Below are 57,376 nucleotides of genomic sequence, written 5' to 3' on the forward strand. Positions count from 1 at the left end.
ATCCGTTACCTCACTAACAATTCCTGTGACTTGCGGAGTGACCGGAATTGAAATAACCGCTTTTTGCGCCGTAAAGGTATACGGGTGGTTATAGTTCATTAATAAAATCAATCCCGCAACAATGAACACCCCACCTAATGCAGCGGTAGCAAGCGTCCATTGGTTTACCGGAATACGGAATATTTTAAAGATGGCCCAGGCAAAGGCCACATAGGTCAGGACTATCAACAAATCCATGATTAAATCTCCGGAAAGGTGGAGTTATCGTTTTTTTTCTCCCCATCCAGTCTTTTTTCCAACTGGGTGATTCGCGCTGCCAGCGCGGCAATCTCAGGGTCTGACTCCTTTCCGGTCGGAGTGGTGTGTGACTGCATTCCCCATCCCTTTTCAGGCTGGTAGAGCGTGGCCCAGATCCACAGGAACGGCCAAATAACATGAAGAGTGAACAGGCTCACCCATCCCGCAGTATGGATGGCATCGGCATGGGGATGGTTACGTTTTTTAGCCATGTTATAGGGAATATCGTGAATGGCGATGATTCCGTAAAACAGAACCAGAAAAACGAAGATCAGCACGCCCAACGCGAAATAATTTAGAAACATGCCTGCCTCGAATTCACGCTAATTAGAGTTTTTTATGCCGGCAGCCGTATGCACCCTGGCTGATGTTTTGAACATAACTGCAGTTTGGGGTTTTCGCCATACCACAAAATAAATATTTTTTCTGGTGAGAAGTTGCTTTGTTTTGCAATAAAAAATGTCGGGGGTAGAACCTGCCGCAGATCACATCTGCTCAAATCCAGATGAAAATAATTTGCGATCCACATCACAAAAATTCAACAAACAGCAAAACCAAAAATGTGAATCAGTTCACATTTAATCCTCATTTGCAGCGAATTATTGCACTGTGATGTTTTTTTGTACCGTTATTTTGTGATTAAAATCACATTAACTAACGCTATACACCCTATATTTACGTGACGAATATCACATAAAAGACCGTCGACTGGACAGTTGAACGATTCAGTGCCAGATTGCGCAGTATCTACACTACAGGGTCCGGCTACCTCTGCCGCTACATTAACAAACCTCGGGCTTTCAGCCTGCGCGACAGCAACATAAGAAGGGGTGTTTTTATGTCATCCGATATTAAGATCAAAGTGCAAAGCTTTGGTCGATTCCTCAGCAATATGGTGATGCCTAATATCGGCGCGTTTATCGCGTGGGGTATTATCACCGCATTATTTATTCCAACAGGGTGGTTGCCTAACGAAACGCTGGCGAAACTGGTTGGTCCGATGATCACCTACCTGCTGCCGCTGCTCATCGGTTATACCGGCGGTCGTCTGGTTGGCGGCGAACGCGGCGGCGTGGTGGGCGCTATCACTACCATGGGCGTTATTGTCGGCGCGGATATGCCGATGTTCCTCGGCTCGATGATCGCCGGTCCATTAGGCGGCTACTGCATTAAGAAATTCGACAGTTGGGTAGACGGTAAGATCAAATCCGGTTTTGAGATGCTGGTGAACAACTTCTCCGCTGGCATCATCGGTATGATCCTCGCCATCCTGGCGTTCCTCGGTATTGGTCCGGCGGTTGAAGTCCTGTCCAAAATTCTGGCGGCGGGCGTTAACTTCATGGTGGCGCACGATATGCTGCCGCTGGCGTCCATTTTTGTTGAACCGGCGAAAATCCTGTTCCTCAATAACGCGATTAACCACGGCATCTTCTCACCGCTGGGTATCCAGCAGTCCCATGAGATGGGTAAATCCATCTTCTTCCTGATTGAAGCTAACCCGGGTCCGGGGATGGGCGTCCTGCTGGCGTACATGTTCTTCGGTCGCGGCAGCGCTAAACAGTCTGCGGGCGGCGCGGCAATTATCCACTTCCTGGGCGGTATCCATGAGATCTACTTCCCGTACGTGCTGATGAACCCACGCCTGATTCTGGCGGTGATTCTCGGCGGTATGACCGGCGTATTCACCCTGACCATCCTGAACGGCGGTCTGGTTTCTCCGGCTTCTCCTGGCTCGATTCTGGCGGTACTGGCGATGACGCCAAAAGGCGCTTACTTCGCTAACATCGCTGCCATCGTGGCGGCAATGGCGGTCTCCTTCGTGGTTTCTGCAATTCTGCTGAAAACCAGCAAAGTGAAAGAAGAAGATGACATTGAAGCGGCCACCCGTCGTATGCATGACATGAAAGCGGAATCTAAAGGCGCCTCTCCGCTGGCGGCTGGCGACGTGACCAACGACCTGAGCCATGTGCGTAAAATCATCGTGGCTTGCGATGCCGGTATGGGTTCCAGCGCGATGGGCGCAGGGGTACTGCGTAAGAAAGTACAGGATGCGGGCCTGAGCCAGATCTCCGTCACCAACAGCGCCATTAACAATCTGCCGCCGGATGTGGATCTGGTCATTACTCACCGTGACCTTACCGAGCGCGCGATGCGTCAGGTACCGCAGGCGCAGCATATTTCGCTGACCAACTTCCTGGATAGCGGCCTGTACACCAGCCTGACCGAACGTCTGGTTGCTGCACAGCGCCACAATACTAATGAAGAGAAAGTACGCGACCATCTGAAAGACAGCTTTGAAGAGGGTGATAACAACCTGTTCAAACTGGGTGCGGAGAATATCTTCCTGGGCCGTAAAGCCGCTAACAAAGAAGAGGCGATTCGCTTTGCCGGTGAACAACTGGTGAAAGGCGGCTATGTTGAGCCGGAATACGTCGAGGCGATGCTGGACCGCGAAAAGCTGACGCCGACTTACCTCGGTGAATCCATCGCAGTACCGCACGGTACAGTAGAAGCGAAAGATCGCGTGCTAAAAACCGGCGTGGTGTTCTGCCAGTATCCGGAAGGCGTACGCTTCGGTGAAGAAGAAGACGATATTGCCCGTCTGGTTATTGGTATCGCCGCACGTAACAATGAGCACATCCAGGTCATCACCAGCCTGACTAACGCGCTGGATGATGAATCCGTGATCGAACGTCTGGCGCACACCACCAGCGTGGATGAAGTGCTGGAACTGCTGGCAGGTAAAAAAGCTTAACAGTTAAGTATCCCCAAAATAGTTCGAGCTGCAGGAAGGCGGCAACGCAGTGAATCCCCAGGAGCGTACATAAGTACGTAACTGGGGTGAGCGAGGAGAGCCAACGCATCTGCAGTTCGAAATATGAAGGCGATATCCTCTCCCTTGTGGAGAGGGTTAGGTTGAGGGGAAATCTATGCAGTCCCTCACCCCAGCCCTCTCGGGTAAAAACATTAATGAAGGTTAATACTATGAAAGCATTACATTTTGGCGCAGGTAATATCGGTCGTGGCTTTATCGGCAAACTGCTGGCTGACGCGGGGATACAACTGACGTTTGCGGATGTAAATCAGGTCGTACTCGATGCCCTGAATGCCCGTCATAGCTATCAGGTTCATGTTGTGGGTGAAAATGAGCAGGTTGATACCGTTTCCGGCGTCAACGCTGTCAGCAGCATCGGCGATGATGTTGTCGACCTGATTGCCCACGTTGATTTAATCACTACTGCCGTGGGTCCGGTTGTGCTTGAGCGTATCGCTCCGGCCATCGCTAAAGGGCTGGTAAAACGTAAGGCGCAGGGCGTGGATGCCCCGCTGAATATCATCGCCTGTGAAAATATGGTGCGCGGCACCACACAGCTCAAAGGTCATGTGATGAACGCGCTGGCGGATGGCGATAAAGCCTGGGTTGAACAGCACGTCGGTTTTGTCGATTCCGCCGTTGACCGTATTGTGCCGCCTTCCGCTTCTGCAACCAACGATCCGCTGGAAGTGACGGTAGAAACGTTCAGCGAGTGGATTGTTGATAAAACTCAGTTCAAAGGCGCGTTGCCGACCATTCCGGGGATGGAGTTAACGGATAACCTGATGGCATTTGTCGAACGTAAACTCTTCACGCTGAACACAGGTCATGCTATAACCGCGTACCTCGGCAAATTAGCCGGTCATCAAACCATTCGCGACGCCATTCTCGATGAGAGTATTCGCGCGGTGGTGAAAGGCGCGATGGAAGAAAGCGGCGCGGTGCTGATCAAACGTTACGGTTTTGATGCCGACAAACATGCGGCATACATTCAGAAAATCCTCGGTCGTTTTGAAAACCCGTATCTGAAAGATGATGTTGAGCGCGTTGGACGTCAGCCGCTACGCAAACTCAGCGCGGGCGACCGTCTGATCAAACCGCTGCTGGGTACCCTGGAATATGGTCTGCCGCATGTGAATCTGGTCAAAGGGATCGCGGCGGCGATGCATTTCCGCAGTGAAGAAGATCCGCAGGCACAGGAACTGGCCGCGCTGATTGACGAAAAAGGTCCACAGGCCGCTCTGGCGCAAATTTCCGGGCTGGATGCCAATAGCGATGTGGTGGCGGAGGCGGTTAACGCTTATAACGCGACCAAATGACGCAGAACCCGGCGCAGGTTAGCCTGCGCCCAAATAACAGATTGTCAGATATGCAGGCAATAATGGAACAAACCCAGGCCTTTGAAAATCGTGTGCTTGAGCGTCTGAATGCTGGCAAAACCGTACGGAGCTTCCTGATTACTGCCGTCGAGTTATTGACCGAGGCGGTGAATATTCTGGTGCTCCAGGTGTTTCGCAAAGACGACTATGCGGTGAAATACGCTGTGGAACCGTTGCTGGACGGCGACGGACCGCTGGGCGATCTTTCGGTACGTCTGAAACTTATCTATGGCCTGGGCGTACTCAGCCGCACCGAATATGAAGATGCGGAGCTGTTAATGGCGCTGCGCGAAGAGCTGAATCACGACGGCAATGAATACGCCTTTACCGACGATGAAATCCTCGGGCCGTTTGGCGAACTACACTGCGTCATGGCGCTGCCGCCGCCGCCGCATTTTGATACGTCCGACGCGGCGCTCTACGCCATGCAAATTCAGCGCTACCAGCAGGCGGTGCGTTCGACGATGGTTCTCTCCCTGACCGAGCTGATTTCTAAAATCAGCTTAAAAAAGGCCTTTCAAAAGTAAATCCCGCCGTTAACCTCTTTCTTCTTCTTTTGGTCGGTACAGCCGCCGGTAATATTCCAGACGCTGCAAATAAATGGGCGCGCTCTCCGACGGCACTTCGGAAGGAACATAATCACGCGGCGGCGTTTTATTCAAGTATTCACGGAACGCCTGGCTGGACGCCATAAAATCGACGGCTTTATCAATAAGAAGTGGTACGTTCTCACCTATTTTTGCCATGATAGATCCTCCATGTGTGACCCGCGTCTGACTCCCGCGGTCGCTTATTTGAGTTTAGGATCACTTTAGCGTTGTCATTGAGGAAAATGTGCTTAATCGCTTTTCTTGCCGGCAAAAAAGGCGCTTCATCTTTTCTTTCGAAAAAAAGATTTTATTCTCAAAGAGATAACTAAATAATTAGCGGTGTAATACTTGCCATAATTGATTATCTTTACGTCATGAGTTGTGAAGAATCACTCACTGCGCGCATACTATAGGGTATCTATCCCATTTCTATCAGAAGCAATCCCATGAAAGAAGTTGAAAAAAACGAAATTAAACGCCTGAGCGATCGTCTTGACGCTATTCGCCACCAGCAGGCAGGTCTTTCTCTGGTTGAATCCGCCGATAAATACGCGGAGCTGGAAAAAGAAAAAGAGACGCTGGAAGCAGAAATTATCCGTCTGCGCGAAGTACACAGCCAGAAACTGAGTAAAGAAGCGCAGAAGCTGATGAACCTGCCGTTTCGCCGCGCGATCACTAAAAAAGAGCAGGCCGATATGGGCAAACTCAAAAAAAGCGTACGCGGCCTGATCGTGGTGCACCCGATGACGGCGCTGGGCCGGGAAATGGGGCTCAAAGAGATGACAGGCTTCGCGAAGAGCGAGTTCTAAACACTTCCGCATCACAGGCTCTCAAGGTACCTGTCGTTCGACGGGGGCCTTGAGAGCATCGGGCTATATTCCGAATTTTTATCCAGACGTATTTACACCGCTTATATACGAGTTCACTTTTAACGGTACTCCCCGCTTTTTCGGGATGAAAAATTCCACTATCATGCCTATTTGTATTTATGCAATGAATTTTTCCATCCCCTTTTCTCATATCCCGCAGAATATGATTGACCCGCAAAATTAAATAACATTATCATTCATGAAAAAAAATGCTCATACATAAATATTATAATTATATTTTTATAAAGTATTGCTATGAATAATTGATAAACAACGTCGGGTATTTGCACATTCCTATAGAAACAATGAATGTTTTAATTATAACCATATATTAATGGCTATTGGCAATGCTCGCAAAATGATGAGTTAGCTGTATAAATAACAGGTTAACTATTTATATTATATAAATTATTAACAAGGATATTTTATATGCACAAAAATGGAAAATTTATCCCCTTGCTTGCGTTGGGATTCACATTCTTTTTATCTGGTTGTGATTACTTTGCAGATAAACACCTTGTTGAAGAACTGAAAAAACAACAAAAAGAACAAGAAACAAAGATAAATCTGTTAGAAAAACAACAAAAAGAACAAGAAGCAAAGATAAATTTGCTAGAAAAACAACAAGCTACAGTTATCAACACGACTCAAAAGGTCGCCGAAGTCGTTGGTCGCATTGAACGCAAACAACGGCTATTCGACTACACAGAACTGGATCCATCACAAACGCGCTATTTTATTATTAACAACGGCAATATCGGATTAGCCGGGCGTATTCTATCTATTGAGCCAATAGATGATGGAAGTGTTATTCATCTTGATTTAGTTAACTTACTCAGCATTCCCGTATCAAACCTTGCGTTTAATATGACATGGGGTACGAAAAAACCTTCCGAGGCAAAAGATCTACCTCGCTGGAAACAACTCCTGCTTAACACGAAAATGGATTCGACAATCGAACTTTTACCGGGAACATGGACAAACGTCACGCTAACATTAAAAGGCGTATCGCCCAATAATCTTAAGTATCTAAAAATAGGTATTAACATGGAGAATGTCATATTCGACAGCATACAGCCTATTAATGATACGAAAAAGAAGCCAAAAAAATAATAGCCATTGATACAACTATTTTAGAAAAGGAAAGCACTTATCCATGAACAGAATATTTAAAGTCCTCTGGAATGCCGCTACGGGAACATTTATTGTCACCAGCGAAACCGCAAAAAGCCGCGGCAAAAAAAGCGGCCGCAGAAAGCTGGCGGTTTCCGCACTCATCAGCCTTAGCGGTATTATGATCTCAGCGGATGCGCTGGCCAACGCAGGGAACGATACTGGCAGCGGTGTTACTGTATCCGGTACAACGGGAACAGGGTGGATTGCAATTGGTACCGCTGCCACAGCCAATACTTACACCAACGAAGATGGCGCAAGCGCCGCAATGGGTTATAACGCCTCTGCGATGGGGAAATGGAGTACCGCCATTGGTTCATACAGCCAATCCTCCGGCGACTCTTCGCTAGCGCTTGGCGTAAAATCGGTTTCTGCCGGTGACCGGGCCATTGCAATGGGCGCCTCATCCTCAGCCAGTGGAAGTTATTCAATGGCAATGGGCGTGTATGCCAATTCGAGCGGCGCAAAATCGGTTGCGTTAGGTTATAAATCTGTCGCGAGCGGAATAACTTCCGTTGCACTAGGTAATCAATCCACTGCGAGCGGCGATGACAGCGCTGCATTAGGTAATGGCGCAAAAGCGATAGGCACCAACTCAGTTGCCCTTGGCACTGGCTCTACCGCCCTGGAAGACAATTCCGTCGCCGTGGGTAACAGCACCACTCAACGGCAGATCACCTATGTTGCTAAAGGCGACATCAATTCCAGCAGTACCGATGCCGTCACAGGTGCGCAAATTTATTCTTTAAGTCAATCTGTCGCCGATCGACTCGGCGGAGGGGCTTCTGTTAATTCTGATGGTACGGTGAATGCCCCTCTCTACGAGGTGGGCACTGGCATCTACAATAACGTAGGCAGTGCGTTAAGCGCACTTAACACTTCTATCACGAATACAGAGGCCTCTGTCGCAGGATTAGCCGAAGACGCGCTGTTGTGGGATGGCAACACAAGCGCATTCAGCGCTAACCACAGCGGAAGCGACAGCAAGATTACCAATCTGGCGGCAGGTACCCTGGCCGCAGACAGCACTGATGCGGTTAACGGCTCCCAGTTGTTTGATACAAATGAGAAAGTGGATCAGAACACCGCTGATATCACTACCAATACCGACAGCATTAACCAGAACACAACCGATATCGCCGCCAATACGGCCAGCATCAATCAGAACACCACTGATATCGCCACCAACACCACCAGTATCAACAGTCTGAGCAACTCCGTTACCACGCTCACCGACGATGCCCTGTTGTGGGATGCAGCCTCTGGCGCATTCAACGCTAACCACAGCGGAAGCGACAGCAAAATCACCAACCTGGCGGCAGGCACCCTGGCCGCAGACAGCACCGATGCCGTTAACGGCTCCCAGCTGTTTGCCACCAATGAAAATGTGTCGCAGAACACCACTGACATCGCTGCCAACACCACCAGCATCAATCAGAACACCACTGATATCGCCACCAACACCACCAGTATCAACAGTCTGAGCGACTCCGTCACCACGCTCACCGATGATGCCCTGCTTTGGGATGCGACCTCTGGCGCATTCAGCGCTAACCACAACGGAAGCGACAGCAAAATCACCAATCTGGCGGCGGGTACCCTGGCTGCTGACAGCACCGACGCCGTTAACGGCTCTCAGTTGTTTGCCACCAACGAAAATGTGTCTCAGAACACAACCGATATCGCCGCTAATACGACCAGCATCACTCAGAACACCACTGATATCGCCACCAACACCACCAGTATCAACAGTCTGAGCGACTCCGTCACCACGCTCACCGATGATGCCCTGCTTTGGGATGCGACCTCTGGCGCATTCAGCGCTAACCACAACGGAAGCGACAGCAAAATCACCAATCTGGCGGCGGGTACCCTGGCTTCGGACAGCACCGACGCCGTTAACGGCTCACAATTGTTTGCCACCAATGAAAATGTGTCTCAGAACACCACTGATATCGCTGCCAACACCACCAGCATCAATCAGAACACCACTGATATCGCCACCAACACCACCAGCATCAACAACCTGAACAATTCCGTCACCACGCTCACTGACGATGCCCTGTTGTGGGATGCAGCCTCTGGCGCATTCAGCGCTAACCACAACGGAAGCGACAGCAAAATCACCAATCTGGCGGCGGGTACCCTGGCTTCGGACAGCACCGACGCCGTTAACGGCTCCCAGTTGTATGAAACCAACCAGAGGGTGGATCAAAACACCTCTGCTATCGCAGATATTAATACGTCCATCACCAATCTTAGCTCTGACAACCTGAGCTGGAATGAGACAACGAGTTCGTTCTCTGCCAGCCACGGAAGTAGTACGACAAACAAAATCACCAACGTTGCTGCCGGAGAGCTGTCTGAAGAAAGTACCGACGCCGTTAACGGATCGCAGCTGTTCGAAACCAACGAAAAAGTGGATCAGAACACGACCGATATCGCCGCCAATACCACTAACATCACTCAGAACAGCAGCGCGATTGAGAACCTGAATACTTCTGTCTCCGACATTAATACGTCCATTACCGGCCTCACTGATAACGCTCTGTTATGGGACGAAGACATCGGCGCTTTCAGCGCAAACCACGGTGGAAGCACCAGTAAAATAACCAATGTCGCCGCCGGGGCGCTTTCTGAGGACAGTACAGACGCGGTAAACGGCTCACAGTTGTATGAAACCAACCAGAAGGTGGATCAAAACACCTCTGCTATCGCAGATATCAATACGTCCATCACCAATCTTGGTGCCGATGCACTGAGCTGGGATGACGAAGAGAGTGCGTTCAGCGCCAGCCACGGTACCAGCGGTACCAATAAGATAACCAATGTAGCAGCAGGTGAAATCGCCAGTGACAGTACTGACGCCGTTAATGGCTCTCAGCTCTATGAAACTAACATGCTGATTTCTCAGTATAATGAGTCTATTAGCCAACTAGCCGGCGATACCAGCGAAACCTATATCACGGAAAATGGTACTGGCGTGAAATACATCCGTACGAATGATAGCGGGCTTGAAGGCCAGGATGCATACGCAACGGGTGACGGCGCAACAGCAGTGGGTTACAACGCCGTCGCATCCGGTGCTTCGAGCCTGGCTCTTGGAGAGAACAGCAGCAGCAGCATTGAGGGCAGCATCGCCTTGGGCAGTGGCTCCAGCTCTAACCGCGCTATTACAACCGGTATACAAGCAACGAGCGTAACAAGCGATGGCGTCGTCATTGGTTACGATACAACAGACAGAGAGTTGCTGGGCGCGTTGTCATTGGGGACGGATGGAGAAAGCTATCGTCAAATTACCAACGTTGCGGACGGCTCTGAAGCGCAAGATGCAGTAACAGTTCGTCAGTTACAAAATGCCATTGGTGCGGTCGCCACTACACCGACCAAGTACTACCACGCAAACTCAACGGAAGAAGATTCACTGGCTGTCGGGACTGACTCACTGGCAATGGGTGCGAAAACCATCGTCAATGCTGATGCAGGTATTGGTATTGGTCTGAATACACTGGTGATGGCTGATGCCATCAACGGCATTGCTATCGGTTCTAACGCACGCGCCAACCATGCAAACAGTATTGCAATGGGTAATGGTTCTCAGACCACTCGCGGCGCACAGACTGACTACACCGCCTACAACATGGACGCACCGCAGAACTCTGTCGGTGAGTTCTCTGTCGGCAGTGAAGACGGTCAACGTCAGATCACTAACGTCGCGGCGGGTTCGGCAGACACCGATGCCGTAAACGTTAGTCAATTGAAAGTCACCGACAGCCGTGTTGCCGCAAATACCGAAAGTATCAATAACCTGAACACGCAGGTGAGTAGTCTTGATACCCGCGTCACCAATATCGAAAACTCTGTCGGCGATATTGTCACTACCGGTAGCACCAAGTACTTCAAGACCAACACCGATGGCGTAGATGCTAATGCGCAGGGTAAAGACAGTGTTGCGATTGGCTCTGGCTCTATTGCTGCCGCTGAAAACAGCGTAGCGTTAGGCACAAATTCAGTCGCAGATGAAGCTAATACTGTGTCTGTCGGCTCTTCTACCCAACAACGCCGTATTACCAACGTTGCCGCAGGGGTGAACAACACTGACGCGGTTAATGTGGCGCAACTGAAAGCTTCAGAAGCAGGCTCCGTTCGTTATGAAACCAATGCAGATGGCTCGGTTAACTATAGCGTGCTCAACCTGGGAGACGGGAGTGGCGGTACTACTCGGATCGGCAATGTTTCAGCGGCGGTGAACGATACGGATGCGGTTAACTATGCGCAATTGAAACGCAGCGTCGAAGAAGCAAACACCTATACCGACCAGAAAATGGGTGAAATGAACAGCAAAATCAAAGGCGTAGAAAACAAGATGAGCGGCGGTATCGCCTCAGCGATGGCCATGGCCGGTCTGCCACAAGCCTACGCCCCAGGCGCCAACATGACTTCGATTGCTGGCGGTACATTTAATGGTGAAAGTGCCGTCGCTATTGGTGTCTCCATGGTAAGTGAAAGCGGGGGCTGGGTGTATAAATTGCAAGGAACCAGTAACAGCCAGGGTGATTACTCTGCAGCTATTGGCGCTGGCTTCCAGTGGTAATGGAGTAACAATACTCCCGACATCAAAGGCAATGGCATAATGCCATTGCCTTTTCACTTCCCTTTGTTGTACTCACCCCTTAATTGGCCCTACCAATTCCCGCTAAATCCGGCCACATGTTCACATTTCATTAAATTACCCCTACAATACCGTTGCCAATAAATAACATCTGGTTAACTATTTGTTGTCATTATCCATACACAACAATATTGGCAGGACCACTTTTACACATAATGTGACCCCAACGAGATGAGCAAAGATTCATCCCATTATGCGTGTGGTTCTCAGGAGACCTGCAATGAACCTCTGGCAACAAAACTATGACCCGGCGGGTAATATCTGGCTTTCCAGCCTGATCGCATCGCTCCCAATCCTGTTCTTCTTTTTCGCCCTGATTAAACTTAAGCTGAAAGGCTACGTTGCCGCCTCGTGGACGGTGGTTATCGCGCTCGCCGTCGCGCTGCTGTTCTATAAAATGCCGGTCGATCACGCGCTGGCATCGGTCGTGTATGGCTTCTTCTACGGGCTATGGCCGATTGCCTGGATAATCATCGCCGCGGTCTTCGTCTATAAAATCTCGGTAAAGACCGGGCAGTTTGACATTATCCGCTCGTCAATTCTATCGATAACCCCCGATCAACGCCTGCAAATGCTGATTGTCGGCTTCTGCTTCGGCGCGTTCCTTGAAGGTGCGGCGGGTTTCGGCGCGCCGGTGGCGATAACCGCCGCGCTGCTGGTGGGTCTGGGCTTTAATCCGCTGTATGCGGCAGGGCTGTGCCTGATTGTAAACACCGCGCCAGTCGCCTTTGGCGCGATGGGTATTCCGATTCTGGTTGCCGGACAGGTTACGGGCCTGGACAGCTTTGAAATCGGTCAGATGGTAGGCCGCCAGTTGCCATTCCTGACCATTATCGTGCTGTTCTGGATTATGGCGATTATGGACGGCTGGCGCGGCGTGAAAGAAACCTGGCCTGCGGTGATGGTCTCTGGCGGTTCATTTGCTATCGCCCAGTATCTCAGCTCCAACTTTATCGGGCCGGAACTGCCGGATATTATCTCTTCTCTGGTGTCTCTGGTGTGTCTGACGCTGTTCCTCAAACGTTGGCAGCCGGTACGCATCTTCCGCTTCGGCGATATGGGCGCGTCGCAGGTCGATCAGACGCTGGCCCGTACCCGCTATACGACAGGACAAATTGTTCGCGCCTGGTCGCCGTTCCTGTTCCTGACCGCCACGGTCACTCTCTGGAGCATACCGCCGTTCAAAGCGCTGTTTGCCCCCGGCGGCGCCCTGTATGACTGGGTAATTAACGTTCCGGTACCGTATCTCGATAAACTGGTCGCCCGTATGCCGCCGGTCGTACACGAAGCGACCGCTTACGCGGCGGTGTATAAATTTGACTGGTTCTCCGCCACCGGCACGGCGATCCTATTTGCCGCGCTGTTGTCTATCGTCTGGCTGAAAATGAAACCCTCAGCCGCAATCCAGACCTTTGGCAGCACGCTGAAAGAGCTGGCGTTGCCGATTTACTCCATCGGCATGGTGCTGGCGTTCGCGTTTATCTCGAACTATTCCGGGCTTTCCTCCACGCTGGCGTTAGCGCTGGCGCACACCGGCAGCGCCTTCACGTTCTTCTCGCCGTTCCTCGGCTGGCTGGGGGTATTCCTGACCGGCTCGGATACCTCATCTAACGCGCTGTTTGCCTCTCTACAGGCTACCGCGGCGCAGCAAATCGGCGTCTCTGATGTGCTGATGGTGGCGGCGAATACCACTGGAGGCGTAACCGGGAAGATGATCTCGCCGCAGTCTATCGCCATCGCCTGCGCGGCGGTGGGACTGGTAGGGAAAGAGTCCGATCTGTTCCGTTTTACCGTCAAACACAGCCTGATCTTCACCTGTATGGTGGGCGTGATCACTACGCTTCAGGCCTATGTTTTAACCTGGATGATTCCGTGATTGTGATGCCAAAACGCCTGTCAGACGAGATTGCCTCTCGCGTGCGGGCGCTGATTGAAGAACAAAACCTGGAAGCGGGCATGAAATTGCCCGCCGAGCGCCAGTTGGCTCAACAGCTTGGCGTATCACGCAACTCTTTACGCGAAGCGCTGGCGAAGCTGGTCAGCGAAGGCGTGCTGGTGAGCCGTCGCGGCGGCGGGACGTTTGTTCGCTGGCAGCATGAAGCCTGGTCTGAACAAAACATCGTTCAGCCGCTGAAAACCCTGCTGGCGGACGATCCTGATTACAGCTTCGATATTCTGGAAGCCCGCCACGCCATTGAAGCCAGTACTGCCTGGCACGCCGCCATGCGGGCCACCAGCGCCGACAAAGAGAAGATCAGACTCTGCTTTGATGCGACGCTCAGCGAAGACCCGGATCTCGCCTCCCAGGCCGACGTGCGCTTTCATCTGGCGATCGCGGAAGCCTCGCACAATGTGGTGCTGTTGCAAACCATGCGCGGGTTCTTCGACGTCCTGCAATCCTCCGTCAAACAGAGTCGCCAGCGTATGTATCTCGTTCCGCCCGTATTCTCAAAGCTGACGGAACAACACCAGGCGGTGATGGACGCCATTCTGGACGGTAACGCCGAGGGCGCGCGTAAAGCGATGATGGCGCACCTCAGTTTTGTCCACACCACGATTAAACGATTTGATGAAGACCAGGCCCGCCAGGCGCGTATTACCCGCCTGCCCGGCGACCATAATGAGATGACCAGGGAGAATAAATCATGATTATTTCAGCAGCCAGCGATTATCGCGCCGCAGCTCAGCGCACGTTGCCTCCTTTCCTCTTCCACTACATCGACGGCGGCGCGTATGCGGAATATACCCTGCGCCGAAATGTGGAAGACCTGTCGCAAGTCGCTCTGCGCCAGCGCGTGCTGAAAAATATGTCCGATTTAAGCCTGGAAACGACCCTGTTTAACGAAACGTTGTCGATGCCGGTGGCATTAGCGCCGGTAGGCCTGTGCGGCATGTACGCCCGTCGCGGCGAAGTACAGGCCGCCGCCGCCGCAGACGCAAAGGGCATTCCGTTCACCCTTTCCACCGTCTCCGTCTGTCCGATTGAAGAAGTTGCACCAACCATTAAGCGCCCGATGTGGTTCCAGCTTTATGTACTGCGTGACCGGGGCTTTATGCGCAACGCGCTTGAACGTGCGAAAGCGGCGGGCTGCTCCACGCTGGTCTTTACCGTGGATATGCCGACGCCGGGCGCGCGCTACCGTGACGCCCACTCCGGGATGAGCGGCCCAAACGCGGCCATGCGCCGTTACTGGCAGGCGGTAATGCACCCTAAATGGGCGTGGGATGTCGGCCTGAACGGTCGCCCGCATGATTTAGGCAATATTTCCGCCTATCTGGGTAAACCGACCGGCCTTGAGGACTATATCGGCTGGCTGGCAAATAACTTCGATCCGTCCATCTCCTGGAAAGACCTGGAGTGGATACGCGAATTCTGGGACGGCCCAATGGTGATCAAAGGGATCCTCGATCCAGAAGATGCCCGCGATGCGGTACGTTTCGGCGCTGACGGTATCGTGGTGTCGAATCACGGCGGCCGCCAGCTCGATGGCGTGCTCTCTTCCGCCCGCGCCCTGCCCGCCATTGCCGATGCGGTGAAAGGCGATATCGCCATTCTGGCGGATAGCGGGATTCGTAACGGGCTGGATGTCGTGCGTATGATTGCGTTGGGGGCCGATACCGTACTGCTGGGTCGGGCCTATCTCTACGCGCTGGCGACGGCAGGAAAAGCGGGGGTCGCCAACCTGCTGGACCTGATCGAGAAAGAGATGAAAGTCGCCATGACCCTGACCGGCGCGAAATCTATTAGCGAAATCAGTGGCGATTCACTGGTGCAGGAACTGGGGAAAAGTTTGCCCGCCGCGCTGGCGCCAATGAGCAAAGGCGATGCCGCCTGAACGCCTGGCGCGTGAGAGCCCGGTAAATTTCTGCTATTCTGCCCCCCGCATTTAAGGGGGCATCATGCTTAACATCGTACTCTTCGAACCAGAAATCCCGCCGAATACCGGCAACATCATTCGTCTTTGCGCCAATACCGGCTTTCGTCTGCACATCATCGAACCGATGGGGTTTACCTGGGATGATAAGCGCTTACGCCGCGCAGGGCTGGACTATCACGAATTCGCCGCGGTTCAGCGCCATCACGATTATGCCGCCTTTGTCGCCGCCGAAAACCCGCAGCGCCTGTTTGCGTTGACGACAAAGGGCACGCCCGCCCATAGCGCCGTAAGCTATCAGGATGGCGATTATTTGATGTTTGGCCCGGAAACGCGCGGCCTGCCCGCCAGCATTCTCGATGCGTTGCCTAAAGAGCAGAAGATTCGCATTCCGATGATGCCGGATAGCCGTAGCATGAACCTGTCGAATGCGGTGTCGGTGGTGGTGTATGAAGCGTGGCGCCAGTTAGGATACCCCGGCGCGGTATTGCGCAGTTGATTTGTGCCGGATGGCGGCTGACGCCTTATCCGGCCTACATTAATATTGATAATATTCGTTTCGAGCGTTATCGGCGCAGCCAGATTGGACACGGACTGCGCTTGTCTACCTGAGCGTACACGCAATACAAGAGGATGACGAGCATAGCCCAGGTTCAATATGGCAAGTAAGATAGCTCGAAATCAGATGCCGTCGCCATACTCAAACGTATGGTGTAGCCCGTTGAAATGCTGGTCCATATCCATCGACGGCTTATCGCTGCCCGGCTTGCCGACAATACGCGCCGGAACGCCTGCGGCGGTAGTGTGCGGCGGGACAGGCTGTAAAACGACGGAACCTGCGCCAATTTTCGCGCCGCGCCCCACCTCGATATTGCCGAGAATTTTCGCGCCCGCGCCAATCATCACGCCTTCGCGGATTTTAGGATGACGATCGCCGCTCGTTTTCCCGGTACCGCCCAGGGTGACGGATTGCAGGATCGACACATCATCCTCAATAACCGCCGTCTCCCCCACCACAATACCGGTGGCATGGTCGAGCATAATCCCGCGGCCAATTTTCGCTGCCGGGTGAATATCCACCTGAAACGAGACCGAAACCTGATTTTGCAGGAAGATAGCCAGCGCGCGGCGACCTTTATTCCACAACCAGTGACCAATGCGGTAGGCCTGTAGCGCATGAAAGCCTTTCAGATATAACAGCGGCGTGGAGTATTTATCCACCGCCGGATCGCGAGTGCGCACGGCCTGAATATCGCAGGCTGCCGACGCGATCATTTCCGGGTCGGCGGCATAGGCTTCTTCAACTACTTCACGGATAGCGATAGCGGGCATGATGGGCGACGCCAGTTTATTTGCCAGCATATAGCTCAGCGCACTGCCCAGATTTTCATGCTTGAGTAGCGTGGCGTGATAAAAACTGGCCAACATAGGCTCACAGTCAGCTAAAGCGCGGGCTTCAGCTTTAATATTCTTCCAGACGATTTCCAGTTCTTCACACGGCATGGCTTACTCCAGACGGGCAGAAAACGACCAACCCGTTCTGTGCGGGTTGGGTCGTTTATGCAAACAGTTCCTTACGGCTAGTGGCGACTCAGCTCTTCCTTGCGGGCGCGACCTAATAACGTTAATGCTGCCTCGCGCGCGTTTTTTCCGCAATACAATACTTGATAAATTTCCTCGGTTATTGGCATTTCAACACCAAAACGGTGCGCCAATTCACGAACTTCTTTCGTATTGCGATAGCCTTCGACCACCTGGCCAATCTTATCCTGCGCGCCTTTAACGTCCATACCCTGGCCAAGCATCATGCCAAAACGACGGTTGCGCGACTGGTTGTCGGTACAGGTCAGCACCAGATCGCCTAAACCCGCCATCCCCATAAAGGTGGCGGGATCGGCACCAAGCGCTGCGCCAAGCCGCGACATTTCGGTCAGTCCACGCGTGATTAGCGCCGTGCGGGCGTTCGCGCCGAAGCCGATGCCGTCAGACATCCCCGCGCCAATCGCAATCACGTTTTTCACCGCGCCGCCAAGCTGCACGCCGATAAAATCCGCATTGATATAGACGCGAAAACTTTTTCCGCAGTGCAACAGTTGCTGGAGATCGTCGGCAAAGGTCTCATCGGTTGAGGCCAGCGAGATTGCCGTCGGCAAACCCGCCGCCAGCTCTTTAGCGAACGTCGGACCGGAAATCACCGCCAGCGGGATTTGATCGCCTAACGCCTCGCGAGCGACATCCTGCAACAGGCGCCCCGTTTCCGCTTCCAGGCCTTTGGTCGCCCATACCAGACGCGCATCCGGACGCATCAGCGGTTTAATCTGCCGCAGCACGTCGCTGAAAACATGGCTTGGCACCACTACCAGAATGTTACGACTGGCCGCCAGCGCGGTTGCTAAGTCACTTTCCAGGTGTAACGTATCGGGAAAAGGCACATCGGGAAGGAACGCGACGTTGCAGCGATCGTGCTCCAGGGTCGCGATATGTTTTGGGTCGTGGCCCCACAGGACAACCTGGTGGCCGTTTCTCGCCAGAGTGATGGCAAGAGCGGTGCCGTACGAGCCGGCACCGATGACTGTCATTGACGCATTACTTTGGTTCATCAGGCATCCTGATGTTCTTCAGTACCTTCGCCAGCCTGCTGCTGCAAATAGTTCATGAACAGCGCATCAAAGTTGACCGGCGCAAGGTTCAGTTGCGGGAACGTACCGCGTGAAACCAAGCTGGTGATGCACTCGCGAGCATACGGGAACAGAATGTTCGGGCAGTATGCGCCCAGGCAATGCGCCATCTGAGTGCCTTCAATACCGCTGATGGAGAAAATACCGGCCTGCTGAACTTCGCACAGGAACGCGGTTTCTTCCCCCAGGGAAGCCGTTACGGTAACACGCAGCACAACTTCATAAACGTCATCCGCCAGTTGGGAAGATGCCGTATCAAGATCCAGTTTAACCTCTGGCTGCCAATCTTTCTGGAAAACATGCGGTGCGTTTGGCGCTTCGAAAGAAACATCCTTGGTATAGATACGTTGGATCTGGAAAGCCATTTCAGTGTTATTTTGTTCTGACATGTGTAAAACCCTTTAGTGTTGTCCTTAAATACTTGAGTACGCCTTAACGCAACAGCGGATCCAGTCCACCACGCGCATCCAGCGCATACAAGTCGTCACAACCGCCAATGTGCTGTGCATCAATAAAAATTTGCGGAACCGTCGTTCGGCCACTACGTTTGATCATCTCTTCACGCTTCACGGCGTCGCCGTCAATCGCAATTTCCTGGAAACTCACGCCCTTGCTGTTTAACAGCGCCTTTGCACGATGGCAAAACGGACAGGTTGCTTTGGTGTAGATTTCAATATTGGCCATGACTTCGCTCCTGTTTTTTACCCGATGGATTTCATGTCGACGCAAGGGCAAGTCATTCCCCTTACGTCATGAAAACGACGGGTAATCACTTACCGCGCACCAGAGGCAGATTCTCGCCGCTCCAGCCTGCTACGCCTTCTTTCAACACAAAGACCTTTTCAAAGCCGGCTTTTGTCAGCGCGTTAGCGGATTCCTGGCACTGCATACCTGAACCGTCGACCACGATAATCGGCTTGTCTTTGTGCTTTTCCAGTTCGCCAACATTGTTGGCTTTGATTTCGCTCGGCAGCAAATTGGTCGCGCCAGCGATATGGCCTTTACGGAAATCGTCACGTTGACGTAAATCCACAACAACGGCGTCCTCTTTGTTGATAAGGCGCGTGGCTTCGCCGCGTGTAATCACCTTAACTTTTGAAGTCAGACCTTTGAACGTGGTAAATAAAACCGCCACCAGTAACGCAATCCAGGCGATACTCAGTATGGGATGACGGCCAACAAATTGCATAATTTCTTGCATGGGGGGTAACAACTCCCGACGTAGTGATTAAAAAACCAGGAAAGGAGTATACCTGTGCAGTGGCGCAAATACAGCCAGAGCGTGCACTGGAATGCATTTTTGCGGGGCGCTACGAAAAAAAATCACGCTATTACTTGCCTTCTCACGCCAGCGCGATCCCTTTCTTTGATCTTCTGAGGCTATTTTATCGATTCAGCTGTAGTAAAATTACGCAATTATTTTGTCTATTGAGTATGAGGTTGTCGCAATGTCGGTTTCTAAAAAACCTATGGTACTGGTGATTCTGGATGGCTACGGCTACCGTGAAGAACAGCAGGATAACGCTATCTTAAACGCCAAAACCCCGGTGATGGATGCTCTGTGGGCAAAACGTCCGCATACCCTGATCGACGCATCCGGTCTGGAAGTGGGTCTGCCTGACCGCCAGATGGGCAATTCCGAAGTGGGCCACGTGAACCTGGGCGCAGGCCGCATCGTTTATCAGGACCTGACGCGTCTGGACGTTGAAATTAAAGAACGTACTTTCTTTGCTAACCCAGTCCTGACCAATGCGGTAGACCAGGCGAAAAACGCCGGTAAAGCGGTTCATATTATGGGTCTGCTGTCCGCGGGCGGTGTCCACAGCCACGAAGATCACATTATGGCGATGGTGGAACTGGCCGCAGAGCGCGGCGCAGAAAAAATCTATCTGCACGCCTTCCTCGACGGTCGCGACACGCCGCCGCGCAGCGCTGAAGCCTCGCTGAAAAAATTCGAAGACAAATTCGCCGCGCTGGGCAAAGGCCGCGTGGCGTCTATCGTCGGTCGTTACTACGCTATGGACCGCGACAACCGTTGGGATCGCGTGGAAAAAGCGTATGATCTGATGACCCTGGCTCAGGGCGAATTCCAGGCGGATACCGCTGTGGCTGGCCTGCAGGCCGCTTACGCTCGTGATGAAAACGATGAGTTTGTCAAAGCGACCGTTATCCGCGCCGAGGGCCAGGCTGATGCGGCGATGGAAGACGGCGACACGCTGATTTTCATGAACTTCCGCGCTGACCGCGCGCGCGAAATTACCCGCGCTTTCGTTAATGCTGATTTCGACGGCTTTGCGCGTAAGAAAGTGGTTAATCTGAACGTCGTGATGCTGACCGAATACGCCGCCGACATCAAAACTGCCGTTGCCTACCCACCAGCGTCGCTGGCGAACACGTTCGGCGAGTGGATGGCGAAAAACGATAAAACCCAACTGCGTATTTCCGAAACGGAAAAATATGCGCACGTAACCTTTTTCTTTAACGGCGGCGTAGAAGAACCGTTTGCTGGCGAAGAGCGCATTCTGATCAACTCCCCGAAAGTGGCCACTTATGACCTGCAACCGGAAATGAGCTCTGCAGAATTGACTGAAAAATTGGTCGCGGCGATCGAAAGCGGTAAGTACGACACCATCATTTGTAACTATCCAAACGGCGATATGGTCGGTCATACCGGCGTGATGGAAGCCGCCATCAAAGCGGTGGAAGCGTTGGATAACTGCATTGAACAGGTAACAAAAGCGGTTGAGTCCGTTGGTGGACAACTGTTGATTACCGCGGACCACGGCAACGCGGAGCAGATGCGCGATCCGGCGACCGGTCAGGCGCATACCGCCCACACCAACCTGCCGGTGCCGCTGATTTATGTCGGCGAGAAAAACGTGAAGGCGGTCGAAGGCGGCAAACTTTCAGACATTGCGCCTACCATGCTGTCGCTGATGGGGATGGAAATCCCGCAAGAGATGACTGGTAAGCCGCTGTTCATCGTGGAATAATCCCTCCCCATGAGGGGAAAGGCGATTAACACCATTCAACAGGCCGTGAAACCAAGAACGTTTTCAGTCAGGCCTTTGTTCTACGCCAGCGTACTTAGCGCTGGCGTATTGTTGTGCGCCTTTTCCGCCCACGCGGATGACCGCGATCAACTCAAATCTATTCAGGCCGATATCGCCGCGAAAGAACGCGACGTACGCCAGCAGCAGCAACAACGCGCCAGCCTCCTGGCACAACTTAAAGCCCAGGAAGAGGCCATCTCGGCCGCAGCACGTAAGCTGCGCGAAACGCAAAGCACCCTGGATCAGTTAAACGCGCAAATTGATGAGATGAACGCCTCAATTGCCAAACTGGAGCAGCAAAAAGCCAGCCAGGAGCGTAATCTTGCCGCGCAGTTGGACGCCGCTTTCCGCCAGGGCGAACACACCGGCATTCAGCTTATTCTTAGCGGAGAAGAAAGCCAGCGTGGGCAACGCCTGCAGGCCTACTTCGGCTATCTGAACCAGGCGCGCCAGGAGACTATCGCCGAACTGAAACAGACTCGCGAACAGGTCGCCACGCAAAAAGCCGAGCTGGAAGAGAAGCAAAGCCAACAACAAACGTTGCTGTATGAGCAGCGCGCCCAGCAGGCGAAGCTGGAGCAGGCGCGTAATGAACGTAAGAAAACGCTTGCCGGACTGGAGTCGTCTATTCAGCAAGGCCAGCAACAGTTAAGCGAACTACGCGCCAACGAATCACGCCTACGCAACAGTATCGCGCGGGCGGAAGCGGCGGCCAAAGCGCGAGCGGAGCGTGAAGCCCGCGAAGCGCAGGCGGTACGCGATAAGCAGCAGGAAGCCTCGCGTAAAGGCAGCACCTATAAGCCGACGGAAAGCGAGCGTTCGCTAATGTCCCGCACCGGCGGTCTGGGCGCGCCACGCGGTCAGGCATACTGGCCGGTACGCGGCCCGATCTTGCATCGCTATGGCGAACGGCTGCAGGGTGAGCTACGTTGGAAGGGGATGGTGATCGGCGCGTCGGAAGGCACCGAGGTCAAAGCCATCGCCGACGGCAGGGTGATTCTGGCGGACTGGCTGCAAGGCTATGGCCTGGTGGTGGTCGTGGAGCATGGTAAAGGTGATATGAGCCTTTACGGCTATAACCAGAGCGCGCTGGTCAGCGTAGGCGCGCAGGTGCGCGCCGGACAACCTATCGCCCTTGTGGGCAGTAGCGGCGGTCAGGGCAGACCCTCGCTTTATTTCGAAATTCGTCGCCAGGGTCAGGCCGTCAATCCACAGCCGTGGTTGGGAAGATAAGTTTTGCCTCAGTTTCGTCGCTCCATTCTCACGCTGGCCACTTTGCTGGCGTTTGCACATCCCGTTTTCGCTGGCAAGCTCGCCATCGTGATTGATGATTTTGGCTATCGCCCGCACACGGAAAACCAGGTTCTGGCGCTGCCGCCAAACATTTCCGTCGCCGTACTGCCCAACGCGCCGCACGCGCGCGAAATGGCAACTAAAGCCCACAATAGCGGGCATGAGGTGTTAATCCATCTGCCGATGGCGCCGCTAAGCAAACAGCCGCTGGAGAAGGATACGCTGCGACCAGATATGAGCAGCGATGAGATCGAGCGCATTATCCGCGAGGCGGTAAACAACGTGCCGTATGCCGTCGGGCTTAATAACCACATGGGCAGCGCAATGACTTCCAGCCTGTTCGGTATGCAAAAAGTTATGCAGGCGCTGGAACATTACAATCTCTATTTTCTCGACAGCATGACGATTGGCAATAGCCAGGCGATGCGCGCGGCATCCGGTACGGGTGTGAAAGTGATCAAGCGCAAAGTGTTCCTCGACGATACGCAAAACGAGGCGGATATTCGCCGTCAGTTTAATCGCGCTATCGAACTGGCCCGTCGCAACGGTTCCGCTATCGCGATTGGACATCCGCATCCCGCAACGGTTCGCGTGCTGCAACAGATGGTTTATCGCCTGCCGGCGGATATCACCCTGGTACGTCCAGGCAGCCTGCTCAACGAACCGCAGGTAGATACGTCCCGACCTGGTGTGACGCCGCAGAAAATTGACGCGCCGCGCAATCCCTTTCGCGGCGTGAAGATGTGCAAGCCGAAAAAACCGCTGCAACCGGTCTACGCTACGCGCTTTTTCAGCGTCATCGGCGAGAGTATTACGCAAAGTTCCGTGGTTGCCTGGTTTCAGCACCAGTGGCAAGGCTGGGGGAAAATCGCCGCGCCTAAAAACGTGAGCGCTAAGACAGATTGAGCGCCTTACGGGCCATACGACGGTGCGACAAGGTTTTGTCGCGCCATTGCCACAGCCGGAAAGACCAGAGCAGCGTCTGATAAGCCGCTTTCGCGCTGCGGACGTTAGCCATCATTCGTCTATACATGCCAGAAGTAAAAATTTCGGCAATCATACGCTGGCGGGTCAAAATATCAGGCTCTTTACGTACCGCATGACAAACGCGTAACGCTTCCCAGGTAATTTGCTGGCGAAATTCCGGGTAAATCGGAATACGACGGGCATAATCACGATTGAGCTTTTCTAATAACCGCGTAATTTTAATATAATGCCGCTGATAATTAAGATTTTTATTGCCTTGTCTTTGCAAACGGCTTACCGAATTATCATGCAGGAAATATTTATATAATGATTGTTCGGTATAACGTACGCGCGTGGCATTAAACATAACTTCCGTCGACCATAATATGTCCTGATGATGTAGTCCGGGAACGAAAGTAATATTGTTATCGGTAATTAACGCACGTCGATAAACGCCCATCCAGACAACATGCGTCCAGCGCCGCGAGGCCAGCGCCATACGCAACCAATCCGGTCCGCTTAATACTCCGGTGGAGCGCAGACGATCGGTCGGAATAGATTGCCAGGCGTGCCCGGTTTTTCGGACGCACCAGTCCGCGTTGCACTGCGCAACGTCCAGATCATCGTTAAGCGCCATGGTCATCAGCGTTTCATACATCTTCGGGTAGACCAGGTCATCTGCATCGACAAAGGCGACATAATCGCCGGTCGCTGCTTGCAGGCCAAGATTACGGGCGACAGATGCGCCAGCATTGGCCTGATGAAGCAGTCGAACATGCGGGTAATGTTCCGCGTAATGTTTTGCTATCTCAACGGAATGATCCGTCGATCCATCATTCACAATAATAATTTCCAGCGCCGACCACGTTTGCGCGATTAATGACGCCATGCAAGCATTAAAATCCGCTCCCGCATTATATAACGGGACAATGATACTCACTTTGGTTTTACTATTTTTCATAACGATTACCAGAAAAACCTTAATTTACCCTGCCTTTATACTGTGGCTCTATTAAGAAACTATTAAGCCGCCATAATTAATTTTTACAGTAAAAAGCAAGCACAAAACTCAGAGTAGAGCGTGACGTTAGCGAGTAAAATAAGAGTAAAGCGCAATTACGAATGCTTGATGTCTATGACAATTCTTTACGGCTTTCCAGATTTTCCCTAACAAAAAAGGTTGGCGAATGACACCAACCTTTTACGATGAAACGTATATCAGACCCGATAAATATCATCGGGTCTCTATACATATTAATCCCAGCTCAGAATAACTTTTCCTGACTGGCCTGAACGCATGGCGTCAAAACCTTTCTGGAAATCATCAATAGAGAAACGATGGGTGATAATCGGTGACAGATCCAGACCGGACTGGATCAGCGCCGCCATTTTGTACCACGTTTCGAACATCTCACGACCATAAATACCTTTAATGAACAAGCCCTTAAAGATAACTTTTGTCCAGTCGATAGACATATCTGATGGCGGAATCCCCAGCATCGCAATACGACCGCCGTGATTCATGGTGTCCAGCATGGTACGAAACGCCGGCGGCGCGCCGGACATCTCCAGACCCACATCGAACCCTTCGGTCATTCCCAGCTCCGCCATGACGTCGTTCAGGCTCTCTTTCGCGACGTTGACCGCGCGGGTGACGCCCATTTTACGCGCCAGCTCCAGACGGTATTCATTGACGTCAGTAATCACCACATGACGCGCACCGACATGTTTCGCCACCGCGGCGGCCATTACGCCGATTGGCCCCGCCCCCGATACCAGTACATCTTCGCCGACCAGATCGAAAGACAGCGCCGTATGCACCGCATTACCAAACGGGTCGAAAATAGAGGCTAAATCATCAGAAATGTTATCCGGGATTTTAAACGCATTGAATGCCGGGATGACCAGGTATTCCGCGAAGCAGCCGGGACGGTTGACGCCCACGCCGGTGGTGTTGCGGCACAGGTGAGTACGACCGCCACGGCAGTTGCGGCAATGACCGCAGGTGATATGACCTTCGCCGGAGACGCGATCGCCGATTTTAAAGCCTTTCACTTCCTGACCGATGCCGACCACTTCGCCGACATATTCATGCCCCACGACCATCGGAACCGGGATGGTTTTTTGCGACCAGTCATCCCAGTTATAGATGTGAACGTCAGTGCCGCAGATGGCTGTTTTACGGATTTTAATCAGCAAATCGTTATGGCCGACTTCCGGTTCCGGAACGTCGGTCATCCAGATGCCCTCTTCCGCTTTCAGTTTGGATAACGCTTTCATCTTACATCCTCAGGCAATCACGCCCAGTTGTTTACCAATACGCGTGAACGCGTCTACCGCACGCGTAATTTGCTCAGGCGTATGCGCCGCAGACATCTGGGTACGAATACGCGCCTGACCTTTTGGTACGACCGGATAGAAGAAACCGGTAACGTAAATGCCCTCTTTTTGCAGTTCGCGGGCAAATTTCTGCGCGACAACCGCATCTCCCAGCATTACCGGGATGATGGCGTGATCCGCGCCTGCCAGCGTAAATCCCGCGGCAGACATCTGCTCACGGAACTGCCGGGCGTTCGCCCACAAGCGATCGCGCAGTTCTGCGCCCGCTTCCACCATCTCTAACACTTTAATAGAAGCCGCCACGATCGCCGGCGCCAGTGAATTGGAGAACAGATATGGGCGGGAACGCTGACGCAACCACTCAACGACCTCTTTGCGCGCCGCGGTATAACCGCCGGATGCGCCGCCTAACGCTTTGCCCAGCGTACCGGTAATAATATCTACGCGGCCCATTACGTCGCAGTATTCATGGGAACCGCGACCGTTTTCGCCGACAAAGCCTACCGCGTGAGAATCATCAACCATCACCAGCGCATCGTATTTATCGGCCAGATCACAGACACCTTTCAGATTGGCGATGACGCCATCCATTGAGAACACCCCGTCGGTAGCGATCAGGACATGACGCGCGCCGGCCTCACGCGCCTCTTTCAGCCGAGCTTCCAGCTCAGCCATATCGTTGTTGGCATAGCGATAGCGCTTCGCTTTACACAAACGCACGCCGTCAATGATAGACGCGTGGTTCAGCGCGTCGGAGATAATGGCGTCTTCCGCGCCCAGCAACGTCTCAAACAAGCCGCCGTTAGCGTCGAAACAGGAGGAATACAGAATCGCATCTTCCATGCCGAGGAAGCTTGCCAGCTTTTGCTCCAGCGCTTTGTGGCTGTCCTGGGTGCCGCAGATAAAACGCACGGACGCCATACCGAAACCGTGGCTGTCCATTCCCGCTTTTGCGGCATTAATCAGCTCAGGGTGATTCGCCAGCCCGAGATAGTTATTGGCGCAAAAGTTAATAACGTGGCTTCCATCCGCCACGGTGATATCCGCCTGCTGCGCAGACGTAATAATGCGCTCTTCTTTAAACAATCCTTCCGCCCGGGCGGTTTCCAGATCGTTGGTTAACTGTTTGTAAAAATCCCCACGCATTGCGATTCTCCAGACTGGGCAAATTTCAGCACATATTACCCAAAGCGATACGTTGATACGAGATGACGCGTCATCACTTCTTTAAAATGCAGCATAAATCACGCGTATCCTCACGGGTTATCAGTGAATGGATGAATAGTGTTATGATAAGAGCATTCATGTCTGAGACAGTCTCTGACACCATAATTCAAAGGTTACAGTTATGATCATCGTTACCGGCGGCGCGGGCTTTATCGGCAGCAATATCGTTAAAGCCCTGAATGATAAAGGTATCACCGATATTCTGGTGGTGGATAACCTGAAAGACGGCACCAAGTTTGTAAACCTGGTGGATCTGAACATTGCTGACTATATGGATAAGGAAGATTTCCTGATCCAGATTATGTCCGGAGAAGAGCTCGGCGATATCGAAGCTATTTTCCATGAAGGTGCCTGCTCTTCCACCACCGAGTGGGACGGCAAGTATATGATGGATAATAACTATCAATACTCCAAAGAGCTACTGCACTATTGTCTTGAGCGCGAAATCCCGTTCCTCTACGCCTCTTCTGCCGCCACCTATGGCGGTCGCACGTCTGATTTCATCGAATCGCGCGAATACGAAAAACCGCTTAACGTTTACGGCTATTCTAAATTCCTGTTTGATGAATACGTGCGCCAGATCCTGCCAGAAGCGAACTCGCAGATTGTCGGTTTCCGCTATTTCAACGTCTATGGACCACGTGAAGGCCATAAAGGCAGCATGGCAAGCGTGGCATTTCATTTGAATACACAGTTAAACAACGGCGAAAGCCCGAAACTGTTTGAAGGCAGCGAAAACTTCAAGCGCGACTTCGTTTACGTGGGCGATGTGGCCGCCGTTAACCTGTGGTTCCTGGAAAGCGGCAAGTCCGGCATCTTTAACCTGGGCACAGGCCGTGCGGAATCTTTCCAGGCCGTCGCCGACGCGACGCTGGCATACCATAAAAAAGGTAGCATTGAATACATTCCGTTCCCGGATAAGCTGAAAGGTCGCTATCAGGCGTTTACGCAGGCGGATTTAACCAATCTGCGCAACGCGGGCTACGACAAACCCTTTAAGACCGTCGCCGAAGGCGTCACGGAGTATATGGCCTGGCTGAACCGCGACGCGTAAGTATGAAAATTTTGGTCATTGGCCCGTCCTGGGTGGGCGACATGATGATGTCGCAAAGTCTCTATCGCACGCTTAAAGCGCGCTATCCCCAGGCGATAATCGACGTGATGGCGCCCGCCTGGTGTCGCCCGTTATTATCGCGTATGCCGGAAGTTAACGAGGCGATACCCATGCCGCTGGGCCACGGCGCGCTGGAAATCGGCGAGCGCCGCAGATTGGGCCATAGCCTGCGAGAGAAGCGCTACGATCGCGCCTGGGTGCTGCCAAATTCGTTTAAATCGGCGCTGATTCCTTTCTTTGCCAATATCCCGCACCGTACCGGCTGGCGCGGCGAAATGCGCTATGGCCTGCTGAACGATGCGCGCGTCCTTGATAAAGACGCCTGGCCGCTGATGGTGGAGCGCTACGTGGCGCTGGCTTATGACAAGGGCGTGATGCGCACGGCGAAAGATCTGCCGCAGCCGCTACTCTGGCCACAGCTCCAGGTTAGCGAGGGTGAAAAGTCGCTGATGTGCAGCGACTTTTCACTATCTTCTGAACGTCCTCTGATCGGCTTTTGCCCCGGCGCGGAATTTGGCCCGGCAAAACGTTGGCCGCACTATCACTACGCCGAACTGGCAAAACAGCTCATTAACGAAGGGTATCAGGTCGTGCTGTTTGGCTCGGCAAAAGACCATGAAGCCGGAAATGAGATCCTGGCGGCGCTGAATAGCGAGCAGCAGGCATGGTGTCGCAACCTGGCGGGGGAAACCCAGCTGGAACAGGCCGTCATTCTGATAGCCGCCTGTAAAGCCATCGTCACTAACGATTCCGGGCTGATGCACGTCGCGGCGGCGCTCGACCGCCCGCTGGTCGCCTTGTATGGCCCAAGTAGCCCGGATTTCACGCCACCGCTGTCTCATAAGGCCCGGGTGATTCGTCTCATTACGGGTTATCACAAAGTGCGTAAAGGCGATACGGCGCAAGGCTATCACCAGAGCCTGATCGATATCACGCCGCAGCGGGTTCTGGAAGAGCTTCATTCGCTGTTGTCGGAAGAGGGCGTTTAATGCGGGTTTTGATCGTTAAAACATCATCGATGGGCGACGTATTACATACCCTGCCTGCGCTTACCGACGCGCAACAGGCGATTCCAGGGATTCAATTTGATTGGGTTGTCGAAGAAGGGTTTGCGCAAATTCCGTCCTGGCACAGTGCTGTCGATCGCGTGATTCCCGTCGCTATTCGCCGTTGGCGCAAGGCCTGGTTTTCCGCGCCCATCAAAGCGGAACGCACAGCCTTTCATCGGGCGGTATGCGCATACCAATACGACGCTGTGATTGATGCGCAGGGGCTGGTGAAAAGCGCGGCGCTGGTGACGCGTCTGGCGCATGGGATAAAGCACGGTATGGACTGGAGTACCGCCCGCGAACCGCTGGCCAGCCTGTTTTATAACCGTAAACACCATATCGCAAAGCAACAACATGCGGTTGAACGGACGCGCGAGCTGTTCGCCAAAAGTCTGGGATACGATAAACCGCAGTCGCAGGGCGATTATGCCATCGCAAAACATTTTCTGCATTGCCAGCAGGCGGTTAGCGATCCGTATGCGGTGTTTTTACATGCCACGACCCGCGATGATAAACACTGGCCGGAAGCAAACTGGCGCGAGCTTATCGGCCTGGTGGGCAACACCGGATTACGGATAAAACTTCCCTGGGGCGCGCCTCATGAGGAGGCCCGGGCTAAACGACTGGCCGAAGGCTTTGACTATGTGGATGTGTTACCGCGTATGAGCCTGGAGGAGGTCGCCAGAGTGCTGGCTGGCGCAAAATTTGTCGTATCGGTTGATACCGGCCTGAGCCATCTCACCGCCGCGCTCGACAGACCGAATATTACGCTATATGGCCCAACGGACCCTGGGTTAATTGGAGGTTATGGGAAGAACCAAATGGCATGCTGCTCACCAGAACAGAACCTGGCGAATTTAGATGCCACAAGCGTATTTGGAAAGATTCATTAAAGAGACTCTGTCTCATCCCAAACCTATTGTGGAGAAAAGATGCTAACCACATCATTAACGTTAAATAAAGAGAAATGGAAGCCGATCTGGAATAAAGCGCTGGTTTTTCTTTTTGTTGCTACGTATTTTCTGGATGGTATTACGCGTTATAAACATTTGATAATCATACTTATGGTTATCACCGCGATTTATCAGGTCTCACGCTCACCGAAAAGTTTCCCCCCTCTTTTCAAAAATAGCGTATTTTATAGCGTAGCAGTATTATCATTAATCCTTGTTTATTCCATACTCATATCGCCAGATATGAAAGAAAGCTTCAAGGAGTTTGAAAATACGGTACTGGAGGGTTTCTTATTATATACTTTATTAATTCCCGTACTATTAAAAGATGAAACAAAAGAAACGGTTTCGAAAATAGTACTTTTCTCCTTTTTAACAAGTTTAGGGCTTCGCTGCCTTGCAGAGAGTATTCTGTATATCGAGGACTATAATAAAGGGATTATGCCATTCATAAGCTATGCGCATCGACATATGTCCGACTCCATGGTTTTCTTATTTCCAGCATTATTGAATATTTGGCTGTTTAGAAAAAATGCAATTAAGTTGGTTTTTTTGGTGCTTAGCGCTATCTACCTTTTCTTTATCCTGGGAACCCTATCGCGAGGGGCATGGTTGGCGGTGCTTATAGTAGGTGTTCTGTGGGCAATACTGAACCGCCAATGGAAGTTAATAGGAGTTGGTGCCATTTTATTAGCCATTATCGGCGCTTTGGTTATCACTCAACATAATAACAAACCAGACCCAGAACATTTACTGTATAAATTACAGCAGACAGATAGCTCATATCGTTATACTAACGGAACGCAGGGCACCGCGTGGATACTGATTCAGGAAAACCCGATCAAGGGCTACGGCTATGGTAATGATGTGTATGATGGTGTTTATAATAAACGCGTTATCGATTATCCAACGTGGACCTTTAAAGAATCTATCGGTCCGCATAATACCATTCTGTACATCTGGTTTAGTGCAGGCATATTGGGTCTGGCGAGCCTGGCCTATTTATATGGCGCTATCATCAGGGAAACAGCCAGCTCTACCTTCAGGAAAGTAGAGATAAGCCCCTACAATGCTCATCTCTTGCTATTTTTATCTTTCGTCGGTTTTTATATCGTTCGTGGCAATTTTGAACAGGTCGATATTGCTCAAATTGGTATCATTACCGGTTTTCTGCTGGCGCTAAGAAATAGATAAAAAAACGCGCTGATACTTATTACGGTATCAGCGCGTTTTCCATCGTCCGGACTCAATCACTTATCAAACCAGCTTTTCATTTGTTCCTCGAAACGCTGCGCTACATTTTCCCAACTGTATTTTGAAAACACCAGGGATTTTGCTTTTTCGGCAATCTGGTGGCGTTCCTTATCAGCAAGCGCACGGTTAATATCATTAATTATACTGTCGCTCGACATAGGTTCTGCGAGGTGATAGCCCGTTATGCCATCTAACACAAATTCGCTAATCCCCCCTTTTTTGCTGGCAAGAACCGCTTTTCCTGCTGCCATCGCTTCTACAGCTACCATGCAAAATGCTTCTTCAACCTGAGATGGCACAATAACCAGATCGGCTATATGATAGAAGTTATGCATCTGGTCGGGAGATTGCCCCCCAGCCATAATACAATCCGTTCCAATCTCTTTTGCGGCGTCCAGTACTTTCTTTTGATACTCAGCTTTTTCACCCTTGCGGCTTGCATAAGGGTCGCCAACAACAACAAGTTTAATATTACTTTTTAAGGTACGTAATTTTTTGAACGCCTGCAAAAGCAACAGGATGCCTTTATCAGGCGAAATTCTCCCGGCATATAAGAGAACGGTGGCATCTTCCGCAATATTTAATTGCTGACGGAGGTTATTTTGTGGGTTTCTTTTATAAGTCTCAGCACAAAAACCATTAGGCACAATACTAACAGCAGCGGCGGGCAATCTTTCTTCATAAAACGCTTTAAGAAACTGACTGGGCACGATAATTTTTGCATCGTTATCAGGAAGTTCTGGTTCAAATGCGTTATGCATGTGCATAACCAGTTTTGCATTCGGATTGCGCTCTCTGATCTGCCGATACAGTTTCATACTATTATGAATAACAATGACGCTATCTTCCTGGGTAGTCACTTTATCTCTAATATTAAGGACGCGCTGGGAATAGGGTAGTGGGTCGAGACGAGTCCATTTCTGAAAAAGACGCTTATAAACTTTACTAAACCCAATGTAATGAATATCACAGTTATCGTTTATTTTATTATATTCAGGATAGCCAGCATTTTTTATACAAGCAATAGCACTCGGTATTGATAGTCGTTTTGCAACCTGGTAAATCCAGGTTTCTACCGCAGCCGCGCCACGAGGAGGAATTGAAAATATAGGAGTAACAGTAAATATGATTTTTTTAATCATAATAGCTATAATCCAGAATAGTTAACTTTATAGAAAAAGAAATGTTATAGAAAAAGAAATGCGTGCCAAAGCAACGCAAAATAATGATTTATCTAGTGTCTAGACAATTTTATCGTAATATATTTCATCCTCAAGTTCCGAGGCTGTAATATATGGAATAATATCGTAATGAATTGCAGTATCATCTGATAAATTAAAGATATTTAAATCACTCACATTTTTTCTCATAAAAGTAAAAAATGGCAGTATTTTAAACAGGTCTTTACTAAGCTCAGATGGCATAGGGCTGGTAGATTCGTCATAGAAACGCGGGCAACTGCCTGTTAAGTCAAGCCCAGAACATATAATACGGCTATACTTGAGGGAATAGGCAACCTGAATAGCGGTATAAGCAATAGTATGGCAAGAGCAATAGCCGATGCTGATATCCTTGCAAAATCCAGCCAGTCGTCCTCTTTTCGAAAGAGGAACTGAAATAAGTAATGCTTTATGAACCCGCTTGAGGATATTAAATTTAATTTTCTTTAAAAAGCCCCCTTTTTCTCGGCGATAAAAGGAGCGAATAATTAAACAGTTTTCTTCAATATATTTTTGATCATCTACTGAAGCCTGTTCGTACACATCAAGATTGACGATAGTAAACTGACTGTTACGGCTAAAGTTATAAAAATCTTCGCGCCGGCGATGAAGGAAGCGAACATCCGTCAGAAGGTACAAAAATGGCTTGACGTTATTGTTTAGCAAATATTGAACAGAACCATTGACTGCAATGACATCTTTCATTCGTAACAAGGACAGCGGCGTCTTTCTGGACGTAGGACCAGAAAGAAAAATAATACAATCTTCAGCCGTTCTTTTCGCAATAAGTTGCAGAACATCGGCGTGAGTTATGAAATTAACGCTGCCCATAAAAAACTCGTATGTTTATCATGCAACCTATAAATAAATGTTATATTCAATAACTAATATTACATCTCAAATTCTCTCAAGTATGTCATAACGCTGCAGCAAATAAAAGTCAGTCAGCCCCTTAAATTAAACCAAACGTGCTACATTGGTCAGCGCTTTTCCTTACCCTTAATACGACGAAGGAAATTTCGAAGTTTTTTCTTATAAATCAATAAGTAAAATCCGATATCTCTCACATTATTTTTGATACCATAATGTCTTTCTAAATCAATACGATCCTTTGCTTTTCGTTGCCTGGAAGGTCTTTTTCCGGACAAATCGATAATTCTGATCTCATTGCCTTGCAGGATAAAGTTACCTTTATGGGGATCGCCCGAAACCATACCATGCTGATGCAGGGAATATATCGACTGTTTGATTTTCCCTCTCACCTCGTCAGAAATTTCTGGCATATCCACAAGTTCAATACCTTCAATATACTCAATTATCATCACGTATGTTTTTACATAGCGTAATGTTTTAATTTCCGCCAGCAGGTAAAAATCATTAAGCGCCGCAAACCCTTCACGCCGCACACGATCTGTCTGATGAAAAAGCTTTTCGTAGTAATCTCCTTTTACTAACGATTTGAAAAATCGTTCAGTATTTTTTACTTTTGGACTAAATACTTTGAGAATATATTTTCCGTAGTCTGTATTAATCAATACAACTTTTGTATCTTCTATATTACGGAAGACTTTAATAATCTGATGATTATAAGATAGAAAATCTTTGAATATCTCAATGTATTTTTCACCGTCTTTTTTGACAAAGACGGTATAGTTTTTAACCTTTTTTTCAATAATCATAATGGAGATTTAGGGAAGGAAATTATTTGTGGAAAATTTTACGATAAAGATATGCGCTTCCAGCCAGAAGGCCTTTAAAGTAATGACCTTGCACGAGAAGATGTTTATATCGCTTCTTAAATTCAACTATGGTACGCGCATCTTTTGCGGGAAAATCTTTCCAGGGCGAATTCAGTCGTGCATTTTTATAATAGATAACTGAAGGATAATTTGCCCAGGCATGCCATGGTTTTGTAGCGCCCGTATAATGAATTAAAATAGTATTATCATTAATTATATTGCTATATTTTTTATGTGACTTATCTTTCAACTCACTTTTGATAGTATAAATAGTATTATACGGTCGCGGTAGAAAAATGACTTTATCCTGTAGGAGAATATTCAAAACATCCTGATCGGGATATTTAAAAGAGTCAGCCTCTTTACCTGCCAAAAGTAAAAATGCCTTTTTGGTTAAGGCATTCTCTTTCCATAATTTCAGGTTAACAAAAACCACGCCGGAGTTAAAATAACCACCTTGTAAATTAAAAGCGCTTAATCTCTCATTTACCTTATTCTGGATGGAATCAACATCTTTTACGACCGCAGCGATCTTCTCTGTCAGATCAAGCTGTAAAAGATCTTGTAAAGATCCTTTGCATACAATATCGGCATCCAAATAAAGTAAGGTGTTTACCTTCTTGCTGAGATAATCGAAAGCAAATAAACGAAAATACATTGCTCTCGACCATACTTTAGTTTGAGGCAATACCTCAAGGCTTTCTACTTTAATAAGATAAAGAGAAATTTTTATGTGATGCTGTACGGCTAAACGCTCTATATATTTTACAAAACACGGGGAGTATGAATCACAAATAATGTGAAAAGCGAGCGGGATATTATTGTTTAATACAACTGAAGCGATTGATACCCCCACACCATCAAGATAGTTTTCATCAACGCCATAAGAAATGTTTAATACGTTATCATCATTATTATTACTTTCATCAAAAACTTTATATTCAGCTATTTCTATCTCAGGAAATGAATCCATTACATCACCTATGGGTTTTATTCAAGAAGTTTACGTTTAAAGTAGGCTATATAATAATTTATACCCGAAGTATAATGCTTCTGATTAAACATATGCTTTGCCGCATAACGTAACTGATGGCTAGTCACTGGATTTAAAAGCGCACAATGAGACCATGGTGAGTTGGTCTTAGCCTGTAAAAAATATTGTGACACAGGGTAAGCCCCCCAACTATGCCAGGGCTTCGTTGGTCCGATATAATGAACAAATACAGTCTCAGCATCGACTGGATTAATAACTGAATCTTTTAATTCATAGTTAAGACTAAATTGTGTATTAAATTTTTTAGCAACAAAACGCGCTTTATTCACTAACAATATATTTAATACATCCTGATCAAGGTGCGTTATGCGCTGTACTACCTCCGGATCTTTTAGCATTTCAATCGCTTTCTTAGAGATATTTTCTGCGGTCCAAAGAGGTATGTTAATTAAAATAAAACCGGCATTAAAATAGCCAGAAACCAGCCCAGGCGTTGCCAGGCTAACCGAGCGCTTAGTCCACCATTCCAACTCGCCTTCAGCAACGACAGCCGCAATCTCATTTTCAGCGAAGTTAAGATCAATAAGTTCCTGAATACTCCCCTTACATGCAATATCTGCATCCAGATAAAGTACTCTATCTGTTTTATCTGAAAAATAATCGGCGATAATGAATCTAAAGTATGTTGCATAGGTCCAGTTTTTGGTACTGGGTAGCGATTTTAAGCGCTCACAGTCGATTAGGTAAACAACAATCTGCGTAGCGTACTGTTTTGCTAATGCCTCAAATCGCTGCTGGTCTTCAGACCCAAAGAAATCGGTAAAAACATGGAAAGCTAACGCCTTCTCTGGGTTAGCGAGGAGAACCGATGCAATAGAGACACCACAGCCAAAAAGAAAGTTTTTATCAATCCCATAAGCTATATTAAATTTAGCAGCATCACTATGTTGTGCATAGTTATAATCTAAAGTCTGTTGAATGACTTCTTCTTCAAAATATTTTCTGCTCATAGTGATCACTTTTGTAATTTCGAGAATATCGCATTATTAAAATTTTTAAAATATAGCACATCGTAAAATCTCTCAATCGTGCCGGGAATAATATCATGCTGATATTTTACTTCACCAGAAATAACACGATTAAGGTGTCCTACAAAATCATCTATAGCCCCCGGGGTGTAAAGCTCACCATTCAAACCGGGTTTAATCATATCGCGCGGACCAGACATACAATCAGAACTAATACACGGAATTCCATATGACATTGCTTCCAGCAGGGTCATAGGAAATCCCTCAAATGCAGAGGTAAGTAGTAACGCGGTGACATTTTTTATTTTTTGCTGTACGACTTGCCACGGCTCGCTTTGCCAACCATACCAGATCACACGCTGCTCAATACCAAGCTCCCGACTATAGGCCTGGCACTTTTCAAAATCTGAGCCATCACCAATAATATGTAGCTGCCATTCCCCTGTCGTACGAGCTAAGCCATCAAATAGATCTTTAACTCTTTTCTGCCCTTCAAATTTAAGACGCCCTACATAGAGAAATACAGCGGGTTTATCGCGCTCAGGCGGCGGCACAATGATTGTTTTAATAGAGACAGGATTATAAACGACGCTAATATCTTGCGCTGAGATACCCCGTGCCATCATCTGTTCTTTAATACCACTACTGATGGCCAGATGATAATCCGCGTACGTTATACATTCTGCATGTTTTTTATGGTCGAGCGAAAAATGCGGCCACGAGAAAATAGTAAAATGTTTACCACTTTTCTTTCGTGCTTTATTGGCATAAAGACATGAGATGACATCAATACATATCACAATATCCGGTGACGTTTCTTTCAGCCACTGACTAAAATTATAAACATGCTTAGCTCGACGAAGAAAACTTAATTTTATATTTGAGAATGATTGCGCATATTTAATCTCTTTTAGCCATGCTTTATCCATTTTGTCATTACGACAAAAGAAAAACATTTCACAGTTGATCTTCGGAGAGCTATTTTCAAACGTATGGATAACGTTGCTAATAACGGTTTCCATCCCTCCAAAACCAGATACCGCTTCGCCTATAAATGCTATTTTCAATGAAGTCACCATTTGCTGACACTCATGTTATTCGGCTTCCTTCACTTTTAAAATTCTGTAAGAACAAACCCAATCAACACTATATTTATACTGAGACCTGATTAAAATCGAACCCCAGTCCATGATTAAAGCTATCTTTTAGAAAAGGGCTGGTTATTTTATAGTTTTTGATAGTTGAGATATTATTTAGGTTATACTGAACTGTGCTATTAAACCCATATATCTCTAATGATATCCCTTGCTCCAGATATTCTAAAATAATGTCCTCGGCTATCATTTCAGAGTTAACATTCAATACACCATTAAACTGATGAGAGTCATATCGAGGGTGAGGAATATATATATCGACCGCTTCTTTTTTAATAAACCGCTGAAGATGCTGAAGAAAAACACACTCATCTTCTTTATTTTTTAACGCATCAGTATATACAGTTCCCAATAATACTTTTTTAAAGCCATTATTCGTATCAGGAAGACCGTTATGGTGTACCAATATAATTCCTTCGGTCTTTTCAATTATGTTGGTTCTATTAGGAAATAGAGTATAATGTTTTGCGTCTAACTTTAATATTTCATCTTTATGATATTTACGCCCCATCAGCTTTCGTATTAACTTCGATGTGGCGTTTATATTCTTATTTTCATACATTATACTTTTCTGATTGATATTATTTGTACCATCATCAAAGGTTTTTATTTCAGAAAAAGTGATACAAGATAAAATATGGTGTATAAGCGGGACATGAAAATTCGCGAAGAAAACGGTATGATATTCTCTGGCATACTTTTCCATGATTTTTTTAGCATACCGTGTTCTTTGAATCGTTTTAAATGTCGAAAATTTTGCTACCTGCGGGACGATCTCTGAGTGCCGACATAACGGCTGAATTTTTTTTAAATAGTACTGATTTTTTACGTTATCTACATCGCCGATAAATAAAACATCAACTTTTTTCAACCGCTCTTTTTCTATAATTGACCGTGCAATCAATAATTGCAAATTAGTCATGCATATGAATAGAAACATATAGCCTCTAAGCTATTTAAAAATATAATTTTTATATTAAAGATTTTTTCTTATTGTTCTTTCTTTGATTCGAGCGGCTTTAACATCCGCCAGGTGAATCAACCCCGATTCTTTTTGTAAAATCTCTCGCAGGGGGAGTGAGAAATACTCACGCATAAACCGGAATATATCTCGCTGAGTCAGGCCAATATTCATTGAAGAAAAATAAAGCCCAATTAAATCTTTGTCACGCCAGCGAAGGGGAACGTGCTGACGTATCTGCGCGCGATGCAGGTCGATTACGGAGATTTTTAAATCCTCTTCGCGACCAGTGAAAGGTAAATGCAGAAGAAAGTGGCAAATATAACAGTCGCGATGGTTAATTCCCCCGGCGTGCATTTTACGTACCATAGTCGCAACACGCTTAATGATCATCCACTTCACCTGCGCGTCCGGTGGATTAACAGCCCAGTCAGCACAGTAGTCTTCAAGGCTAATGGTGGGCGTTAAATCTTCGGTGATAATAAATGATGTTCTGGTTAGCGGGTTTACGCCTTTTTCACCAAAACCAACACCGTGCATCGTATCAACGCCCAGCTCATGTAGACGATGAATGGCGTGCCATTCTCTGTCAGCGCCCAGAACAGGCATACGTAACGAAATCAGGTTCTTCACAATTTCTTTCAGCGAAGTGCCTTTATGCCACTTCAGGAAGTAGCTTTTACCGTCCAGCTCAAACCGCAATGTTCGACGCGTCTCCAGCTCTCTGAACACTTCGCCCTGTAACGTTTTTACTTCCTCAAAAGCATCTTTACCGCGCCATAGTGTGGTTAACGGCGCTTTCAGCTCAACCATCTAAATCACCTGTAATAATATCCGCGGCCTTCTCCGGTAAGCTGTATAAATCCTGGGTATCAGCATAATACCGCGCATTTTCAGCCCAGGCGTTGCGTAAGGAAGGCTGTGTCAGCGCTTTGAGTAAAACCTCATTTAGCGCATCCTGGCGGAATGGTTCAGTCATCGCTTCGCCACAGTTTGCATCCACAATATAATGTGCATAACCGCACACCGCGGTTGTCAGCACCGGCAAACCAGCAGTAATGGCTTCCAGCAAAACAATACCAGCAGCTTCCTGATAGGCTGGATGCAGTAAAAGGTCGGCTGCCGCCATTAACTCCGCGATATCATTACGTCCGGAGAAAAAATGCACATTCGTGCCGACGCCGCTTCTTTCAGCCAGTGCTGCAAACTTCTTCGGCTTATCCTGCCCGACAACATAGAGCACCGTATTTTGCCGTAAAGATTCGGGTAGCGATGCCAGCGCTTCAATAGAGCGATCCACACCTTTACGGGTAAAGTCAGACCCTACTTGTAACAGTAATTTTTGCTGTTCTGAGATACCATTTTTCTGACGATAAATTTGACGACTGTTCGGGATCTGTTGGCTATATTTTCTGTCCGGGTAAATCCCCGGAGGAAGAATATGGAAACGCTCCGCTTCAGTCTGATAATGTTTTTGGAAGTCAGCAATCTGTTTATTCGTCAGCATTAATAGTTGCGTCGGCTTGCCGTGTTCAAACGTGACGCGTTCAAAAGCAGCATAATGCCGATAGCGTGATGTCAGGCGATAGAAAAAACCTTTTTCCTGTGCGACTTTTTCGGCGTAACACACGTCTGCGGCGTAATACACATCAAGGCCCGGCATCTTATTGAATCCAACCACCCGATCGACAGGGTGGTCGCGCAAATGGTGTTGCACCCAGGCATAATATTCTGCGTTACGACCGTGGTTCGTCCGGGATTTAACCGGCACGCGGATTAATTCAAAGTTATCCGGGCATTCCCCTTCCCATGACTGAGTATAAACACGAACCTGATGCCCTCGCGCCGCCACGGTTTGGGCAATGCGCATAAAATCACGCTGCAGACCGCCAAAAGGAAAATATTTATATAAGCAAAAGGCAACTCTCATAGCAGGCTGTCCAAATCTATGGGGCGTGCCTCATGCGGCAGCATTTTTTCCGTCGCGGCGATAACATCTTCAGCCGGAATCACGGAAAGGTATTTTTTATTGCGATCAAGCTCATGCCGTTCAGGCATCGGCTGATAATTTCCTGCCCAAAACTGAATGATGTCGTCGGTCCAGGGACGCCAGAACACATGATCCGTCGCGCCGAAAAGGCAAATGACCGGCGTTTTGACTGCTGCGGCAATATGCCCAGGGGCCGAATCAACGCCGATAAAGAGATCCGCATGGTCAATCAACGCGCCCAATTCAGGAAAGCGAGTTTTACCCGCCAGACCAGTAACCGGTTTTGTCTCACAGCCGCGTGCAATAGCATCCACGCAGGCCATCTCGTCTGCGGCCGGGCCTGACGTCAGTACAACTTGATAACCGCGGCGCTGCACGGCATCAATAACCTGCGAGAATTTATCATTATCCCAGCACTTAAATAGCTGCCGTGCCGTAGGCTGAATAACAACATATTGTCGGGTCACACCAAGTTGTTTGAGCTGTTGTCGCATGTTTTCCCAATGTTCCGGGCGATAGCTCATGGTGGTTTCCGTGACATACTGTTTTAGCGCTAACGGCTTTAACGCGGATAATGTGCGCTCAACAGCATGTTCTCCCGCATAAGGTACTAAATGCGTAAAGCTCTTTTTCCATAAAGCAGACTGGCGATTACCGAAATCCTGCGAGATTTTTATTTTTGCGTTTAAAAAACGCACAATAAGCGCCACGCTCCACTGATCGGTGAGATTGACGACCAGATCATACGAGTTAGCACGCAATTTTTTGATTAGCGATAGCGCGTTTTTGATCTTCTCTTTTGTTCCTGCGCCTTTGTTACTGATGCCGTAGAGTGCATTAATCTCCGGATTTTCCGACAATATCGGTATGGTGTTCTGGTAAAGAAGCACATCGATTTTTGCATCGGGATAATTCTGCTTCAGCGTGCTGATGACAGGAGTGGTAAGTAACATGTCTCCATGAAAACGCATTTTTATAATCAGAATTCTTCGAAATGGCTTTTCCACAAGCGACTCTTTGGTTGAAATTGTCCGGATAAATAAGCAGAAAAAAGCACGCTACCGCCCCAGGCTTCACAGCAACCCGATGGCTAATACCGCACTCATTTTAGATGCGCTAGTGTAACACTTCTTTCGCAGCAATCCGATACGAATAATTTTTATACACAATCATTTTTTTAATCATAAATTCAAAGAGATATTAATTTATCCCTCTCTTGTGAATGGTCATTCCCATTGTCCGGGGCGACAAGGGCGGCAAATTTCAATGGATTGCGTAAAAATGCAAAAATAATGGGGTTCAGCGCCTGGAATCCTCGCTTCTGAGCCAATTTGGCGCAAAAATGGGAAAAGTAATGGTAAAGCCCAGGCTAAATACATAGAATCCCCAGCACATCCATAAGTCAGCTATTTACTATGCTCGAATTGCTTTACACCGCTCTTCTCTACCTTATTCAGCCTCTGATCTGGATACGGCTTTGGGTGCGTGGACGTAAAGCGCCGGCCTATCGTAAACGTTGGGGTGAACGCTACGGATTCTACCGCCGTCCGTTGAAACCGGGCGGAATCATGCTGCATTCCGTCTCGGTGGGCGAAACTCTGGCGGCCATCCCATTGGTCCGCGCTCTACGTCATCGCTATCCCGATCTGCCTATTACCGTAACGACCATGACGCCGACCGGCTCGGAGCGCGTCCAGTCCGCCTTTGGCAACGATGTTCAGCACGTTTACTTGCCTTATGATTTGCCCGATGCGCTCAATCGTTTCCTCAATGAGATTGATCCTAAGCTGGTATTGATCATGGAGACTGAGCTCTGGCCAAATCTGATTGCTGCGCTGCACAAACGTCATATTCCGCTGGTTATCGCTAATGCACGGCTTTCCGCCCGCTCCGCCGCGGGTTATGCGAAGCTTGGCAAGTTTGTCCGTACGCTCCTGCGCCGTATCACCCTGATTGCCGCGCAAAACGAAGAAGATGGCGAACGCTTTGTGGCATTGGGCGCGAAGAACAATCAGGTCACGGTCACCGGCAGTCTGAAATTTGATATTTCAGTTACGCCGCAGTTGGCGGCTAAAGCCGTTACGCTACGCCGCCAGTGGGCGCCGCACCGTCCGGTCTGGATTGCCACCAGCACCCACGATGGCGAAGAGAGTATCGTTATCGCCGCTCACCAGGCGTTATTACATCAATTCCCGAATTTATTACTGATTCTGGTGCCCCGCCATCCGGAGCGTTTCCCGGATGCTATCAATCTTGTGCGTCAGGCAGGGTTAAGCTACATCACTCGCTCTTCGGGCGAAGTGCCGTCCGCCAGCACCCAGGTCGTGGTAGGCGATACCATGGGCGAATTAATGTTGCTCTATGGCATTGCCGATCTCGCCTTTGTTGGTGGTTCGCTGGTTGAACGCGGCGGTCACAACCCGCTGGAGGCCGCCGCTCATGCGATTCCGGTACTGATGGGGCCGCATACCTTTAACTTTAAAGATATTTGCGCCCGTCTGGAGCAGGCAAGCGGGCTTATCACGATTACCGATGCGGCTACGCTGGCAAAAGAAGTTTCCTCTTTACTGACCGACGCTGATTATCGTAATTTCTACGGACGTCACGCAGTTGAAGTGCTGTATCAAAATCAGGGCGCGCTCCAGCGTCTGCTGCAACTGCTGGAACCTTATCTGCCACCGAAAACGCATTGAGGACTGTCATGCAAAAACGGGCGATTTATCCAGGCACGTTTGATCCGATTACTAACGGTCATCTCGATATTGTGACGCGCGCAACGCAGATGTTCGACCATGTCATTCTGGCCATCGCCGCCAGCCCCGGCAAGAAACCCATGTTCACCCTGGACGAACGTGTGGCGCTGGCGCAAAAAGCGACCGCACACTTGGGTAACGTAGAGGTGGTGGGCTTTAGCGACCTGATGGCCAATTTCGCCCGCGACAGACGGGCGAATATCCTGATTCGTGGTCTGCGCGCGGTGGCGGATTTTGAATATGAAATGCAGTTGGCGCATATGAATCGCCATCTGATGCCGCAACTGGAAAGCGTTTTCCTGATGCCGTCCAAAGAGTGGTCGTTTATTTCATCGTCGCTGGTCAAAGAAGTGGCACGCCATCAGGGCGATGTGACCCACTTTCTGCCGGACAATGTGCATCAGGCGCTAATGGATAAGTTGAAATAAGTTTCCTTCCTTGCCGGGCCTGGCGTTTTACTTCTGACAGTGACGGCAATAGAACGTCGCACGCTGTGCGTGTTTCGTTGCGACTATCGGCGTACCGCATACCCGACACGGCTCGCCTTTGCGCCCGTACACCTGCAACTCCTGCGCAAAATAGCCCGGTTTCCCATCGCTTTGCAGAAAATCCTTCAGCGTTGTCCCGCCTTGTTCAATAGAGCGCAGCAAAACGGCTTTAATCACCCGCGCCAGCAGGTCGCACTCCTCTGTCGAGAGTGACGACGCCAGGCGGTCAGGGTGAATACCAGCGGCAAACAGCGACTCGCTGGCGTAGATATTCCCCACGCCGACCACCAGCTTGTTATCCATCAGCCAGGGTTTAATCGCCGTCTTCTTCTTCGCGCATTTCTGCTGCAAATATTCGCCATTAAACTCATCGCTTAGCGGCTCCGGTCCCAGATGCGCCAGTACGTTATGCCCTTCCAGCTCTTTGGTCCATAACCAGGCGCCAAAGCGGCGAGGATCGGTATAACGTAGAATTTTGCCATTGCTCATCACCAAATCGACATGGTCGTGTTTTTCCGCCGGCAGCGCTTCCGGCAGTATCCGCAAGCTTCCCGACATCCCCAGGTGAATAATTATCCAGCCGTCAGGCAACTCCAGCAGTAGATATTTAGCACGACGCTGAACGCTAAGGACAGGTGTATCGCTCAGACGATAAATTTCGTCTGAAACCGGCCAGCGCAGACGGCCGTTACGGATATGGGCGTGCAGGATAGTAGCGCCAACTAAATGGGGTTCAATACCCCGGCGGCTGGTTTCAACTTCGGGTAATTCAGGCATAACGTCTCCGGCTGTGTGGCAGGTCTCATTAATATGGGGACGGCCAGAAAACAAAAAACCCCGCCGAAGCGAGGTTTTTGTTACATCAAAGCGAGAATTATTTGATTTTCGCTTCTTTGTAGATCACGTGCTGACGGACAACTGGATCGAATTTTTTCAGTTCCAGTTTTTCCGGTTTAGTACGTTTGTTCTTCGTAGTGGTATAGAAGTGACCAGTACCAGCAGAAGAAACCAGCTTGATTTTCTCACGAATACCTTTAGCCATGATTTATTTCCTCTTAGTACTTAGTACTTTTCGCCACGGGCACGCAGTTCAGACAGAACTGTTTCGATGCCTTTTTTATCGATGATACGCATACCTTTAGCAGATACACGCAGGGTGACAAAACGCTTCTCGCTCTCAACCCAGAAACGGTGAGAGTGCAGGTTAGGCAGGAAACGGCGTTTAGTCGCGTTCAGTGCGTGGGAACGGTTGTTACCGGTCACCGGACGCTTGCCAGTAACTTGGCAGACTCGGGACATGTCTATTCTCCAAAAATCAAATTAGCTCGAGCTTCGTATGGGGTATCGGCGCCTCGTCAGGCTTTACAGCCTGGTCATCGCGCAGTTCTATTGAACTCTCGATTGCCAGGCCCAAATGCCAAACCCGAGATTCTCAAAGGTGGCGTAGTATACGCTGACCCGGCGATATGCTCAAGTCCCGAACAGACAAAGATCCCGATGGATCGCGCAAAGAATCTTAAATCCAGCCGCGTTCGGCAAAAGAAACGTACTCTCCGCGCCCAATTATCAGGTGATCGAGCACCCGGATATCCATAAACTGGCAACACTTTATCACGCGCTCAGTGATAAGTTTATCTGCTTTACTTGGCTCTGCGCAGCCTGAAGGGTGGTTATGCGCCAGAATGACCGCTGAAGCATTGAGTTTAATCGCTTCCCGAACAATCTCACGCGGATGCACCTCTACGTGGTTAAGCGTGCCGGAAAACAGGCGGCTGTGCTGAAGCACCCGGTGCTGGGCATCGAGGAAGATCACCAGAAAGATCTCACGCTCTTCGCCCGTCAGTTGGCTTTGCAGAAATTCCCGCGTCATTTCCGGACTCAGCAACGCACTTTCCTCATTCATGCGCACGCTGTAATAGCGCCTTGCCAGCTCAGCAATGCCTTTCAACTGCGCGAATTTCGCCAGGCCGATGCCGTTTACGCCGCGAAACTGCGCAAAGTCCGCCGACAACAGGCCATACAGCGACCCAAAGTGCTGCAATATCTCTTTTGCCAACGTCATAACATCTTTTCCCGGCGTGCCGGTACGTAAAAAAAGCGCCAGCAGTTCCACGTCGCTGAGGGAAGCAATGCCGGATCTGAGCATTTTTTCACGCGGTAATAACTCGTCCAACGTATCCATACGCGCACCTCCTTTTTTAAGGAAGCGGCATAGTGGCACAGCCTTTGGGAGAGATCGACGCCCCGATTTTGTTCTTGCGTAGCGCCTCGCAAAGTGGAGCGCAGGCAAAGACACGACGCCGTAGAGATTGTGATAAAATAGCCGCCTTTCAAAGTCACCCAACAGGAAAGACATGATGAGCCTGGCCGGTAAAAAAATTGTTCTCGGCGTTAGCGGCGGTATCGCTGCGTATAAAACGCCGGAGCTGGTGCGCCGTTTACGTGAGCGCGGCGCTGACGTGCGCGTGGCAATGACCGAGGCGGCAAAAGCCTTTATTACCCCCCTGAGCTTACAGGCAGTGTCGGGCTATCCCGTATCCGACAGTCTGCTTGACCCTGCCGCCGAAGCCGCGATGGGGCATATCGAGTTGGGGAAATGGGCCGACCTGGTGATTCTTGCTCCCGCGACCGCCGATCTGATCGCCCGTGTAGCATCGGGTATGGCTAATGATTTAGTCTCCACCATCTGCCTGGCGACGCCAGCCCCGGTGGCCGTTCTTCCGGCCATGAACCAACAGATGTACCGCGCTGCCGCCACGCAACATAATCTGGAGGTGCTCGCCTCTCGCGGCCTGTTCATTTGGGGGCCGGATAGCGGCAGTCAGGCGTGCGGCGATGTAGGCCCAGGCCGAATGCTGGACCCATTAGTTATCGTTGATAAGGCCGCCGCGCATTTCGCCGCCGTCAACGATCTGCGACATCTTAATATCATGATTACGGCAGGTCCGACGCGCGAACCGCTCGACCCGGTGCGTTATATTTCCAACCACAGCTCAGGTAAAATGGGCTTCGCTATTGCGGCGGCCGCAGCGCGTCGCGGCGCAAATGTCACGCTGGTCTCCGGTCCCGTTTCGTTACCAACGCCGCCTTTTGTAAAACGGGTTGATGTCATAACCGCGCTGGACATGGAAGCCGCTGTTCAGGCCGCCGTTCAACAGCAGCACATTTTCATTAGCTGCGCCGCTGTGGCTGACTATCGCGCAGAGACTATCGCCAGTGAAAAAATCAAAAAACAGGCGGCGCAAGGTGATGAATTACTAATAAAAATGGTCAAAAACCCGGACATTGTCGCCGGGGTGGCCGCACTCAGTGACAATCGCCCCTACGTTGTTGGGTTTGCCGCGGAAACGAATAATGTGGAAGAATACGCCCGGCAAAAACGTATCCGCAAGAACCTTGACCTGATTTGTGCAAATGATGTTTCTCTTTCAAATCAGGGATTTAATAGCGATAAAAACGCTTTACACCTTTTCTGGCAGGATGGAGATAAAGTCTTACCGCTTGAGCGGAAAGAACTCCTGGGCCAATTATTACTCGACGAGATCGTGACCCGTTATGATGAAAAAAATCGACGTTAAGATTCTGGACCCGCGTGTTGGTCAGCAGTTTCCGCTGCCGACTTATGCTACTTCTGGTTCTGCCGGGCTTGACCTGCGCGCCTGTCTCGACGACGCCGTAGAACTGGCGCCTGGCGCAACGACGTTGGTGCCTACCGGATTGGCCATTCATATCGCCGATCCATCACTGGCGGCAGTCATGTTGCCGCGTTCTGGCCTGGGCCATAAACATGGTATCGTGCTGGGCAACCTGGTCGGGCTGATTGATTCCGATTATCAGGGGCAACTGATGGTTTCGATCTGGAACCGTGGTCAGGACAGTTTTACCATTGAACCGGGCGAACGTATCGCGCAAATGGTGTTTGTTCCGGTCGTTCAGGCCGAATTTAATCTGGTGGAAGCATTTGACGCCACCGAACGTGGCGAGGGCGGCTTCGGTCATTCTGGCCGTAAGTAAATTTTACGCATCCCCATAACGTCATAATACTGCCGCAAGCGCTGAGTTTGCGGTTATAGCGTGGGTGCTCGCCTGGCAAGTGCTTATTTTCAGGGGTATTTTGTAACATGGCAGAAAAACAAACTGCGAAAAGGAATCGTCGCGAAGAAATACTTCAGTCACTGGCGCTGATGCTTGAATCCAGCGATGGAAGCCAACGCATCACGACGGCAAAACTGGCGGCCTCGGTCGGCGTTTCCGAAGCGGCGCTATACCGCCATTTTCCCAGCAAGACCCGCATGTTCGATAGCCTGATTGAGTTTATCGAAGATAGTCTGATTACCCGTATCAATCTGATTTTAAAAGATGAAAAAAACACCAGCACGCGTTTGCGCCTGATTGTGTTGCTGATTCTGGGTTTTGGCGAACGCAACCCTGGCCTGACGCGCATTCTTACCGGGCACGCGCTGATGTTTGAACAGGATCGCCTGCAGGGGCGCATTAATCAGCTTTTTGAACGCATCGAAGCGCAGCTCCGCCAGGTGCTACGAGAAAAAAGAATGCGTGAAGGCGAAGGCTACACGACGGATGAAAATCTGCTGGCAAGCCAGCTATTAGCCTTCTGTGAAGGTATGCTTTCACGGTTCGTGCGTAGCGAATTTAAATACCGCCCAACGGACGATTTCGACGCCCGCTGGCCGCTCATTGCCGCTCAGCTACAGTAACGCTGACTGGATAGTGGCTCACGCCTTATCCAGGCGACAGAAACATAAGCCCGGTAAAGCGCCACCGGGCAATTCGCTTACACGCCAAATTCTTCCCGGTATGCTCGCACAGCCGCCAGATGCTCAGCCATATCAGGTTTTTCTTCCAGATAGGCAATCAGGTCTTTCAGCGTAATGATGGAGATAACCTTACAACCATAGTCGCGCTCCACTTCCTGAATCGCGGAAATCTCGCCGCGGCCACGTTCCTGACGATCCAGCGAAATCAGTACGCCAGCCAGCGTAGCCCCGTGCGCCTGAATAATCTCCATCGACTCGCGAATCGCCGTACCTGCGGTAATCACGTCATCCACCAGCATCACGCGGCCCTGTAGCGCGCTGCCCACCAGACTCCCGCCTTCGCCATGATCTTTTGCCTCTTTGCGGTTAAAGCAGTACGGCAGGTCTTTATCGTGATGTTCCGCCAGCGCAACCGCCGTCGTCGTCGCGATCGGAATACCTTTGTACGCGGGGCCAAACAGCAGATCAAATTCAATACCGGAATCCACCAGCGCTTCGGCATAAAAACGGCCTAACAACGCCAGGTCGCGCCCGGTATTAAACAGCCCGGCGTTGAAGAAATAGGGGCTTTTGCGCCCGGATTTCAGCGTAAACTCGCCAAACTTTAGTACCTGCTTGTTAAGCGCAAACTCAATAAACTGGCGCTGATACGGTTTCATGGATTCGCTCCTTTTCTTACTTTCATCATTTACGAAATTTACGGACAAAAAAAAGGCGACTTTTCAGTCGCCTTAAAATCAATTTTCTAACGCCGCCTTCTGCGTCGCCACAATGGATTCAATTCCCCCTCGGGCCAGCGCCAACAAAGTGAGAAGTTCTTCATGGCTGAACGGCTCGCCTTCCGCGGTACCCTGTACTTCAATAATGCGGCCGTCTTCAGTCATCACGACGTTCATGTCGGTTTCTGCGGCGGAATCTTCAACATATTCCAGATCACAGATCGCTTCGCCGTTAACGATGCCTACGGAAACCGCCGCCACCATGCCTTTCATCGGGTTGGTTTTCAGCTTACCGTTGGCAACCAATTTATTCAGCGCATCCGCCAACGCCACGCAGGCGCCGGTAATAGACGCTGTACGCGTACCGCCATCGGCCTGGATTACATCGCAGTCCAGCGTAATGGTAAATTCGCCGAGCGTTTTCAGATCGACCGCCGCACGCAGCGCACGCGCGATCAAACGCTGAATTTCCATAGTACGGCCGCCCTGCTTACCCTTTGCCGCTTCACGCGCGTTACGGGTATGGGTAGCGCGAGGCAACATGCCATACTCTGCGGTGATCCACCCCTGGCCTTGTCCTTTCAGAAAACGTGGGACGCCTTCTTCAATGGAGGCGGTGCACAACACTTTGGTATCTCCAAATTCGACCAGTACCGAGCCTTCAGCGTGTTTTGTATAGTTACGGGTCAGGGTTACGGGACGCACCTGATTAGCGCTACGGCCTGCTGGACGCATATTGAGATCTCCGGCTTAAAACGAATGTGGCTGCGCATTATACGGACTTCCGATGGTTATTCCTATCCTGACAAGGCCTGGATAGCTATAATCCCCTCATCTCTCCTTTAAAAACGGGAACATCTATGATCCGCAGTATGACCGCCTACGCCCGGCGTGAAATCAAGGGTGAATGGGGTAGCGCGACCTGGGAAATGCGCTCGGTAAACCAGCGTTATCTGGAAACTTACTTTCGTCTGCCGGAACAGTTCCGTAGTCTTGAACCCGTCGTGCGCGAACGCATTCGTACACGCCTGACGCGCGGCAAAGTCGAATGTATGCTGCGTTTTGAACCCGATGCCAGCGCGCAAGGCGAGCTTATTCTGAATGAAAAGCTCGCGAAACAATTAGTTAGCGCCGCAAACTGGGTCAAAATGCAGAGCGACGAAGGGGAAATCAATCCGGTTGATATTTTGCGCTGGCCAGGTGTCATGGCGGCGCAAGAGCAGGATCTGGACGCGATTGCCGCAGAAATTTTAGCCGCACTGGACGGTACGCTGGATGACTTTATCGTCGCGCGCGAAACGGAAGGCCAGGCGCTGAAAGCGCTGATTGAACAACGTCTGGAAGGCGTCAGCGCCGAAGTAGCGAAAGTCCGCGCGCATATGCCGGAAATCCTGCAATGGCAGCGTGAACGCCTGGTCGCGAAGCTGGAAGATGCTCAGGTTCAGTTGGAAAACAACCGTCTGGAGCAAGAGCTGGTGATGATGGCGCAGCGCATTGATGTGGCGGAAGAGCTGGATCGTCTGGAAGCGCACGTCAAAGAGACTTACAACATTCTGAAGAAAAAAGAGGCGGTAGGTCGCCGTCTGGACTTCATGATGCAAGAATTTAACCGTGAGTCGAACACCCTGGCCTCCAAATCCATCAACGCTGATGTAACTAACTCCGCTATTGAATTAAAAGTGTTGATCGAGCAAATGCGCGAGCAGATCCAGAATATTGAATAATTCTGGCGCTCAATATGTCACAGAGCCCGCCTTATGCGGGCTCTCGCGTTTATCGGTAGTACGTTTTTAATTTCCGGCGGATAGCGTCGATAAGGCGCCGCTTCCACTCTACCGTCGAAGCCCGATACTGCATAAAAATAGCGCCTTCCGCCTGCTCCCCGGCAAGCGGCAGGACAAAAAGACCGCGCTTATCGGATAAATTTTCATACCAGGGGCGCGGTACAATCGCCATTAGCGGCGCCGACTGGACAGCAGGCGCAAGTTGACTGTAATCATGACAAACAAACGTCAGCGGACGTTCAAACCCGGCACGAGCCTGCTGCCTGTCCAGTTCGTTGTTCTCTTTTGTCCACGGCAAACAGTAAATGTGTTGATAATGCTGTAGATCAGCAAAATTCAACGCTGTGGCATTCTCCAGACGTGAACGCAATGGCGCGCCATAAACCGCGATCAAACGCGTCGTCCCCACCCGCTCGTAATGCAGAGCGCTGACCTGCTTTTGATGGTCGCCAATTGCCAGCACCAAATCAACCGAGCTATCCAACAGTTCATCACGCCAGGGTCGGCGGGCAAAAGGAAGGCACTCGATCACCGCCTGATGAAGATGACCTTTCTCTGCGAGAACGGGCGTAAGCAGCGCGTTCAATGCGGGAGGAAGTACCACCCGAAAACAACGGGAGCCGTTCTCTTTATCGCCAAACAGCTCCTCATTAAGCGAAACAAACACAGGCGCCAATTTGTCACGCAGCGCCTGCGCATAAGGCGTAGCAATCTGGCGGTTCCCTTCCCGTCGAAACAACGGATCGTTTAGCGCATCGCGCAATCTCATTAGCGCATGACTTACCGCAGAAGGCGACAAAGCCAGCTTTTGCGCCGTTTTCCCCGTAGAGCTCGTCTCCAGCAGCACATACAGTACTTTTAACAGGTTCATATCCATTTGCAGCAAGTTCATTAAACGTCTCTCTTATTGAACCTGGCTAAATTACTGCCAGGTATACTGCGGGCGCTTCAATCAGGAGAACATTATGAATCGCTATGCATTATTCTTTGTATGTATATTTTCAACATCAGCACTTCCTGCCATGGCGGCATTAGATCCTTCACAACCGTTATCACCCGCGCCTCCGTTATCACTGTTTAAAGCGTGGGCTAAGCCTATAAAGCCGTTTCAAATCACAGAAGGCGTGTGGTATGTCGGCACGGAAAATCTCTCTTCTATTCTGCTGACCACTCCGGCAGGGCATATTCTTATTGATGCGGGGTTGGATGAAAGTGCACCGCAAATTAAAGCGAATATTGAAGCGGCAGGATTCCGCCTCACAGACGTGCGCTATCTGTTGAACAGCCATGCGCGGCTGGATCAAGCGGGGGGCATGGCACGTTTGAAAGCGTGGAGCGGCGCACAATTGGTCGCCAGCCAACCCAACGCCGATCAGATGGCGAGGGGGGGACGACAGGATTTTGCGCTTGGCGATGCGCTCCCCTTTCCGCCCGTCACCACCGATAAAATTATCCACAACCAGGAAAGCATCAGCCTCGGAGGGATAACCGTGACAGCACTATTCACGCCTGGACATCTACCCGGCTCAACTTCCTGGCGCGTAACGCTCCGCAACGGCAAGACGCTAATTTACGCAGATAGTCTCGCCACACCTGACTATCTGCTGATTAACAACAAAAATTACCCTGACCTGGTTACTGATATTCAGAGTAGCTTTAAGACACTGGCCGCCCAGCATGTTGATATCTTTATTGCCAACAAAGGTGACCGCTTCGGGCTACTGGAGAAACGACAGCAACTTCGCAACGGCGATACACAGGCTTTCTTTGATTCCAATGGCTTGCAACAGTATGTGGAACGCTCGCGCCAGCGCTTCATCACACAACTTACCGCACAGCAGCCATAATGAAATGATTCACCGGCGGCGCGTCCAGGGCGCCGTTCTTTTAAATTATCTAAGTCAAAACAGAAAAACCTCGCATACAATAAACCACAAAAATGATGTTCAATTTATTGATATTTATAATAAATAATTATTAATCATAAATTTAAAATCATTACTAAAATTTATTAATCGTGTAATGCCTTAGAAAATCTCAATCGTGATACAGCGCACAAATCGTTAATCTTCGCCCCCAGTAAATTAGGGGGAAATCATGCTGTTGCACGTTCTTTATTTAATTGGCATCACTGCCGAGGCCATGACGGGCGCACTCGCTGCGGGTCGTCGTCGCATGGATACATTCGGCGTAATTATTATTGCTACCGCCACCGCCATTGGTGGAGGCTCGGTTCGCGACATTCTGCTCGGTCACTATCCGCTGGGTTGGGTGAAGCATCCCGAATATGTCATTATTGTGGCGACTGCCGCTGTATTGACCACCATTGTTGCCCCCGTCATGCCCTATTTACGCAAGCTTTTCCTGGTACTTGACGCGCTGGGGTTGGTGGTTTTCTCTATTATTGGCGCTCAGATAGCCCTTGATATGGGCGAAGGGCCAATTATCGCCGTGGTGGCCGCCGTCACTACCGGCGTCTTTGGCGGCGTGCTCCGCGATATGTTCTGCAAACGCATTCCACTGGTGTTTCAAAAAGAGCTATATGCCGGCATTTCGTTCGCCTCGGCGGTGCTCTATATTGCGCTGCAACATTACGTCATGAATCCGGATGTCGTCGTTATCTCTACGCTACTGTTTGGCTTTACAGCAAGGTTATTAGCGCTACGTCTTAAACTTGGCCTGCCGGTATTTTATTACCGCCATGAAGGGCACTAAGACCCAAATCCGGGAATATGCTGAGCAGCCAGCCATCTGCTCAGCGCTTTGATCTGCGGATTATCCCGCCAGTCGATAACTCTCCCGGCACGACGCTCGCCCGTCGCTGGCAACTGCCGCCAGTGTTGCTCTGTTCGCATTAATAACTGCTCCCATGAACGATCGCCGCTGGCCTGTAATGCGGCCTGCGTTAAGGGGATATCCATCGCCATGATCCAGCGGGTAAACGACTGCCGGCGCGCCAGGTTAAATTGCCGCCATATCTGCTCGCTTTTTCCTTTAGCAAAGCCTGGCGTGTTGGCTATTTGCGCTGACGTCAGGGTAAGCCAGGAGAAGATATGCTCAAAGCGATGCGTCTGATGCAAGGCCCGCCAGCTGGCTTCACCCATTCCGTCCAGACCCAACGCCGACCGTGACCCCAGCCATATCAGCCTGGAGATAAACTGTTCCTGACACGTTGCCGACGCGTAAAAGCAGGTCAGCGAGTTGAAATGGCTATCAGGCGGTACAGGCTTACTCCGCTCACGACTCCGCCAGACGACCTCATCAAGTCGGGGAATGCCTTGCCCGGCCAGACTCACCAGGATCTGATCGCCCGGCGCGATATCCCACGCTTCCCAACGCTTCACAGAACCGATATTGACCCGCTGAACCCGCTTATCATCCAGTATAACGGGGACAAGCGACGCTACTACGGTAATTTTGCCGCTTTTCCCCACCGAGAACTGAATAGCGCTCACTTGCGCGACCTGCGCTACTGGCGGATATTTCCATGCTGCCAGCCAGTCGCCCTGCCCGGGTCGCCAGTATTGTGCCGCGGGCTCTTTAGCCATGCGTATCACTACGCCATCCGTCACAAAGGGCAACGCTGACGTCAGCCATGACTGGCGCGCCCGCTCGACCTCGCTGGCATCTTTTACCACCAGGGAATATTTCTTCGTCAGACTGAATCCAGCCTTAGCAAGTTGGCTTAATCTTTCGGGCATATTTGCCGGACCGTCCGGCCACGCCCAAATAAAAATACCCAACGAATTTAGCGCGGAGGCGTTATCCTGGCGCATTAACATTCCTGCGACTTTCGAGCGCGCATTCATCCCGCCCATTCGTTGCTGGATATGTCCCTCGCGCTGTAGAAAGATTTCGCCCTGCAACACCGCATTAGCTAGCGCGCCTTGTGTTGTCTGCGGTATAGAGGGGATCAGGCGAATTTTTGGCGTCCAGTCCTCGCCTTGTAGTCCGTTACCCCGGCTGATAGCCCTGGTCAGTTTACCGTTTTGATAAACCAGCGTTACCGCTACGCCATCCACTTTTGGTTGTACCCAAAGCTCGCTGCGCCCGCGCATCCACTGTTCTACCGCCTGTCGGTCCGCGAGTTTGCGTACGCCCGTGTGCGCAACAGGGTGCATTGTTGTACCGTTTAACGGCGGTGAAACCGGAGTAGATGAAACATCCTGACCAACACAGCGTTGCCACTGAACCAGCCTTGCGCTGAGTTGGTCGTACACACTATCGTCAACCGCGCTAACGCCTTGTTTCCAGTAGATGTCATTCCAGTCAGCGAGCTGTTGCTGTAAACGGGCGATTTCTTCAGCGGCCCTTGCTGGCGGCCAGGCCGGGCAAAGCGCCCCACTCTGCGAATGCCACAATAAAATTCCCCACGCCATACTTTTCCATAATCTCATCACGACCTCCTGCGCACATTGCCCGGCAGGTATAGCGCTTTAGTGAATAAAAACCGACAGGTAAAAATGCATCATCCGAGCCGCTTTCCAGATTTTTTGGTGGGTTGCTGCAACGACGCGATAAAAGCGGAAAAAGGGACGCAAAATGCAATAATCTGGCGCAAAAAGTGTGACAAAGACTACGTCGCATAACGGCGATGTGTATAATAAGCCCGTATCAAGGCTCTATTTCGATAATCACAGACGTAAGATACTCATGGCTCAAGGTACGCTTTATATTGTTTCTGCCCCCAGTGGCGCGGGTAAATCCAGCCTGATTCAGGCTTTATTAAAAACCCAACCGTTGTATGACACTCAGGTTTCCGTTTCACATACCACGCGCGCGCCGCGTCCGGGTGAAGTGCACGGTGAGCACTATTTCTTTGTAAATCATGATGAGTTTAAAACCATGATTGGCAGGGAGGCGTTTCTGGAGCACGCGGAAGTGTTTGGCAATTACTACGGCACTTCGCGCGAAACCATTGAGCAAGTGCTGGCAACCGGCGTTGATGTTTTTCTGGATATCGACTGGCAGGGCGCCCAGCAAATTCGCGAAAAGATGCCGCAAGCACGCAGCATTTTTATTTTGCCGCCATCAAAGATCGAATTGGATCGCCGTTTACGCGGCCGCGGGCAAGATAGCGAAGAAGTCATTGCCAAACGAATGGCGCAAGCGGTTGCAGAAATGAGCCATTACGCCGAATATGATTATCTTATTGTGAATGACGACTTTGATACCGCGTTAAGCGACTTGAAAACCATCATTCGCGCTGAACGTCTGCGTATGAGCCGCCAAAAGCAGCGTCATGACGCTTTAATCAGCAAATTGTTGGCAGACTGAACCCACTTTCAGTATCATGCCCAGTCATTTCTTCACCTGTGGAGCATTTTAAGTATGGCACGCGTAACTGTTCAGGACGCTGTAGAGAAAATTGGTAACCGTTTTGACCTGGTACTGGTCGCCGCGCGTCGCGCTCGTCAGATGCAGGTAGGCGGAAAGGATCCGCTGGTACCGGAAGAAAACGATAAAACTACCGTTATCGCGCTGCGCGAAATCGAAGAAGGTCTGATTAACAACCAGATCCTCGACGTCCGCGAGCGCCAGGAACAGCAAGAGCAGGAAGCCGCTGAATTACAAGCCGTTACCGCTATTGCTGAAGGTCGTCGTTAATCACAAAGCGGGTCGCCCTTGTATCTGTTTGAAAGCCTGAATCAACTGATTCAAAACTACCTGCCGGAAGACCAGATTAAGCGTCTTCGGCAGGCGTATCTCGTTGCACGTGACGCTCACGAGGGCCAGACACGTTCAAGCGGTGAACCCTATATCACGCACCCGGTAGCGGTGGCCTGTATTCTGGCCGAGATGAAACTCGACTACGAAACGCTGATGGCCGCTCTGCTGCATGACGTGATTGAAGATACCCCCGCCACCTATCAGGACATGGAACAGCTTTTCGGTAAAAGCGTTGCCGAGCTGGTAGAGGGGGTATCGAAACTTGATAAGCTCAAGTTCCGCGATAAGAAAGAGGCGCAGGCCGAAAACTTCCGCAAAATGATTATGGCGATGGTGCAGGATATCCGCGTCATTCTCATCAAACTTGCTGACCGTACCCATAACATGCGCACGCTGGGCTCGTTACGCCCGGATAAACGTCGTCGTATTGCCCGTGAAACCCTCGAAATCTACAGCCCGCTGGCACACCGTTTAGGTATCCATCACATCAAGACCGAGCTT

56 protein-coding genes and 1 pseudogene (1 of these 57 cut by a window edge) are annotated in these 57,376 nt (G+C 50.2%); 28 read left to right on the forward strand and 29 right to left on the reverse strand.

Annotated features, from left to right (window positions below):
• Together ACLD4F_RS17105 and ACLD4F_RS17110 are read right to left on the reverse strand one after the other, a co-directional pair.
• A pseudogene (locus tag ACLD4F_RS17105) lies at positions 1-237 on the reverse strand (HlyD family secretion protein); the annotation flags it as partial.
• 2 nt (positions 238-239) lie between these two features.
• Positions 240-602, reverse strand: coding sequence for a DUF3302 domain-containing protein (locus tag ACLD4F_RS17110; protein WP_076727386.1), 363 nt, complete (start codon positions 600-602; stop codon positions 240-242).
• A gap of 533 nt (positions 603-1,135) precedes the next feature.
• On the opposite strand from ACLD4F_RS17110, the gene mtlA reads away from it, so the two are divergent.
• The 3 genes from mtlA to mtlR all read left to right on the forward strand — a co-directional run bounded on the left by mtlA (position 1,136) and on the right by mtlR (position 5,018).
• Positions 1,136-3,052 (forward strand): PTS mannitol transporter subunit IICBA, encoded by a 1,917-nt coding sequence (gene mtlA / locus ACLD4F_RS17115; RefSeq protein WP_000093287.1) that lies wholly within the window; start codon positions 1,136-1,138, stop codon positions 3,050-3,052.
• A 230-nt stretch (positions 3,053-3,282) separates the two neighbouring features.
• On the forward strand, positions 3,283-4,431 hold the full coding sequence (gene mtlD, locus ACLD4F_RS17120) for a mannitol-1-phosphate 5-dehydrogenase (RefSeq protein ID WP_076727390.1): 1,149 nt from the start codon (positions 3,283-3,285) through the stop codon (positions 4,429-4,431).
• Positions 4,428-5,018, forward strand: coding sequence for a mannitol operon repressor MtlR (gene mtlR, locus ACLD4F_RS17125; protein WP_000193201.1), 591 nt, complete (start codon positions 4,428-4,430; stop codon positions 5,016-5,018). Before mtlD ends, mtlR begins: the two co-directional genes overlap by 4 nt.
• Positions 5,019-5,027: 9 nt before the next feature.
• On the opposite strand, the gene ACLD4F_RS17130 is transcribed toward mtlR, so the two are convergent.
• Entirely contained in the window at positions 5,028-5,237 is a 210-nt protein-coding gene (locus ACLD4F_RS17130; protein WP_001062558.1) for a hypothetical protein, read from the reverse strand.
• A 290-nt stretch (positions 5,238-5,527) separates the two neighbouring features.
• Here ACLD4F_RS17130 and ACLD4F_RS17135 point away from each other — a divergent pair, with 290 nt between their 5' ends.
• From ACLD4F_RS17135 to trmL, 7 genes are all read left to right on the forward strand, one after another.
• A complete protein-coding gene (locus ACLD4F_RS17135) occupies positions 5,528-5,890 on the forward strand; it encodes a YibL family ribosome-associated protein (protein WP_000665687.1) in 363 nt (120 codons plus the stop codon).
• A 489-nt stretch (positions 5,891-6,379) separates the two neighbouring features.
• Positions 6,380-7,063 (forward strand): DUF3251 domain-containing protein, encoded by a 684-nt coding sequence (locus ACLD4F_RS17140; RefSeq protein ID WP_000549445.1) that lies wholly within the window; start codon positions 6,380-6,382, stop codon positions 7,061-7,063.
• Positions 7,064-7,106: 43 nt separating this feature from the next.
• The gene (locus ACLD4F_RS17145) at positions 7,107-11,717 is read left to right on the forward strand and encodes a YadA-like family protein (RefSeq protein ID WP_411010951.1); all 4,611 of its coding nucleotides are present in this window, start codon (positions 7,107-7,109) and stop codon (positions 11,715-11,717) included.
• Positions 11,718-12,015: 298 nt separating this feature from the next.
• Positions 12,016-13,671 carry an L-lactate permease gene (lldP, locus tag ACLD4F_RS17150; RefSeq protein WP_001055308.1) on the forward strand — a complete coding sequence of 552 codons (1,656 nt, stop codon included), beginning with the start codon at positions 12,016-12,018 and terminating at the stop codon, positions 13,669-13,671.
• On the forward strand, positions 13,668-14,444 hold the full coding sequence (lldR, locus tag ACLD4F_RS17155; protein WP_076727395.1) for a transcriptional regulator LldR: 777 nt from the start codon (positions 13,668-13,670) through the stop codon (positions 14,442-14,444). Before lldP ends, lldR begins: the two co-directional genes overlap by 4 nt.
• Positions 14,441-15,631, forward strand: a complete 1,191-nt coding sequence (gene lldD / locus ACLD4F_RS17160; RefSeq protein WP_000586988.1) for a quinone-dependent L-lactate dehydrogenase — start codon at positions 14,441-14,443, stop codon at positions 15,629-15,631. Before lldR ends, lldD begins: the two co-directional genes overlap by 4 nt.
• A gap of 64 nt (positions 15,632-15,695) precedes the next feature.
• The gene (gene trmL, locus ACLD4F_RS17165; protein WP_000932335.1) at positions 15,696-16,169 is read left to right on the forward strand and encodes a tRNA (uridine(34)/cytosine(34)/5-carboxymethylaminomethyluridine(34)-2'-O)-methyltransferase TrmL; all 474 of its coding nucleotides are present in this window, start codon (positions 15,696-15,698) and stop codon (positions 16,167-16,169) included.
• Positions 16,170-16,351: 182 nt separating this feature from the next.
• Here the strand turns inward: trmL and cysE are convergent, their stop codons facing one another.
• The 5 genes from cysE to ACLD4F_RS17190 all read right to left on the reverse strand — a co-directional run bounded on the left by cysE (position 16,352) and on the right by ACLD4F_RS17190 (position 19,549).
• The gene (cysE, locus tag ACLD4F_RS17170) at positions 16,352-17,173 is read right to left on the reverse strand and encodes a serine O-acetyltransferase (RefSeq protein ID WP_001112114.1); all 822 of its coding nucleotides are present in this window, start codon (positions 17,171-17,173) and stop codon (positions 16,352-16,354) included.
• Between the two features lie 77 nt (positions 17,174-17,250).
• The gene (gpsA, locus tag ACLD4F_RS17175) at positions 17,251-18,270 is read right to left on the reverse strand and encodes an NAD(P)H-dependent glycerol-3-phosphate dehydrogenase (RefSeq protein ID WP_001076596.1); all 1,020 of its coding nucleotides are present in this window, start codon (positions 18,268-18,270) and stop codon (positions 17,251-17,253) included.
• Positions 18,270-18,737 (reverse strand): protein-export chaperone SecB, encoded by a 468-nt coding sequence (gene secB, locus ACLD4F_RS17180; RefSeq protein WP_000003370.1) that lies wholly within the window; start codon positions 18,735-18,737, stop codon positions 18,270-18,272. Before secB ends, gpsA begins: the two co-directional genes overlap by 1 nt.
• Positions 18,738-18,780: 43 nt before the next feature.
• The gene (grxC, locus tag ACLD4F_RS17185; protein WP_001273795.1) at positions 18,781-19,032 is read right to left on the reverse strand and encodes a glutaredoxin 3; all 252 of its coding nucleotides are present in this window, start codon (positions 19,030-19,032) and stop codon (positions 18,781-18,783) included.
• Positions 19,033-19,117: 85 nt separating this feature from the next.
• Positions 19,118-19,549, reverse strand: a complete 432-nt coding sequence (locus tag ACLD4F_RS17190; protein ID WP_001156179.1) for a rhodanese-like domain-containing protein — start codon at positions 19,547-19,549, stop codon at positions 19,118-19,120.
• Between the two features lie 247 nt (positions 19,550-19,796).
• Between ACLD4F_RS17190 and gpmM the strand changes: the two genes are divergently transcribed.
• From gpmM to ACLD4F_RS17205, 3 genes are read left to right on the forward strand one after another with little or no spacing between them, the layout of a single operon-like run.
• Positions 19,797-21,341: a 2,3-bisphosphoglycerate-independent phosphoglycerate mutase gene (gene gpmM, locus ACLD4F_RS17195; protein ID WP_064013084.1), complete on the forward strand. Its 1,545-nt coding sequence runs from the start codon at positions 19,797-19,799 to the stop codon at positions 21,339-21,341.
• Between the two features lie 33 nt (positions 21,342-21,374).
• A complete protein-coding gene (gene envC, locus ACLD4F_RS17200) occupies positions 21,375-22,634 on the forward strand; it encodes a murein hydrolase activator EnvC (protein ID WP_058814511.1) in 1,260 nt (419 codons plus the stop codon).
• A 3-nt stretch (positions 22,635-22,637) separates the two neighbouring features.
• Entirely contained in the window at positions 22,638-23,600 is a 963-nt protein-coding gene (locus tag ACLD4F_RS17205) for a divergent polysaccharide deacetylase family protein (RefSeq protein ID WP_079981651.1), read from the forward strand.
• On the opposite strand, the gene ACLD4F_RS17210 is transcribed toward ACLD4F_RS17205, so the two are convergent.
• From ACLD4F_RS17210 to kbl, 3 genes are all read right to left on the reverse strand, one after another.
• Positions 23,587-24,621 (reverse strand): glycosyltransferase, encoded by a 1,035-nt coding sequence (locus tag ACLD4F_RS17210; RefSeq protein ID WP_000798200.1) that lies wholly within the window; start codon positions 24,619-24,621, stop codon positions 23,587-23,589. The genes ACLD4F_RS17205 and ACLD4F_RS17210 overlap by 14 nt on opposite strands.
• Positions 24,622-24,914: 293 nt before the next feature.
• Positions 24,915-25,940 carry an L-threonine 3-dehydrogenase gene (tdh, locus tag ACLD4F_RS17215; protein ID WP_000645990.1) on the reverse strand — a complete coding sequence of 342 codons (1,026 nt, stop codon included), beginning with the start codon at positions 25,938-25,940 and terminating at the stop codon, positions 24,915-24,917.
• Positions 25,941-25,949: 9 nt separating this feature from the next.
• The gene (gene kbl, locus ACLD4F_RS17220) at positions 25,950-27,146 is read right to left on the reverse strand and encodes a glycine C-acetyltransferase (protein ID WP_001213790.1); all 1,197 of its coding nucleotides are present in this window, start codon (positions 27,144-27,146) and stop codon (positions 25,950-25,952) included.
• 202 nt (positions 27,147-27,348) lie between these two features.
• Here kbl and rfaD point away from each other — a divergent pair, with 202 nt between their 5' ends.
• Genes rfaD through rfaL form a run of 4 tightly spaced genes read left to right on the forward strand, consistent with a single transcriptional unit; the run spans position 27,349 to position 31,537 of the window.
• A complete protein-coding gene (rfaD, locus tag ACLD4F_RS17225) occupies positions 27,349-28,281 on the forward strand; it encodes an ADP-glyceromanno-heptose 6-epimerase (protein ID WP_000587771.1) in 933 nt (310 codons plus the stop codon).
• 2 nt (positions 28,282-28,283) lie between these two features.
• Complete coding sequence (rfaF, locus tag ACLD4F_RS17230; protein WP_000699196.1) at positions 28,284-29,330, forward strand: ADP-heptose--LPS heptosyltransferase RfaF; 1,047 nt, start codon at positions 28,284-28,286, stop codon at positions 29,328-29,330.
• Positions 29,330-30,283: a lipopolysaccharide heptosyltransferase RfaC gene (gene rfaC / locus ACLD4F_RS17235; RefSeq protein WP_001264614.1), complete on the forward strand. Its 954-nt coding sequence runs from the start codon at positions 29,330-29,332 to the stop codon at positions 30,281-30,283. Before rfaF ends, rfaC begins: the two co-directional genes overlap by 1 nt.
• A gap of 39 nt (positions 30,284-30,322) precedes the next feature.
• Positions 30,323-31,537, forward strand: coding sequence for an O-antigen ligase RfaL (rfaL, locus tag ACLD4F_RS17240; protein ID WP_411010952.1), 1,215 nt, complete (start codon positions 30,323-30,325; stop codon positions 31,535-31,537).
• 56 nt (positions 31,538-31,593) lie between these two features.
• On the opposite strand, the gene ACLD4F_RS17245 is transcribed toward rfaL, so the two are convergent.
• From ACLD4F_RS17245 to rfaQ, 10 genes are all read right to left on the reverse strand, one after another.
• Positions 31,594-32,739 (reverse strand): lipopolysaccharide N-acetylglucosaminyltransferase, encoded by a 1,146-nt coding sequence (locus ACLD4F_RS17245; RefSeq protein ID WP_000591835.1) that lies wholly within the window; start codon positions 32,737-32,739, stop codon positions 31,594-31,596.
• 99 nt (positions 32,740-32,838) lie between these two features.
• Complete coding sequence (gene waaZ, locus ACLD4F_RS17250; RefSeq protein ID WP_000536020.1) at positions 32,839-33,648, reverse strand: 3-deoxy-D-manno-oct-2-ulosonate III transferase WaaZ; 810 nt, start codon at positions 33,646-33,648, stop codon at positions 32,839-32,841.
• A gap of 149 nt (positions 33,649-33,797) precedes the next feature.
• Positions 33,798-34,496, reverse strand: coding sequence for a lipopolysaccharide core heptose(II) kinase RfaY (gene rfaY, locus ACLD4F_RS17255; RefSeq protein ID WP_000582812.1), 699 nt, complete (start codon positions 34,494-34,496; stop codon positions 33,798-33,800).
• Between the two features lie 22 nt (positions 34,497-34,518).
• Complete coding sequence (gene rfaJ, locus ACLD4F_RS17260; RefSeq protein ID WP_000376860.1) at positions 34,519-35,529, reverse strand: lipopolysaccharide 1,2-glucosyltransferase RfaJ; 1,011 nt, start codon at positions 35,527-35,529, stop codon at positions 34,519-34,521.
• 17 nt (positions 35,530-35,546) lie between these two features.
• The gene (gene waaO, locus ACLD4F_RS17265) at positions 35,547-36,560 is read right to left on the reverse strand and encodes a lipopolysaccharide 3-alpha-galactosyltransferase (protein ID WP_411010953.1); all 1,014 of its coding nucleotides are present in this window, start codon (positions 36,558-36,560) and stop codon (positions 35,547-35,549) included.
• 5 nt (positions 36,561-36,565) lie between these two features.
• Complete coding sequence (waaB, locus tag ACLD4F_RS17270; protein ID WP_023201726.1) at positions 36,566-37,645, reverse strand: lipopolysaccharide 1,6-galactosyltransferase; 1,080 nt, start codon at positions 37,643-37,645, stop codon at positions 36,566-36,568.
• 85 nt (positions 37,646-37,730) lie between these two features.
• The gene (locus ACLD4F_RS17275) at positions 37,731-38,654 is read right to left on the reverse strand and encodes a glycosyltransferase family 52 (RefSeq protein WP_001533871.1); all 924 of its coding nucleotides are present in this window, start codon (positions 38,652-38,654) and stop codon (positions 37,731-37,733) included.
• Between the two features lie 54 nt (positions 38,655-38,708).
• Positions 38,709-39,506 (reverse strand): lipopolysaccharide core heptose(I) kinase RfaP, encoded by a 798-nt coding sequence (rfaP, locus tag ACLD4F_RS17280; RefSeq protein WP_076935879.1) that lies wholly within the window; start codon positions 39,504-39,506, stop codon positions 38,709-38,711.
• Positions 39,499-40,623, reverse strand: coding sequence for a glycosyltransferase family 4 protein (locus ACLD4F_RS17285; protein WP_080095189.1), 1,125 nt, complete (start codon positions 40,621-40,623; stop codon positions 39,499-39,501). The genes rfaP and ACLD4F_RS17285 overlap by 8 nt, the downstream gene beginning before the upstream one ends.
• A complete protein-coding gene (gene rfaQ, locus ACLD4F_RS17290) occupies positions 40,620-41,690 on the reverse strand; it encodes a lipopolysaccharide core heptosyltransferase RfaQ (RefSeq protein ID WP_001522125.1) in 1,071 nt (356 codons plus the stop codon). The genes ACLD4F_RS17285 and rfaQ overlap by 4 nt, the downstream gene beginning before the upstream one ends.
• A gap of 408 nt (positions 41,691-42,098) precedes the next feature.
• On the opposite strand from rfaQ, the gene waaA reads away from it, so the two are divergent.
• Complete coding sequence (waaA, locus tag ACLD4F_RS17295; RefSeq protein WP_001661391.1) at positions 42,099-43,376, forward strand: lipid IV(A) 3-deoxy-D-manno-octulosonic acid transferase; 1,278 nt, start codon at positions 42,099-42,101, stop codon at positions 43,374-43,376.
• Positions 43,377-43,384: 8 nt separating this feature from the next.
• Positions 43,385-43,864, forward strand: coding sequence for a pantetheine-phosphate adenylyltransferase (gene coaD, locus ACLD4F_RS17300; RefSeq protein WP_076727425.1), 480 nt, complete (start codon positions 43,385-43,387; stop codon positions 43,862-43,864).
• A gap of 27 nt (positions 43,865-43,891) precedes the next feature.
• Here the strand turns inward: coaD and mutM are convergent, their stop codons facing one another.
• From mutM to radC, 4 genes are all read right to left on the reverse strand, one after another.
• Positions 43,892-44,701, reverse strand: a complete 810-nt coding sequence (mutM, locus tag ACLD4F_RS17305) for a bifunctional DNA-formamidopyrimidine glycosylase/DNA-(apurinic or apyrimidinic site) lyase (protein WP_001114508.1) — start codon at positions 44,699-44,701, stop codon at positions 43,892-43,894.
• A 97-nt stretch (positions 44,702-44,798) separates the two neighbouring features.
• A complete protein-coding gene (rpmG, locus tag ACLD4F_RS17310; protein ID WP_001051798.1) occupies positions 44,799-44,966 on the reverse strand; it encodes a 50S ribosomal protein L33 in 168 nt (55 codons plus the stop codon).
• 20 nt (positions 44,967-44,986) lie between these two features.
• Complete coding sequence (gene rpmB, locus ACLD4F_RS17315; RefSeq protein ID WP_001519051.1) at positions 44,987-45,223, reverse strand: 50S ribosomal protein L28; 237 nt, start codon at positions 45,221-45,223, stop codon at positions 44,987-44,989.
• Between the two features lie 217 nt (positions 45,224-45,440).
• On the reverse strand, positions 45,441-46,106 hold the full coding sequence (radC, locus tag ACLD4F_RS17320; RefSeq protein ID WP_000380129.1) for a RadC family protein: 666 nt from the start codon (positions 46,104-46,106) through the stop codon (positions 45,441-45,443).
• A 175-nt stretch (positions 46,107-46,281) separates the two neighbouring features.
• Here radC and coaBC point away from each other — a divergent pair, with 175 nt between their 5' ends.
• From coaBC to slmA, 3 genes are all read left to right on the forward strand, one after another.
• Positions 46,282-47,502 carry a bifunctional phosphopantothenoylcysteine decarboxylase/phosphopantothenate--cysteine ligase CoaBC gene (coaBC, locus tag ACLD4F_RS17325; protein ID WP_000050176.1) on the forward strand — a complete coding sequence of 407 codons (1,221 nt, stop codon included), beginning with the start codon at positions 46,282-46,284 and terminating at the stop codon, positions 47,500-47,502.
• The gene (gene dut, locus ACLD4F_RS17330; RefSeq protein ID WP_000976078.1) at positions 47,480-47,938 is read left to right on the forward strand and encodes a dUTP diphosphatase; all 459 of its coding nucleotides are present in this window, start codon (positions 47,480-47,482) and stop codon (positions 47,936-47,938) included. The genes coaBC and dut overlap by 23 nt, the downstream gene beginning before the upstream one ends.
• Positions 47,939-48,045: 107 nt before the next feature.
• Complete coding sequence (gene slmA / locus ACLD4F_RS17335; RefSeq protein ID WP_000818607.1) at positions 48,046-48,642, forward strand: nucleoid occlusion factor SlmA; 597 nt, start codon at positions 48,046-48,048, stop codon at positions 48,640-48,642.
• 77 nt (positions 48,643-48,719) lie between these two features.
• Here slmA and pyrE read toward each other — a convergent pair whose 3' ends face one another.
• The gene (gene pyrE / locus ACLD4F_RS17340) at positions 48,720-49,361 is read right to left on the reverse strand and encodes an orotate phosphoribosyltransferase (RefSeq protein ID WP_000806167.1); all 642 of its coding nucleotides are present in this window, start codon (positions 49,359-49,361) and stop codon (positions 48,720-48,722) included.
• Between the two features lie 78 nt (positions 49,362-49,439).
• Positions 49,440-50,156 (reverse strand): ribonuclease PH, encoded by a 717-nt coding sequence (gene rph / locus ACLD4F_RS17345; protein WP_001247078.1) that lies wholly within the window; start codon positions 50,154-50,156, stop codon positions 49,440-49,442.
• Between the two features lie 125 nt (positions 50,157-50,281).
• Between rph and ACLD4F_RS17350 the strand changes: the two genes are divergently transcribed.
• Entirely contained in the window at positions 50,282-51,145 is an 864-nt protein-coding gene (locus tag ACLD4F_RS17350; protein ID WP_000621352.1) for a YicC/YloC family endoribonuclease, read from the forward strand.
• A gap of 49 nt (positions 51,146-51,194) precedes the next feature.
• Here the strand turns inward: ACLD4F_RS17350 and ACLD4F_RS17355 are convergent, their stop codons facing one another.
• Entirely contained in the window at positions 51,195-52,097 is a 903-nt protein-coding gene (locus ACLD4F_RS17355; protein WP_001050867.1) for a LysR family transcriptional regulator, read from the reverse strand.
• A 73-nt stretch (positions 52,098-52,170) separates the two neighbouring features.
• Here ACLD4F_RS17355 and ACLD4F_RS17360 point away from each other — a divergent pair, with 73 nt between their 5' ends.
• Positions 52,171-53,052 (forward strand): HARLDQ motif MBL-fold protein, encoded by an 882-nt coding sequence (locus ACLD4F_RS17360; protein WP_023181616.1) that lies wholly within the window; start codon positions 52,171-52,173, stop codon positions 53,050-53,052.
• 250 nt (positions 53,053-53,302) lie between these two features.
• Positions 53,303-53,920 carry a trimeric intracellular cation channel family protein gene (locus ACLD4F_RS17365; protein ID WP_000924334.1) on the forward strand — a complete coding sequence of 206 codons (618 nt, stop codon included), beginning with the start codon at positions 53,303-53,305 and terminating at the stop codon, positions 53,918-53,920.
• On the opposite strand, the gene ligB is transcribed toward ACLD4F_RS17365, so the two are convergent.
• A complete protein-coding gene (gene ligB, locus ACLD4F_RS17370) occupies positions 53,917-55,602 on the reverse strand; it encodes an NAD-dependent DNA ligase LigB (protein WP_411010954.1) in 1,686 nt (561 codons plus the stop codon). The genes ACLD4F_RS17365 and ligB overlap by 4 nt on opposite strands.
• A 256-nt stretch (positions 55,603-55,858) precedes the next feature.
• Here ligB and gmk point away from each other — a divergent pair, with 256 nt between their 5' ends.
• The 3 genes in view from gmk to spoT are tightly spaced (at most 54 nt apart) and all read left to right on the forward strand, a layout consistent with a single transcriptional unit that may run on beyond the window.
• Positions 55,859-56,482: a guanylate kinase gene (gene gmk, locus ACLD4F_RS17375; protein ID WP_000046966.1), complete on the forward strand. Its 624-nt coding sequence runs from the start codon at positions 55,859-55,861 to the stop codon at positions 56,480-56,482.
• 54 nt (positions 56,483-56,536) lie between these two features.
• On the forward strand, positions 56,537-56,812 hold the full coding sequence (rpoZ, locus tag ACLD4F_RS17380; protein ID WP_000135058.1) for a DNA-directed RNA polymerase subunit omega: 276 nt from the start codon (positions 56,537-56,539) through the stop codon (positions 56,810-56,812).
• An 18-nt stretch (positions 56,813-56,830) separates the two neighbouring features.
• Positions 56,831-57,376, forward strand: the 5' end (the start) of a protein-coding gene (gene spoT, locus ACLD4F_RS17385) for a bifunctional GTP diphosphokinase/guanosine-3',5'-bis pyrophosphate 3'-pyrophosphohydrolase (RefSeq protein WP_000280467.1). The gene runs 1,566 nt beyond the window's last position; only the first 546 of its 2,112 coding nucleotides appear in the window; its start codon is at positions 56,831-56,833; its stop codon lies off the right edge, out of view.

This window comes from Salmonella sp. 741265050_HSA (assembly GCF_046569445.1).
In the GTDB taxonomy this organism is placed as follows: domain Bacteria; phylum Pseudomonadota; class Gammaproteobacteria; order Enterobacterales; family Enterobacteriaceae; genus Salmonella; species Salmonella enterica.

Bases quoted from the DNA above. Each gene is read 5' to 3' on its own strand.
- rph (WP_001247078.1), bottom strand. From the start codon at position 50,156: ATGCGTCCAGCAGGCCGTAGCGCTAATCAGGTGCGTCCCGTAACCCTG.
- ACLD4F_RS17135 (WP_000665687.1), top strand. From the start codon at position 5,528: ATGAAAGAAGTTGAAAAAAACGAAATTAAACGCCTGAGCGATCGTCTT.
- coaBC (WP_000050176.1), top strand. From the start codon at position 46,282: ATGAGCCTGGCCGGTAAAAAAATTGTTCTCGGCGTTAGCGGCGGTATC.
- gmk (WP_000046966.1), top strand. From the start codon at position 55,859: ATGGCTCAAGGTACGCTTTATATTGTTTCTGCCCCCAGTGGCGCGGGT.
- ACLD4F_RS17140 (WP_000549445.1), top strand. From the start codon at position 6,380: ATGCACAAAAATGGAAAATTTATCCCCTTGCTTGCGTTGGGATTCACA.
- kbl (WP_001213790.1), bottom strand. From the start codon at position 27,146: ATGCGTGGGGATTTTTACAAACAGTTAACCAACGATCTGGAAACCGCC.
- ACLD4F_RS17275 (WP_001533871.1), bottom strand. From the start codon at position 38,654: ATGACTAATTTGCAATTATTGATTGCACGGTCAATTATAGAAAAAGAG.
- ACLD4F_RS17145 (WP_411010951.1), top strand. From the start codon at position 7,107: ATGAACAGAATATTTAAAGTCCTCTGGAATGCCGCTACGGGAACATTT.
- ACLD4F_RS17245 (WP_000591835.1), bottom strand. From the start codon at position 32,739: ATGATTAAAAAAATCATATTTACTGTTACTCCTATATTTTCAATTCCT.
- rfaF (WP_000699196.1), top strand. From the start codon at position 28,284: ATGAAAATTTTGGTCATTGGCCCGTCCTGGGTGGGCGACATGATGATG.
- pyrE (WP_000806167.1), bottom strand. From the start codon at position 49,361: ATGAAACCGTATCAGCGCCAGTTTATTGAGTTTGCGCTTAACAAGCAG.
- gpmM (WP_064013084.1), top strand. From the start codon at position 19,797: ATGTCGGTTTCTAAAAAACCTATGGTACTGGTGATTCTGGATGGCTAC.
- gpsA (WP_001076596.1), bottom strand. From the start codon at position 18,270: ATGAACCAAAGTAATGCGTCAATGACAGTCATCGGTGCCGGCTCGTAC.
- ACLD4F_RS17350 (WP_000621352.1), top strand. From the start codon at position 50,282: ATGATCCGCAGTATGACCGCCTACGCCCGGCGTGAAATCAAGGGTGAA.
- ACLD4F_RS17110 (WP_076727386.1), bottom strand. From the start codon at position 602: ATGTTTCTAAATTATTTCGCGTTGGGCGTGCTGATCTTCGTTTTTCTG.
- rfaC (WP_001264614.1), top strand. From the start codon at position 29,330: ATGCGGGTTTTGATCGTTAAAACATCATCGATGGGCGACGTATTACAT.
- rpmG (WP_001051798.1), bottom strand. From the start codon at position 44,966: ATGGCTAAAGGTATTCGTGAGAAAATCAAGCTGGTTTCTTCTGCTGGT.
- tdh (WP_000645990.1), bottom strand. From the start codon at position 25,940: ATGAAAGCGTTATCCAAACTGAAAGCGGAAGAGGGCATCTGGATGACC.
- rfaD (WP_000587771.1), top strand. From the start codon at position 27,349: ATGATCATCGTTACCGGCGGCGCGGGCTTTATCGGCAGCAATATCGTT.
- waaA (WP_001661391.1), top strand. From the start codon at position 42,099: ATGCTCGAATTGCTTTACACCGCTCTTCTCTACCTTATTCAGCCTCTG.
- ligB (WP_411010954.1), bottom strand. From the start codon at position 55,602: ATGAGATTATGGAAAAGTATGGCGTGGGGAATTTTATTGTGGCATTCG.
- waaZ (WP_000536020.1), bottom strand. From the start codon at position 33,648: ATGGGCAGCGTTAATTTCATAACTCACGCCGATGTTCTGCAACTTATT.
- ACLD4F_RS17210 (WP_000798200.1), bottom strand. From the start codon at position 24,621: ATGAAAAATAGTAAAACCAAAGTGAGTATCATTGTCCCGTTATATAAT.
- waaO (WP_411010953.1), bottom strand. From the start codon at position 36,560: ATGAGCAGAAAATATTTTGAAGAAGAAGTCATTCAACAGACTTTAGAT.
- secB (WP_000003370.1), bottom strand. From the start codon at position 18,737: ATGTCAGAACAAAATAACACTGAAATGGCTTTCCAGATCCAACGTATC.
- mtlD (WP_076727390.1), top strand. From the start codon at position 3,283: ATGAAAGCATTACATTTTGGCGCAGGTAATATCGGTCGTGGCTTTATC.
- rpmB (WP_001519051.1), bottom strand. From the start codon at position 45,223: ATGTCCCGAGTCTGCCAAGTTACTGGCAAGCGTCCGGTGACCGGTAAC.
- rfaP (WP_076935879.1), bottom strand. From the start codon at position 39,506: ATGGTTGAGCTGAAAGCGCCGTTAACCACACTATGGCGCGGTAAAGAT.
- ACLD4F_RS17360 (WP_023181616.1), top strand. From the start codon at position 52,171: ATGAATCGCTATGCATTATTCTTTGTATGTATATTTTCAACATCAGCA.
- ACLD4F_RS17365 (WP_000924334.1), top strand. From the start codon at position 53,303: ATGCTGTTGCACGTTCTTTATTTAATTGGCATCACTGCCGAGGCCATG.
- ACLD4F_RS17130 (WP_001062558.1), bottom strand. From the start codon at position 5,237: ATGGCAAAAATAGGTGAGAACGTACCACTTCTTATTGATAAAGCCGTC.
- grxC (WP_001273795.1), bottom strand. From the start codon at position 19,032: ATGGCCAATATTGAAATCTACACCAAAGCAACCTGTCCGTTTTGCCAT.
- rpoZ (WP_000135058.1), top strand. From the start codon at position 56,537: ATGGCACGCGTAACTGTTCAGGACGCTGTAGAGAAAATTGGTAACCGT.
- coaD (WP_076727425.1), top strand. From the start codon at position 43,385: ATGCAAAAACGGGCGATTTATCCAGGCACGTTTGATCCGATTACTAAC.
- rfaJ (WP_000376860.1), bottom strand. From the start codon at position 35,529: ATGGATTCATTTCCTGAGATAGAAATAGCTGAATATAAAGTTTTTGAT.
- rfaY (WP_000582812.1), bottom strand. From the start codon at position 34,496: ATGATTATTGAAAAAAAGGTTAAAAACTATACCGTCTTTGTCAAAAAA.
- cysE (WP_001112114.1), bottom strand. From the start codon at position 17,173: ATGCCGTGTGAAGAACTGGAAATCGTCTGGAAGAATATTAAAGCTGAA.
- lldD (WP_000586988.1), top strand. From the start codon at position 14,441: ATGATTATTTCAGCAGCCAGCGATTATCGCGCCGCAGCTCAGCGCACG.
- ACLD4F_RS17285 (WP_080095189.1), bottom strand. From the start codon at position 40,623: ATGAGAGTTGCCTTTTGCTTATATAAATATTTTCCTTTTGGCGGTCTG.
- mtlR (WP_000193201.1), top strand. From the start codon at position 4,428: ATGACGCAGAACCCGGCGCAGGTTAGCCTGCGCCCAAATAACAGATTG.
- rfaL (WP_411010952.1), top strand. From the start codon at position 30,323: ATGCTAACCACATCATTAACGTTAAATAAAGAGAAATGGAAGCCGATC.
- trmL (WP_000932335.1), top strand. From the start codon at position 15,696: ATGCTTAACATCGTACTCTTCGAACCAGAAATCCCGCCGAATACCGGC.
- dut (WP_000976078.1), top strand. From the start codon at position 47,480: ATGATGAAAAAAATCGACGTTAAGATTCTGGACCCGCGTGTTGGTCAG.
- mutM (WP_001114508.1), bottom strand. From the start codon at position 44,701: ATGCCTGAATTACCCGAAGTTGAAACCAGCCGCCGGGGTATTGAACCC.
- radC (WP_000380129.1), bottom strand. From the start codon at position 46,106: ATGGATACGTTGGACGAGTTATTACCGCGTGAAAAAATGCTCAGATCC.
- ACLD4F_RS17190 (WP_001156179.1), bottom strand. From the start codon at position 19,549: ATGCAAGAAATTATGCAATTTGTTGGCCGTCATCCCATACTGAGTATC.
- slmA (WP_000818607.1), top strand. From the start codon at position 48,046: ATGGCAGAAAAACAAACTGCGAAAAGGAATCGTCGCGAAGAAATACTT.
- mtlA (WP_000093287.1), top strand. From the start codon at position 1,136: ATGTCATCCGATATTAAGATCAAAGTGCAAAGCTTTGGTCGATTCCTC.
- lldP (WP_001055308.1), top strand. From the start codon at position 12,016: ATGAACCTCTGGCAACAAAACTATGACCCGGCGGGTAATATCTGGCTT.
- ACLD4F_RS17355 (WP_001050867.1), bottom strand. From the start codon at position 52,097: ATGAACTTGCTGCAAATGGATATGAACCTGTTAAAAGTACTGTATGTG.